General features: G+C 52.1%; 54 protein-coding genes and 1 pseudogene (2 of these 55 only partly in view). 15 read left to right on the top strand and 40 right to left on the bottom strand.

All coding sequences use genetic code 11. The annotated features are described in order from the left end of the window. On the top strand, positions 1-2,421 hold the 3' portion of the coding sequence (gene plsB / locus E8E00_RS13175; protein ID WP_077674518.1) for a glycerol-3-phosphate 1-O-acyltransferase PlsB. 45 nt of this gene lie to the left of the window's left edge; 2,421 of the gene's 2,466 nt are visible here — the last part of the coding sequence; the start codon falls outside the window, past its left edge; its stop codon occupies positions 2,419-2,421. Between the two features lie 68 nt (positions 2,422-2,489). On the opposite strand, the gene ubiA is transcribed toward plsB, so the two are convergent. Further along, on the bottom strand, positions 2,490-3,344 hold the full coding sequence (gene ubiA, locus E8E00_RS13180; RefSeq protein ID WP_077674517.1) for a 4-hydroxybenzoate octaprenyltransferase: 855 nt from the start codon (positions 3,342-3,344) through the stop codon (positions 2,490-2,492). Then, entirely contained in the window at positions 3,341-3,883 is a 543-nt protein-coding gene (locus E8E00_RS13185) for a chorismate lyase (protein WP_077455005.1), read from the bottom strand. The genes ubiA and E8E00_RS13185 overlap by 4 nt, the downstream gene beginning before the upstream one ends. Positions 3,884-4,041: 158 nt before the next feature. Between E8E00_RS13185 and E8E00_RS13190 the strand changes: the two genes are divergently transcribed. Then, positions 4,042-4,461, top strand: a complete 420-nt coding sequence (locus E8E00_RS13190) for a flagellar basal body-associated protein FliL (RefSeq protein ID WP_069589058.1) — start codon at positions 4,042-4,044, stop codon at positions 4,459-4,461. 14 nt (positions 4,462-4,475) lie between these two features. Here the strand turns inward: E8E00_RS13190 and E8E00_RS13195 are convergent, their stop codons facing one another. The 8 genes and pseudogenes from E8E00_RS13195 to ftsY form a co-directional block, all read right to left on the bottom strand. After that, positions 4,476-5,267, bottom strand: a complete 792-nt coding sequence (locus E8E00_RS13195) for a DeoR/GlpR family transcriptional regulator (protein ID WP_077480948.1) — start codon at positions 5,265-5,267, stop codon at positions 4,476-4,478. Between the two features lie 85 nt (positions 5,268-5,352). Next, entirely contained in the window at positions 5,353-6,714 is a 1,362-nt protein-coding gene (glpT, locus tag E8E00_RS13200) for a glycerol-3-phosphate transporter (RefSeq protein WP_077639818.1), read from the bottom strand. A 233-nt stretch (positions 6,715-6,947) separates the two neighbouring features. Further along, positions 6,948-7,778 (bottom strand): rhomboid family intramembrane serine protease GlpG, encoded by an 831-nt coding sequence (glpG, locus tag E8E00_RS13205; RefSeq protein WP_077639817.1) that lies wholly within the window; start codon positions 7,776-7,778, stop codon positions 6,948-6,950. A 15-nt stretch (positions 7,779-7,793) separates the two neighbouring features. Further along, positions 7,794-8,126: a thiosulfate sulfurtransferase GlpE gene (gene glpE / locus E8E00_RS13210; RefSeq protein ID WP_069589045.1), complete on the bottom strand. Its 333-nt coding sequence runs from the start codon at positions 8,124-8,126 to the stop codon at positions 7,794-7,796. Between the two features lie 316 nt (positions 8,127-8,442). Continuing rightward, positions 8,443-9,306 (bottom strand): RNA polymerase sigma factor RpoH, encoded by an 864-nt coding sequence (gene rpoH, locus E8E00_RS13215; protein WP_069589047.1) that lies wholly within the window; start codon positions 9,304-9,306, stop codon positions 8,443-8,445. Between the two features lie 120 nt (positions 9,307-9,426). Continuing rightward, positions 9,427-10,449, bottom strand: coding sequence for a permease-like cell division protein FtsX (gene ftsX, locus E8E00_RS13220; RefSeq protein ID WP_371414195.1), 1,023 nt, complete (start codon positions 10,447-10,449; stop codon positions 9,427-9,429). Beyond that, on the bottom strand, positions 10,364-11,032 hold the full coding sequence (gene ftsE, locus E8E00_RS13225; RefSeq protein ID WP_069589049.1) for a cell division ATP-binding protein FtsE: 669 nt from the start codon (positions 11,030-11,032) through the stop codon (positions 10,364-10,366). Before ftsE ends, ftsX begins: the two co-directional genes overlap by 86 nt. Before the next feature lie 2 nt (positions 11,033-11,034). Continuing rightward, a pseudogene (gene ftsY, locus E8E00_RS17355) lies at positions 11,035-12,057 on the bottom strand (signal recognition particle-docking protein FtsY); the annotation flags it as partial. Between the two features lie 837 nt (positions 12,058-12,894). On the opposite strand from ftsY, the gene rsmD reads away from it, so the two are divergent. After that, entirely contained in the window at positions 12,895-13,506 is a 612-nt protein-coding gene (rsmD, locus tag E8E00_RS13235; protein WP_077481782.1) for a 16S rRNA (guanine(966)-N(2))-methyltransferase RsmD, read from the top strand. After that, a complete protein-coding gene (locus E8E00_RS13240) occupies positions 13,503-13,769 on the top strand; it encodes a DUF1145 domain-containing protein (protein ID WP_069590257.1) in 267 nt (88 codons plus the stop codon). Before rsmD ends, E8E00_RS13240 begins: the two co-directional genes overlap by 4 nt. A gap of 1 nt (position 13,770) precedes the next feature. Here the strand turns inward: E8E00_RS13240 and E8E00_RS13245 are convergent, their stop codons facing one another. The 4 genes from E8E00_RS13245 to E8E00_RS13260 form a co-directional block, all read right to left on the bottom strand. Beyond that, positions 13,771-14,073, bottom strand: a complete 303-nt coding sequence (locus tag E8E00_RS13245) for a DUF2007 domain-containing protein (RefSeq protein WP_096630427.1) — start codon at positions 14,071-14,073, stop codon at positions 13,771-13,773. 9 nt (positions 14,074-14,082) lie between these two features. Next, entirely contained in the window at positions 14,083-14,712 is a 630-nt protein-coding gene (locus E8E00_RS13250; protein ID WP_077454998.1) for a lysoplasmalogenase, read from the bottom strand. Between the two features lie 133 nt (positions 14,713-14,845). Beyond that, positions 14,846-15,205, bottom strand: coding sequence for a DUF4145 domain-containing protein (locus E8E00_RS13255; RefSeq protein WP_069590252.1), 360 nt, complete (start codon positions 15,203-15,205; stop codon positions 14,846-14,848). Positions 15,206-15,338: 133 nt separating this feature from the next. After that, positions 15,339-16,349: an acyltransferase gene (locus E8E00_RS13260; protein WP_096630425.1), complete on the bottom strand. Its 1,011-nt coding sequence runs from the start codon at positions 16,347-16,349 to the stop codon at positions 15,339-15,341. 252 nt (positions 16,350-16,601) lie between these two features. Between E8E00_RS13260 and E8E00_RS13265 the strand changes: the two genes are divergently transcribed. The 3 genes from E8E00_RS13265 to E8E00_RS13275 all read left to right on the top strand — a co-directional run bounded on the left by E8E00_RS13265 (position 16,602) and on the right by E8E00_RS13275 (position 20,262). Further along, the gene (locus tag E8E00_RS13265) at positions 16,602-18,200 is read left to right on the top strand and encodes an AbgT family transporter (protein ID WP_096630422.1); all 1,599 of its coding nucleotides are present in this window, start codon (positions 16,602-16,604) and stop codon (positions 18,198-18,200) included. 129 nt (positions 18,201-18,329) lie between these two features. Continuing rightward, on the top strand, positions 18,330-19,349 hold the full coding sequence (locus tag E8E00_RS13270; RefSeq protein ID WP_157891153.1) for an alpha/beta fold hydrolase: 1,020 nt from the start codon (positions 18,330-18,332) through the stop codon (positions 19,347-19,349). Between the two features lie 103 nt (positions 19,350-19,452). Continuing rightward, positions 19,453-20,262 carry a Cof-type HAD-IIB family hydrolase gene (locus E8E00_RS13275; protein WP_077674513.1) on the top strand — a complete coding sequence of 270 codons (810 nt, stop codon included), beginning with the start codon at positions 19,453-19,455 and terminating at the stop codon, positions 20,260-20,262. 30 nt (positions 20,263-20,292) lie between these two features. Here the strand turns inward: E8E00_RS13275 and E8E00_RS13280 are convergent, their stop codons facing one another. Further along, positions 20,293-20,763: an EVE domain-containing protein gene (locus E8E00_RS13280; protein WP_077639810.1), complete on the bottom strand. Its 471-nt coding sequence runs from the start codon at positions 20,761-20,763 to the stop codon at positions 20,293-20,295. A gap of 99 nt (positions 20,764-20,862) precedes the next feature. Between E8E00_RS13280 and E8E00_RS13285 the strand changes: the two genes are divergently transcribed. Next, entirely contained in the window at positions 20,863-22,368 is a 1,506-nt protein-coding gene (locus E8E00_RS13285) for a hypothetical protein (RefSeq protein ID WP_096630417.1), read from the top strand. Between the two features lie 87 nt (positions 22,369-22,455). Then, the gene (locus E8E00_RS13290; RefSeq protein ID WP_096630414.1) at positions 22,456-23,145 is read left to right on the top strand and encodes a tRNA-uridine aminocarboxypropyltransferase; all 690 of its coding nucleotides are present in this window, start codon (positions 22,456-22,458) and stop codon (positions 23,143-23,145) included. 57 nt (positions 23,146-23,202) lie between these two features. On the opposite strand, the gene E8E00_RS13295 is transcribed toward E8E00_RS13290, so the two are convergent. The 6 genes from E8E00_RS13295 to ftnA form a co-directional block, all read right to left on the bottom strand. Then, the gene (locus E8E00_RS13295) at positions 23,203-25,083 is read right to left on the bottom strand and encodes a methyl-accepting chemotaxis protein (RefSeq protein WP_096630411.1); all 1,881 of its coding nucleotides are present in this window, start codon (positions 25,081-25,083) and stop codon (positions 23,203-23,205) included. Between the two features lie 344 nt (positions 25,084-25,427). Beyond that, positions 25,428-26,759, bottom strand: a complete 1,332-nt coding sequence (locus tag E8E00_RS13300; protein ID WP_096630408.1) for an ATP-binding protein — start codon at positions 26,757-26,759, stop codon at positions 25,428-25,430. 133 nt (positions 26,760-26,892) lie between these two features. Beyond that, entirely contained in the window at positions 26,893-28,077 is a 1,185-nt protein-coding gene (locus E8E00_RS13305; RefSeq protein WP_096630405.1) for an NAD(P)/FAD-dependent oxidoreductase, read from the bottom strand. Positions 28,078-28,153: 76 nt separating this feature from the next. Continuing rightward, positions 28,154-29,275, bottom strand: coding sequence for a mechanosensitive ion channel family protein (locus E8E00_RS13310; protein ID WP_096630402.1), 1,122 nt, complete (start codon positions 29,273-29,275; stop codon positions 28,154-28,156). A 96-nt stretch (positions 29,276-29,371) separates the two neighbouring features. Continuing rightward, the gene (locus E8E00_RS13315) at positions 29,372-29,719 is read right to left on the bottom strand and encodes a hypothetical protein (RefSeq protein ID WP_069590232.1); all 348 of its coding nucleotides are present in this window, start codon (positions 29,717-29,719) and stop codon (positions 29,372-29,374) included. Between the two features lie 50 nt (positions 29,720-29,769). After that, a complete protein-coding gene (gene ftnA, locus E8E00_RS13320) occupies positions 29,770-30,300 on the bottom strand; it encodes a non-heme ferritin (protein ID WP_069590230.1) in 531 nt (176 codons plus the stop codon). A 221-nt stretch (positions 30,301-30,521) separates the two neighbouring features. Here ftnA and E8E00_RS13325 point away from each other — a divergent pair, with 221 nt between their 5' ends. Beyond that, positions 30,522-30,947, top strand: a complete 426-nt coding sequence (locus tag E8E00_RS13325; RefSeq protein WP_069590228.1) for a universal stress protein — start codon at positions 30,522-30,524, stop codon at positions 30,945-30,947. A gap of 141 nt (positions 30,948-31,088) precedes the next feature. Continuing rightward, positions 31,089-31,988: a carboxylate/amino acid/amine transporter gene (locus tag E8E00_RS13330; RefSeq protein ID WP_096630399.1), complete on the top strand. Its 900-nt coding sequence runs from the start codon at positions 31,089-31,091 to the stop codon at positions 31,986-31,988. Positions 31,989-32,075: 87 nt separating this feature from the next. On the opposite strand, the gene fre is transcribed toward E8E00_RS13330, so the two are convergent. The 5 genes from fre to trxA form a co-directional block, all read right to left on the bottom strand. Beyond that, the gene (fre, locus tag E8E00_RS13335) at positions 32,076-32,792 is read right to left on the bottom strand and encodes an NAD(P)H-flavin reductase (protein WP_096630397.1); all 717 of its coding nucleotides are present in this window, start codon (positions 32,790-32,792) and stop codon (positions 32,076-32,078) included. Positions 32,793-32,905: 113 nt separating this feature from the next. Further along, positions 32,906-34,375 (bottom strand): 4-hydroxy-3-polyprenylbenzoate decarboxylase, encoded by a 1,470-nt coding sequence (ubiD, locus tag E8E00_RS13340; protein WP_077456811.1) that lies wholly within the window; start codon positions 34,373-34,375, stop codon positions 32,906-32,908. Between the two features lie 74 nt (positions 34,376-34,449). Continuing rightward, complete coding sequence (locus tag E8E00_RS13345) at positions 34,450-35,412, bottom strand: hypothetical protein (RefSeq protein WP_096630394.1); 963 nt, start codon at positions 35,410-35,412, stop codon at positions 34,450-34,452. A gap of 188 nt (positions 35,413-35,600) precedes the next feature. Further along, positions 35,601-36,866, bottom strand: a complete 1,266-nt coding sequence (gene rho / locus E8E00_RS13350) for a transcription termination factor Rho (protein WP_069590220.1) — start codon at positions 36,864-36,866, stop codon at positions 35,601-35,603. A gap of 183 nt (positions 36,867-37,049) precedes the next feature. Then, positions 37,050-37,376 (bottom strand): thioredoxin TrxA, encoded by a 327-nt coding sequence (trxA, locus tag E8E00_RS13355; protein WP_069590219.1) that lies wholly within the window; start codon positions 37,374-37,376, stop codon positions 37,050-37,052. A gap of 112 nt (positions 37,377-37,488) precedes the next feature. On the opposite strand from trxA, the gene rhlB reads away from it, so the two are divergent. Both rhlB and gppA read left to right on the top strand, forming a co-directional pair. Beyond that, positions 37,489-38,781 (top strand): ATP-dependent RNA helicase RhlB, encoded by a 1,293-nt coding sequence (gene rhlB, locus E8E00_RS13360; RefSeq protein ID WP_069590218.1) that lies wholly within the window; start codon positions 37,489-37,491, stop codon positions 38,779-38,781. Between the two features lie 30 nt (positions 38,782-38,811). Then, complete coding sequence (gene gppA, locus E8E00_RS13365) at positions 38,812-40,329, top strand: guanosine-5'-triphosphate,3'-diphosphate diphosphatase (protein ID WP_069590217.1); 1,518 nt, start codon at positions 38,812-38,814, stop codon at positions 40,327-40,329. 75 nt (positions 40,330-40,404) lie between these two features. Here gppA and prlC read toward each other — a convergent pair whose 3' ends face one another. Continuing rightward, positions 40,405-42,444: an oligopeptidase A gene (gene prlC / locus E8E00_RS13370; protein ID WP_096630392.1), complete on the bottom strand. Its 2,040-nt coding sequence runs from the start codon at positions 42,442-42,444 to the stop codon at positions 40,405-40,407. A 294-nt stretch (positions 42,445-42,738) separates the two neighbouring features. On the opposite strand from prlC, the gene gorA reads away from it, so the two are divergent. Beyond that, the gene (gorA, locus tag E8E00_RS13375) at positions 42,739-44,094 is read left to right on the top strand and encodes a glutathione-disulfide reductase (RefSeq protein WP_077639796.1); all 1,356 of its coding nucleotides are present in this window, start codon (positions 42,739-42,741) and stop codon (positions 44,092-44,094) included. Between the two features lie 45 nt (positions 44,095-44,139). Here the strand turns inward: gorA and E8E00_RS13380 are convergent, their stop codons facing one another. The 4 genes from E8E00_RS13380 to E8E00_RS13395 form a co-directional block, all read right to left on the bottom strand. Continuing rightward, positions 44,140-44,499, bottom strand: a complete 360-nt coding sequence (locus E8E00_RS13380) for an Hpt domain-containing protein (protein WP_096630389.1) — start codon at positions 44,497-44,499, stop codon at positions 44,140-44,142. A 340-nt stretch (positions 44,500-44,839) separates the two neighbouring features. Continuing rightward, complete coding sequence (locus E8E00_RS13385; protein WP_136588392.1) at positions 44,840-45,142, bottom strand: hypothetical protein; 303 nt, start codon at positions 45,140-45,142, stop codon at positions 44,840-44,842. Continuing rightward, entirely contained in the window at positions 45,143-45,922 is a 780-nt protein-coding gene (locus E8E00_RS13390; RefSeq protein WP_096630387.1) for a class I SAM-dependent methyltransferase, read from the bottom strand. 35 nt (positions 45,923-45,957) lie between these two features. Further along, positions 45,958-49,140: an ABC transporter substrate binding protein gene (locus tag E8E00_RS13395; RefSeq protein WP_240531916.1), complete on the bottom strand. Its 3,183-nt coding sequence runs from the start codon at positions 49,138-49,140 to the stop codon at positions 45,958-45,960. A 95-nt stretch (positions 49,141-49,235) separates the two neighbouring features. Here E8E00_RS13395 and asnC point away from each other — a divergent pair, with 95 nt between their 5' ends. Further along, the gene (gene asnC, locus E8E00_RS13400) at positions 49,236-49,697 is read left to right on the top strand and encodes a transcriptional regulator AsnC (protein ID WP_069588218.1); all 462 of its coding nucleotides are present in this window, start codon (positions 49,236-49,238) and stop codon (positions 49,695-49,697) included. Positions 49,698-49,807: 110 nt separating this feature from the next. On the opposite strand, the gene hemB is transcribed toward asnC, so the two are convergent. The 9 genes from hemB to rmuC all read right to left on the bottom strand — a co-directional run. Beyond that, positions 49,808-50,860 (bottom strand): porphobilinogen synthase, encoded by a 1,053-nt coding sequence (gene hemB, locus E8E00_RS13405; RefSeq protein ID WP_069588220.1) that lies wholly within the window; start codon positions 50,858-50,860, stop codon positions 49,808-49,810. Between the two features lie 69 nt (positions 50,861-50,929). Further along, a complete protein-coding gene (locus tag E8E00_RS13410) occupies positions 50,930-51,712 on the bottom strand; it encodes a TatD family hydrolase (RefSeq protein ID WP_096630384.1) in 783 nt (260 codons plus the stop codon). Continuing rightward, positions 51,709-52,461, bottom strand: coding sequence for a twin-arginine translocase subunit TatC (tatC, locus tag E8E00_RS13415; protein ID WP_096630382.1), 753 nt, complete (start codon positions 52,459-52,461; stop codon positions 51,709-51,711). Before tatC ends, E8E00_RS13410 begins: the two co-directional genes overlap by 4 nt. 15 nt (positions 52,462-52,476) lie before the next feature. Further along, positions 52,477-52,833, bottom strand: a complete 357-nt coding sequence (tatB, locus tag E8E00_RS13420; protein ID WP_069588226.1) for a Sec-independent protein translocase protein TatB — start codon at positions 52,831-52,833, stop codon at positions 52,477-52,479. A 2-nt stretch (positions 52,834-52,835) separates the two neighbouring features. Beyond that, positions 52,836-53,084 (bottom strand): Sec-independent protein translocase subunit TatA, encoded by a 249-nt coding sequence (tatA, locus tag E8E00_RS13425; protein ID WP_069588228.1) that lies wholly within the window; start codon positions 53,082-53,084, stop codon positions 52,836-52,838. Between the two features lie 54 nt (positions 53,085-53,138). Further along, positions 53,139-54,785 carry a ubiquinone biosynthesis regulatory protein kinase UbiB gene (gene ubiB / locus E8E00_RS13430; RefSeq protein ID WP_077677979.1) on the bottom strand — a complete coding sequence of 549 codons (1,647 nt, stop codon included), beginning with the start codon at positions 54,783-54,785 and terminating at the stop codon, positions 53,139-53,141. Continuing rightward, a complete protein-coding gene (locus E8E00_RS13435) occupies positions 54,785-55,396 on the bottom strand; it encodes an SCP2 domain-containing protein (RefSeq protein ID WP_096630380.1) in 612 nt (203 codons plus the stop codon). The genes ubiB and E8E00_RS13435 overlap by 1 nt, the downstream gene beginning before the upstream one ends. A gap of 9 nt (positions 55,397-55,405) precedes the next feature. After that, a complete protein-coding gene (ubiE, locus tag E8E00_RS13440; protein ID WP_069588234.1) occupies positions 55,406-56,173 on the bottom strand; it encodes a bifunctional demethylmenaquinone methyltransferase/2-methoxy-6-polyprenyl-1,4-benzoquinol methylase UbiE in 768 nt (255 codons plus the stop codon). A 74-nt stretch (positions 56,174-56,247) separates the two neighbouring features. Continuing rightward, positions 56,248-57,671: the 3' portion of a DNA recombination protein RmuC gene (rmuC, locus tag E8E00_RS13445; RefSeq protein ID WP_096630378.1), read on the bottom strand. 115 nt of this gene lie beyond the right edge of the window; the window shows 1,424 of its 1,539 coding nt (coding positions 116-1,539); the start codon falls outside the window, past its right edge; the stop codon is at positions 56,248-56,250.

Consider the following 57,671-nt stretch of genomic DNA (forward strand, 5'->3'; position numbering starts at 1 on the left):
CTCTCTGCATGGGTAAAAACCCACTGTATTCCATCCGAACCAATTGAGCAGCTCAATCTATCGTTAACACGGCCCATCGTCTATGTGCTGCCGTTTCACTCCCACACGGATTTGCTAACCCTCAGGCGCACCTGTTTGCGTCAAGGGCTACCTGATCCGTTAAAGCCCCTTACCATCGGGGATACTACCTTGCCGCGCTACGTGTTTATTAGCCACGGCCGTAAGGTATTTAGTGGTCAGCAAGATTTACCGGCCCGCTCGTTGGCGCATTTTAAAGATTTACTTAACCTTCATCGCCAAGACAGTGAGCTAGATATTCAGCTCGTCCCCGCCTCGGTGCTGTGGCAACGGGACCCGGGCAACGAAACGCAGCGCGATCAAGCGATTTTGCGCGCCATGAATGGCCCTGAGAAACTGTGGACGATTCTGACCCGTGGCCGTGATGGCATGGTGCGTATCAGCCAAGCGGTATCGCTACGCTATATGGCCGACAAGCACGGCACCGACCAAGCGATCGCGCATAAACTCGCGCGGGTGGCGATGATCCACTTCTCGCGTCAAAAACTCGCTGCCTCGGGACCTCGCCTCCCGAATCGCGCCTTACTCTTTAAGCGTCTGCTGGCGTCGAAAGCGATCGACAAAGTGGTTCATGATGAAGCGCAAAGCCGCAATGTTTCGGTTGAGAAAGTGCGCAAAGAAGCGGTCGATATGATGGAAGAGATCGCCGCCAACTTCTCCTATCGCTTGATTCGCTATAGTGATCGCCTGCTGACTTGGTTGTGGAACAAGCTATACCAAGGCATCAATGTCAATAACGCCGAGCGCGTGCGTCAGTTGGCGCAAGACGGCCATGAAATTGTCTATGTGCCCTGCCACCGCTCACACATGGACTACTTATTGCTGTCGTATGTGCTGTATAAAGAAGGGCTGGTACCGCCGCATATTGCCGCCGGCGTAAACCTTAACTTCTTCCCGGCTGGGCCCTTATTCCGCCGTGGTGGCGCCTTCTTTATTCGTCGCAGCTTTAAAGGCAACCGCCTGTATTCCACCGTTTTCCGTGAATACCTGGCAGAGTTATTTGCCCGCGGCTATTCGGTCGAGTACTTCTCCGAGGGCGGCCGCTCACGCACAGGTCGCTTGCTACCGGCGAAAACGGGGATGCTTGCCATGACCTTGCAAGCCATGCTTCGCGGTCAACAACGCCCAATCACCTTGGTGCCCGTCTATATTGGCTACGAGCACGTAATGGAGGTCAGCACCTACGCCAAAGAGCTGCAAGGCCAACGCAAAGAGAAAGAAAGCTTTGGTCAAGTGGTAGGCATTGTGCGCAAGCTGCGTGACTACGGACTGGGGTACGTCAACTTTGGCGAGCCTATTCCACTGAACCAACACCTAAACGACAAGGTGCCGGACTGGCATGATTACATCAATCCGATCGAGCCGCAGAAACCCGCTTGGATGAACCCAGTGGTCAATGACTTGGCTGAAAAAGTGATGACTCGGATTAACGATGCGGCCGCCACTAATGCCCTGACCCTTTGTGCCACCGCGCTGCTGGCCTCGCGCCAGCGCGCCTTAAGCCGTGAAGCATTGGAGACCCAACTGGCGGTGTATCAACAGCTGCTTACACAAGCGCCGTATTCGGCCTGTTGCAGTGTGCCGCAAGACAGTCCCGCAGACTTAGTCGACCATGCGTTGTCACTGAATAAGTTTGTGGTCGAGAAAGACACCATGGGCGATGTGATCTCGCTAAACCGTCAGCAAGCGATTTTGATGACCTATTATCGCAACAACGTGATCCATTTGGTGGCGCTGCCTTCATTGATTGCGCAGATCCTGATCACCCACAAAACCATCAGCCAAAGTGGCTTACGCGCCTGCGTGCAGCAGCTGTATCCGCTGCTCAAAGCCGAGCTGTTTATGAGTTTTGACCAAGCCAGCTTAGATAGCTACTTTGATGCGCTATTGCATGCCATGCAGGCACAGTCGCTGATTTGTTGTAACGACGATAAAGTGACCATGAACAATGCCAAGCTGGGTGAGTTGCAATTGCTGGGGCGTACCATCGTCGAAACCTTGCAGCGCTATGCAATTACGTTGACCTTGTACACCCACCAGCCGCATATTGAAAAGCGTGAACTGGAAAAACACAGCCAAATGTTGGCACAGCGTTTAAGCCGCCTACACGGGATCAACGCGCCAGAGTTTTTTGATAAAGGCGTGTTCAGTACCTTTGTGGATACACTCCGTGAGCAAGGCTATCTCGATGATGATGCCAAAGCCAATGCTGAGCGCATCCAAGCACTGAATGATTTGGTATGCGGGCTGATTTCACCGGAAGTCCAGCTCACCATTCAGGCCGTGCTGAACCAGCCACTGACGGGCCGCGCAGAAAACACCGAGTCCGATAGCGGGCAATAAGCACCCGATATTGAGCACTAAAAAAGGCGCATGATGCGCCTTTTTTATGTGTCAGGGTCAGTGATTGCCTAGAGGTATACGCCGGCTAAGACGCCCATAAAAATCACCAAACCCACATAGTTATTGTTCATAAACGCCTGAAAGCAAGGCATTCTTTCTCGCTCACGCACTAAATACTGCTGGTAAACAAACAACACAAACGCGGCCAGCAAGCTCCAATGAAAACCTGCCGATAGGGACAGCCAATTCCCCACCAACATCAGCAGTAACAGTGTCGATAATTGCAAACCACCAATCGCCGCTTTGTCCCAACGGCCAAATAAAATGGCGGTCGATTTCACCCCGATCTTCAAATCATCATCTCGGTCGACCATGGCATAAAGGGTGTCGTAGGCAATGATCCAACAGTTATTTGCCATAAACAAAAGCCACGCAACGGGAGGAATGGTGTCTTGTACCGCGGCAAATCCCATCGGGATCCCCCAACTAAACGCCAGTCCCAATACCAATTGAGGAAGGTGGGTATAACGCTTCATAAAGGGATAGACAAACGCCAAGGCGACGCCGACAAAGGACAGTTGAATGGTCAACAGGTTTTGCGTTAATACCAGCGCAAACGAGGCGAGAACCAAGCCAAAAAAGAGCGCGAGCGCCTCTTTTTCGCTAATACGTCCAGACGGCAGTGGCCTGTCCTTGGTGCGTTTAACATGGCCATCAAAATGACGGTCCGCATAGTCATTAATCACGCATCCGGCGGCACGCATCATGTATACGCCCAATACAAAAACCGCCAACACATCGAAGGGAGGTAGACCGTCGGCAGCCAAAAATAAGGCCCACAAGGTTGGCCATAAAAATAATAAGGTCCCAATCGGGCGGTCAAGGCGGGCCAGTTGAGCCAGCGCCACTAACTTAGGGCTCATGCGGGGATCTCCTTTCCGTACATGGGCGAATCAGGTAAAAACAATTCCGCCACCAACATCGGACGGTTATGTAGCCAAAGCCGCGAGCGACGCGCCTGAAGGCCACCCGTTGGCATCGCTACTTCCGCCACTTCAATCGCATCACGGCGCGATGCGCGCTGTTTAAAGACATGCTGACCTAACGGCACGGCGCCTAGGGCGTTCAAGTAACCGCCTTGTCCTTCAAGCGTGGAAGCGGGCAACAGCGTGCGCCCACAAACCCATGCGTGGCCGTCTCCCTTTAAGATCACTTCACGCACCACGCACGCCTCGTGACCGATTAATGCCACTTCATCCGTGGTCAGTTTATCCGGCGTCAGTTGATATACGTTGACCACATCCACATCAAAGCGCTGACAGTGGCGCTTGAGTCGAGCCGTCATCGAATGCGATTCGAGTAACCAACTCCCATGTTGAGAGCGTTTTAACGCGGCGATATCTGGTCGTTCCCAGCGCGCTTGTTTCAGCGCCGCCAAATAGGTTTGATTTAAATCCGACATTGTTTCCTGTGCCACATCGCGCAAAATTCGCCCGCTTCATCCCCTCGGTGGCTTACAATATTGCTATACTCGGCTGGCAATTGTAGCAAGCCAGTCCCGATTGGAGAATGCAGGGCGGCCTAACCCTATCATATGAGCAACTGAATTGCTGGGTGGATATGAGAAAGATTCAAACCTTATGGATGGCCTTGGTCGGCCTATTATTACTGACCAGCTCGGCCGTGTTCGCTGAAGCAGAGGGTGATGGACAAGCGCCCAAATACAGCTACTTTTCCCTAGAGCCAGAGATCACCACCAACTATGTCACTGAGGGGAGCCGGCTCGGCTTTATCAATGTCAAAGTGGAGCTGATGGTCGATGACCCGAAACTGGTGCGTGAGCTGGAATACCATGCGCCGCTGATCCGTGATGCCATCATCGAGACCTTGAGTCAGCAAACCGTCACCAAGATAAAATCGCTATCCGGTCGAGAAGCAATCCGTAAAGCCTGCCTAGAGCGCGTCAATGAGCTCTTATTAGCAGAAACCAATCGACGCATTCTCGCCGATCTCTTGTTTACCAAGTACCTATACCAATAAGCGATCGTTATCCGCTACGCGGATAACGCATCTTGCTCAGCATCACTGGGCACCACTTCAAGGTGGCCACCTTGCGCTAACAACATATCGCGCACATTGCTCGGTGGCTCGGCATCGGTAAAGACCATATCGAGTTGGGTAATGTTGCCAAGATTCACCATGGCATTACGACCAAACTTGGTATGGTCGGCAGCCAGCATCACACAGCGGCTGTTATCTAGAATCGCTTTTTTGACACGTACCTCGTGGTAGTCAAAATCGAGCAGCGACCCATCATCATCAATGCCACTGATCCCCAAAATGCCGAAGTCGAGGCGGAACTGGGAGATAAAATCGAGGGTAGCTTCACCCACAATACCCCCGTCACGGTTGCGCACTTCGCCCCCTGCAATAATCAGGGTGAAATCCTGCTTGGGCATTAAGATAGCAGCGGCATTTAAGTTATTGGTCACCACCCGTAAGTTATGGTGATTGAGTAACGCGCGCGCGACCGCCTCCGGTGTGGTGCCGATATCAATAAACAAGGTTGCGCCATCCGGAATGTGCTTCACCAAAGCTTGAGCAATGGTGTCTTTTTCGTGCTGCTGTAAGACCTTACGCGTTGCATACGCGGTGTTTTCCGAACTCGACGGTACGGTCGCCCCACCGTGATGGCGGCGAATGTGGTTCTCTGCGGCCAATTCATTGAGATCGCGTCGAATCGTCTGCGGGCTGACATTGAAGCGCTCAACCAAGTCTTCCGTGCTCACGTATCCTTGTGACTTAACCAGATCAATGATTTGCTGATGACGTTTGTTTTGCTTCACTGCATCTCCCCTTACAAAAAGCCCCCGCGGTCACGGGGGCTTTCTAGTTTACTCATTGCCTATGGGCAATGCCAAGACTGATTGTTTAGGCAGCATGTGCCGGTGACTCACGACGCACTCGGCTCTCACCTACCCATGCTAAGCATAGGAAGAAAATCGCCAAGATACAGCCACCGGTAAGGAGCATAAAGCCACCGTCCCAACCAAAGTGATCCACGGTATAACCCAATGCAATATTGGCCACCACAGCACCACCGAGGTAACCGAATAGTCCGGTTAAACCTGCCGCCGTACCGGCCGCTTTTTTCGGTGCAAGCTCAAGCGCATATAAGCCGATCAGCATCACAGGACCATAAATCAAGAAGCCAATCGCCACCAGCGCGACCATATCGACGCCCGGATTGCCTGCAGGGTTAAACCAATAGACTAATACCGCCAAGGTGACTAAGACCATGAACAGCACACCCGCCGGCGCTCGTGCCCCTTTGAAGAACTTATCTGACATCCAACCACACAGCAGTGTGCCCGGAATCCCCGCCCACTCGTAGAGGAAGTAAGCCCATGAGGACTTATCGACGGTAAAGCCTTTGGCTTCATCCAGATACACAGGCGCCCAGTCCAATACGCCATAGCGAATCAAGTAGACAAAGGCGTTAGCAATCGCGATGTACCACAAAAGACGGTTTTTCAGTACATACGTCACGAAGATATCTTTGGCGGTCATTTCCTTCTCAAAGGCTTCTTCGTCGTAGTTTTCTGGATAGTCGTTTTTGTATTCTTCAATCGGTGGCAAACCACATGATTGCGGGGTATCGCGTAGGGTTAACCAGATGAATACCGCGACCAAGGCTGCAAAAAACGCCGGGACATAGAAAGAGGCACGCCAGTCGTCATTGAACAGCCACAGGCCAAGCAAGAATAGCGGACCAATCAAGCCTCCCCCCACGTTATGCGCCACGTTCCAAACAGATACCAGCTCACCACGCTCGCGGCGTGACCACCAGTGCACCATGGTACGCCCGCAAGCCGGCCAGCCCATGCCTTGCACCCAACCGTTAATAAACAGCAGGATAAACATGATGGTAATACTGCTGGTTGCCCACGGCATAAAGCCAAAGCAGAACATCACCAACGATGACATTAATAGGCCAGCACTTAAGAAGTAGCGAGGGTTAGAGCGGTCAGACACGCTGCCCATGAGGAACTTGGACAGACCGTAAGCGATCGAGACAGCAGCTAATGCAAAGCCAAGATCGCCTCGGCTAAAACCATATTCTTCAATAAGAAATGGCATTGCCAAGCTGAAGTTTTTACGCACTAGGTAGTAACCGGCATAACCGATGAAAATACCAATAAACAATTGCCAACGCAGTCGGGTGTAGGTTGAGCCGACTTGCGATTCTGGCAATCTTTGCCGGTGAGGTGCCGGACGAAAGATTCCAAACATGAGAGGGTTCCTCAGTAAGATGTACGCGATGGATAGGTAAAAGGGTTACAAATCAAAAGAGTGAGCATTGAAATATTCGAATACGCTCAACGGGTGGAATATTTACTCAAAATGAAAACAAAAACCGTGAATCCGAACATAAATTATCGATCTAGAACAATAAAAATGTGCGTTCGAATAAAAAAAGAGCAGTAATCTGCTCTTTTTCGTTTGCGTTTGTTTGACGGACAATGTTAGGCCGCGCGTTTGGCATCCCAAAGGCCGAGTAAGCAACCGACGCCTAAACCAAACACGTGCGCCATATTGGCGATATTCATACCCAGTGGTTGGAAGAACCCAATCACTAACCATGCCAACATAAACACGACATACGGTTTCTCAATGGTTAACCCGCGCTCGGGGGCGAGCCACGTTAACCACCATAAATAGCCTAAAAGCGCATAAACCACGCCGGATAAGCCGCCAAAATAAGGCCCTTCCAGCCAATATTGCCCCAGACCGGAAAAAAGGGCGGCAAAGAGGAAAATCTGCATCAGCTTGCTGCCACCAGCCCGTTGCTCGATACGTCCCCCAAGTACCCACCACCACAGCAAGTTAAAGACGATGTGTAACGCCGAGAAATGAAGCAAGGCGTGACTAAACAACCGCCACAATTGCCAGCGCTGCTCGCTGTCAGCGGGAAACAGCAAGCTGCGCACGACGACCTCAAACCCGCCCAAGATCATCATGGCAAACAAGGCGGCACACGCGATCATCACGGTAATCGTCACTGGTCCAGATTTGTCTTTCACCGTTTGCCATAACCCTGCGGAGGGATAATGAAACCGAGCGTGACGGGTTTCCGCTACCTGCCAAGACGCAGCTTGATAGCGGCTATGCATAGGCTCCGCCACAAAACGGGCCAGTTCTTGTTCAACCCAGGCGGCTTGGCTGTCATCGACCAGCCATAACGCCACTTGGGCATCCGCTTCCGGAGCCAGTTCAATCGCCACCTTATGCGCTGCTGCATAATCGACAAATGCCTGCGCCAGCCGAGCGTTAGGCAGTACCGCCATTTTTTGCATAGAGGCTCCTTGCGCCTATTCCAGTCCTGACTCAGTCGGCAGGGCCTGACGATGCCAAGCCTCAAAGCCACCATCGACACTGTAGACAGACTCGAACCCTTGGTTAATTAAATACTGTGCCGCCCCTTGGCTGCTAATGCCGTGGTAGCACATCACCAGTACGGGTTGATCAAAGTCGACCTGATCCATAAAGGCGACCAAGGTGTCGTTGGTTAAGTGAAAGGCACCTTGAGAGTGCGCCACTTGAAAGGTTTGTGGATCGCGAATATCCACTAATACTGCATTTTGCTGATCATCACGCAGCATTTCCCACGCATCGGTCACAGAGATATGAGCAAACTGATCCATACCTAATTCCACTCCACTCACAGAGTTATTCCCAAAGTTATGTAGCACGATGCTATCGCGCCGCTCGTTATAAGCGGCATTGTACCTGAGTTTAGGCCGCCTCGCTTGTTAGACAGGTTAGGTCATGGTTATTTATTGATCATCTGTGGAAAAAGGTGTGGATTGCGTTGATAAGCGAAGATCGTCGAAGAGGATCCACTAGATATAGATCTGATCATGGATAAGCTGTGAATAAGTTTCGTGAAACTATCCAACTCTGATGATCAACAGATATAAAAAAACCGGCCCGCAGGCCGGTTTATTCGCATGGATAGCGCTATAGAGCGTCACCCATGGCGTGTTTCAATTTCTTCATCGCATTTTTTTCAAGCTGGCGAATCCGCTCAGCCGACACTTGGTAATGATCCGCCAAGTCTTGCAACGTGGCCTTGTCATCATCCAACCAACGTGCGCGAACAATGTGTTGGCTTCGTTCATCCAATGCAGCCAGTGCATGGGCAAGACGACGGTTCGCGTGCGATTCCCAGTTTTCCGCCTCTAGCGAGGCCGCAACGTCAGAGCTCTTGTCTTCTAAATAGTAGACTGGAGCCATGGCGGCGCCATCACGCTCATCATCGGCGTTTGCTGGGGCTTCGAAGGTCGCATCTTGCGCGGCGAGACGTGCTTCCATCTCGCGGACTTCTGCAGCATCTACACCAAGTTGCTCCGCCACCATGTTCACTTCATCGTTGTTAAACCACCCCAAGCGCTTTTTGTTTTTGCGAAGGTTAAAGAACAGCTTACGCTGTGCTTTGGTGGTTGCCACTTTAACGATACGCCAGTTACGCAGCACGTACTCGTGAATTTCGGCTTTGATCCAGTGCACCGCAAAGGAGACAAGGCGAACGCCGACTTCTGGGTTAAAGCGTTTGACCGCTTTCATCAAGCCGATGTTACCCTCTTGCACTAAATCTGCCATGGGTAAGCCGTATCCGGTGTATCCACGGGCGATATGAACAACAAAACGCAAGTGTGAGAGGATCAGCGATTTCGCTGCCTCAAGATCACCATGGTAATGGAGACGCTCGGCCAACGCATGCTCCTCTTCGGCAGTGAGCATGGGGTGGCTATTCACCGCCTGCAGGTAACTGTCTAAGTTATCCTGTGCGATGGGGGCCAGTGCGTACATCTCTTTTGTCATTCAAACCTCGTTTCCGAATCGTCGAAGACCGAATTGCTGATTAAGCATGCAAAAATATACCCAAGCGGGGTAAAACTGCAAGCCCTGTTGTGTGTCTCGTGCTCTATGACCGCAATAAGTCTACACAGGTTCAATTTCTTTTAGATGACGACGTGTCGCCAACACCGCGGCCAACACCCCTAATAAGGTGGACACCATCAACAATAGCAAAGATTCATCCCAACCAAGTCCGGTGAGCGTAAAGCGATTGTCATAAAGCTGTGCCAATTGACTAACCGCCGCATCCATTAAAAACGTATTTAATGCGGTAATCACCCATGCCAACACCGCCGCCAATCCGCCTAACCAAGCGCCCATGTAGAGATAGGGACGCAAAATAAAGCTGTCGGTTGCCCCCACCATCTTCATCACTTGAATACGGGATTGATGATGGAGCACCTGTAACCTCAGGGTATTGCCGACCACTAGCAGCACCGCTGCCAGCATCAGCCCCGAGAACAACCAAGCCAAGGTGATAGCGATGTGCTTGATCGCTTCCAGTCTGGCTAGCCAATCGCTGTCGAGACGTACCTCTTCGACACCATCCAATGCAGTGAGCTTCGCCGATAACCCTTGCGCCACTTGGCTGAGCGCAACCTGTGTTCCGCTGTCAGAGGCAGACACATCGACGCGCGGCACGACCACTAACACCGCCGGAAGTGGGTTGTTGTCGAGCAAGCTAACGGCCTGCTCAAAGCCACGTTGGACACGCAAAGTATCGAGCCCTTGTGAGGGCGAAATATAGGTCACACTGGCCACATCAGACCAACCGCGAATATCGCTAGCAAGGGCTTGCGATTGTGCCTCGGTCTGCGCTTTATCAAGATAGACACTCAACTCCGCTGGGTTGTGCCATTGGTCGGTCACTGCCAAGACGTTTTTAGCCAGTAAGTAGAAAGTGACTGGCAAAGACAGGGCCACGGCCAGTACCGTCAAGGTGAGCAAATTCCCGACAGGGCGTTGAAAGAGATCTTGCCATGCCGCACGTGCGTGTCGGCGCTGGGTTTGTACAAAGCCTTCAGCCATGACGTACCTCCGCCAAGCTGCCTTGATTGAGTTCAAAACGACGCAAATGGCGATATTGTTCAAGCAAGGACGTATCATGGGTGGCCATTAGAATGGTAACGCCCACTTGGTTGAACAAGCGAAAGAGCTCCATGATTTGCGCCGATAATGCAGCATCCAAATTACCGGTTGGCTCATCGGCCAGCAGCACTTGGGGACGATTCACCACCGCACGGGCAATTCCAACACGTTGCTGTTCACCCCCTGACAACTGAATAGGATAACAACGCGCTTTATCCAGTAAGCCGACTTTATCCAGCGCCGCCGAAACCCGCTTTTTGATCTCGTTGTCTGACTGTTGCTCAATACGCAAAGGGAGCGCGACGTTTTCATACACAGTCGCGTCCATCAATAGCTTGTGATCTTGAAAGATGATCCCTAAATGACGGCGCAAAAAGGGAACATCTTGACGAGGGATCCGAGAAATATCATGACCATTGAAAAAAATCTGCCCATCACTGGGCCGCTCAATGGCACAAATCAGCTTCAGCAAGGTGCTCTTTCCCGCGCCAGAGTGGCCGGTAAGCAGCGCCATATCGCCCTTAGGCAAGTCGAAATTCACTTTTTGCAGTGCTTGGCGGCCGCCTCGATAGGCTTTACTGACCTGCTGAAACTGGATCACGGTTACTCCTCCCGGCTAAATAAGGCCTCGATAAAGTCATTGGCATTGAAGGTGCGAAGATCCTCAATGCCTTCGCCTACCCCAATATAGCGGATGGGAATATTAAATTGTTCAGCCACGGCAAAAATGACGCCACCTTTGGCGGTCCCGTCCAATTTTGTGAGGGTAATACCGGTTAGCGGCGCAATGTCATTAAACAGTTTCGCTTGGCTGATCGCGTTTTGTCCGGTGCCAGCATCAAGGGTCAGCATCACTTCATGCGGCGCGCCAACATCCAGTTTTTGCATTACACGCACAATTTTACGTAGCTCTTCCATCAAGTTGGCTTTGTTTTGCAAGCGTCCCGCGGTGTCGGCAATTACCACATCCACATTACGGGCTTTCGCCGCCTCAATCGCATCATAAAGCACAGAGGCACTGTCAGCGCCGGTGTGCTGGGCAATCACAGGTACGTGATTACGCTCGCCCCAAGCCTGAAGTTGCTCGACAGCGGCGGCTCGGAAGGTGTCACCAGCAGCTAGCATCACCGATTTGCCTTGGTCTTGGAATTGACGCGCCATCTTGCCGATGGTGGTGGTTTTGCCCACCCCGTTCACGCCAACCATTAAGATCACATAGGGCTTTTGATCGCTAATCACCAGCGGCTGTTCGACTTTTTCCAGCATCTGCGCCATTTCTTGTTTGAGAATGCCATACAAGGCTTCCCCATCTTTCAGATCGCGACGGCTAGCTTTATCGGTCAGGTTATCAATGATTTTGGTGGTTGCTTCCATGCCCACATCGGCAATCAGCAACTGTTCTTCAAGCTCTTCGAACAGTTCATCATCGATCTTTTTGCCACTAAATAGGCCAAAGAACCCAGACCCTAAGTTGGTCTTGGTTTTTTGTAAGCCACGTTTTAGGCGGGCAAAAAAGCCTTCGCGCTGCGGTCTTTCCCGCTCGCGAACCGCAGCAAATTGTGAGTCTGGCTCTGGCTCTGGCTCTGGCTCTGGCTCTGGCTCTGGCTCTGGCTCTGGCTCTGGCTCTGGCTCTGGCTCTGGCTCTGGCTCTGGCTCTGGCTCTGGCTCTGGCTCTGGCTCTGGCTCTGGCTCTGGCTCTGGCTCTGGCTCTGGCTCTGGCTCTGGCTCTGGCTCTGGCTCTGGCTCTGGCTCTGGCTCTGGCTCTGGCTCTGGCTCTGGCTCTGGCTCTGGCTCTGGCTCTGGCTCTGGCTCTGGCTCTGGCTCTGGCTCTGGCTCTGGCTCTGGCTCTGGCTCTGGCTCTGGCTCTGGCTCTGGCTCTGGCTCTGGCTCTGGCTCTGGCTCTGGCTCTGGCTCTGGCTCTGGCTCTGGCTCTGGCTCTGGCTCTGGCTCTGGCTCTGGCTCTGGCTCTGGCTCTGGCTCTGGCTCTGGCTCTGGCTCTGGCTCTGGCTCTGGCTCTGGCTCTGGCTCTGGCTCTGGCTCTGGCTCTGGCTCTGGCTCTGGCTCTGGCTCTGGCTCTGGCTCTGGCTCTGGCTCTGGCTCTGGCTCTGGCTCTGGCTCTGGCTCTGGCTCTGGCTCTGGCTCTGGCTCTGGCTCTGGCACGGTATGCGTGTCGCTTTCTACCTCAGGCGCAAGGCTTTCTTGTTCATTTTGTGATGCAGCCTGTTCATTGAGGCTATCAACCGATGTGGCTGACTCCACCGCGTCTTCCGCCACGTCTGACGGCTGAGTATGCGATTCTTGTTCTGGTTCTGGCTGTTCTTTTTTGCGGCCGAAACCCAGCCACGACATTAATCCACGTTTCTTTTTTTCTGCCATTGGCAAATCCTAAAGCATGCTTGGTACAATCAGCGGCACATTACCGAATCGGCATAGTCTATCACCTTCTTTACGGTCAAAAAATCTATGGTTAAACGCGCCTCCCGGAAACCTTCATCTGCTTCGCCATCACGTGCGGCAGGTACTGTGAGAATTATTGCTGGCCGCTGGCGTGGCCGTAAGTTGGCAGTACAGGATGCGCAAGGCCTGCGCCCCACCACAGACAGAGTCAAAGAAACGGTGTTTAACTGGTTAGCCCCCTATCTGCCTGGTGCCCGCTGCTTGGATGTTTTTGCCGGTAGCGGCGGGTTGGGGTTTGAAGCTCTCTCACGCGGTGCTGCATGGGTCACATTTTGCGAAATGAATCCTCAAGCGGCCAAACAGCTGAGCACCAACCTCACCCAGTTACAGGCAGCACAGGCGAATGTGGTACAAGGCGACGCCTTAGCCAAATTGCGCGCAGGCCATCAGGGTGAACCGTTTGATATCGTCTTTGTTGATCCTCCCTTTCGAGAAGGATTACTGGCAGACACCCTGAATGCGCTAGAATCGCAAGGTTGGCTGTCACCCGATGCCTGTATTTATGTCGAAGCCGAGAATGAACTCAGCACACACGATGCACCGGCGAATTGGCGGTTGCACCGAGATAAATCCGCGGGCCAAGTCAATTATCGACTGTATTTTAGAGAGGATGCATGAAAGCACTGATTATTCTGGCTAAAGCCGCCATCGCCTTTGTCTGGTTGGTATTGATTGCCAATATGTTTCACCCCTTCCCGGGCGTGGCCGCGATGGCGCTGTATATTATGACTGGCTTTTTATTGGTGATGCATGGACTGCAGATGCTGATCTTCTTAGGCGCGTTTGGCGATAAAATTGCGATGACGCGTTGGGAGAAGTGGTCCATTTTGATTTTTGGTATTTTCGCGCTGCTCGATATTCGTCGAAAATATATGGTCTGAGCTAGTCATCACGGTTGTGCTGGCATTGCCAGCACAACTCAAAACTGCCCGCATTATCCTCACCACAATAACCGCACACCCAGCGCGTCTGACTTTGTGCTTCGTACTCTTGGAGTAACACGCGCGCTTGATAGGTATGCTCTGGTGCCACCCAAAGCGTGACACCTTGTACGTCGGTCGGCAGCTCACCGACTGCAGCGCTTAAGGCCTCACCTTTTAGCAAACACGGGATATTATGGCTCGCCAGCAACCCCTTCAGGCTGTGTGCTTCAAGTGTATTACTGGCTTGATAGACCTTTTCCACCCCGTCGCCTCACGATGCGTAAATCACTGACGCGGTGATCAGGGCTTGAGCCATAAAGTAGGTCGTCATCACCACTGCCTGAGAAGCACGAAATTCACCTTTAAAGCGTGAGAACGCCAACACCGTATCTGAGATCATAAACAAAATGGCCCCGCCAAATGCCAATGCTGCGGGCGTCGAGTGGGTATTGAGCCAATACTCGCCGGCCGCCCAAGCCATTTGTACGATCACGGCAATATAAACAGCCACTGGCAACGCTAACTTACCGAGGCTGGGCAGCAATAACAAAAAGACAATGATCCCGAGCCCGGATAGCAAGGACGGCAACCACCACACAATATGGCCATCAAACTGATACCAGAACGCGACGGTATAGACGATATGGGCAAACAAAAAGCTGGTGAGCCCCTGCACAAACCGATCTTTGGGCAGCATTAAGAAGATGTCACCGACCAGCGAAAGCAGCAGTGCCGAGAGCACGAGCTGAGCGTAAGTCGACTCGGTAATCTGGGTACTGCCAATCAGTACCAGCAGCACTATAGTGAGCGGCTTAAACAGATAAAACTGCCAGCGAGGACCACGGTAGGCTGCGGAGATATGTAGCAGTCCAGAACAACAGACAGCGAACCAGCTCCACATGATTATCATTCCTTTCACGACAAGGACGCCAAGTCTATGCCGCGTTGGGCAGATGTCCAGCTACCCTTGGTGAGAACAAGATCCAGTTAGAAAAAATGATGGTAAGAGAAGGCAACGCCATTCGCCTTTGGTGTTAGCCACTCCACTGAGGCCATACTTGTGCATAAAACCAAAGCGCGCCGGCGGTAAAGAGAAAAATAAGACCGGCTGCCAGCCGCCAAATCAAACGATGACTGCGCGGGACCAGCTCCGCTTCACACGCTTTGCACACGGACACGAATTGGCGTAAGTCGTCCACTTCAAAGCCTTCTTCATGTACCACTTTGTTGCGGATCGTCGCCACAAAACGCAGCTTGCCGATCACATCATTGGGCAAACGTTTTTGGCAGCTATCGATAAGCTGATGCAAGCCTTTTCCATCCGCGTGGTAATGCTGACGCAGCAGGCTTTCTAAACGCCGACTGTGTTTGATCACCACTGCTACTTCATCCATGGTTTCTCCCTTCGCTGGTCACTCACCAGTTTATACAGTATGGCGGTTTTTGTGTCGATTGGATGGCGGGTCTATCACGATTGCGATCTTGACCAACAGATTAACCCTACACGTCTGACCGCTTGGCCGCCCATCAAGGAACCAGCCAAGCAGTGCCTCGGTGGCGCTGCAGCCACGCCGTGACTAAGGCGGCGCCACTGAAGGCATACAAAGTGAGCACTGGGATCCACCACCACGCTGGCGATAACGTGGGCCAATAAGCACGTATTGGCCACAAAAATAGCGGATGGAGAAGGTAAATGCCCAAGCTATAACGACTCAGTTTCGCGAGCCATGCCGGGCTTGCCCGCCCCGCCATCAACGCACGCACAGCCAGAAACACTGCGGCGCTGATTAAAACGGTATTCACCGTGGTGTATGACAGCCAACCTTGGGTGATATAGCGTTGATGGGCAAGGCTGGTCGCTAAAACCTGATACATGGTTGCACCCAGTGCCGCCACGCCCAAGCCCCACCACAACACCCGAGCACGCGGGTACTGGTGCAACCAAAAACCTAGCCATAAATAGCCACCATACAAGATGAAGTCGTTGCGCCACCAGCCTTGTCCTCCGGCTAAATACCAAGCCGTCACGCCAATCCACAGTAAGCCGACCAGTGCGACGGCGACAGATGGCAAACGGGCTAATACCGGCCGTAACACCGGCACCCAAAGCAGCAAGGGAATGTAGTAATAGAAAAAGCCCAAGTGGTAATAGGTTTCATGCCATGGCGCCTCTTGTAGAGTCGAGAGCGTGGTCGCCAGTGAAAAGCCTTGCGCTGAAAGCCCCGCAATCACCGCAAACACGCCAGACCACACCACAAAAGGCACCACAACTTTCATCACCCGCCGACGCAAAAAGTGTGACCAGTTAAAGGGTTTACTCGCCGACAACAGCAGCAAGCCCGAGATCATGATAAACACCGGTACTGCCCAGCGGCTGGCGGTATTGAGTCCTACCGCCACCAGCCAATCACTGTCTGGAATTTGACCCAGCTCCATACGATAGGGGCCCAATACATGAATAGCCACCACAAACAGGGCGGCGAGCACACGTAATCCATCGAGATAGTCGATATGCCCTTGGGAAGAATCATCCTGCATTTGTTAACACCTTTTTACGCTTTAGGCTGTCAGACGCTCCCAACATATTACGCGAACTTACGGTGAGATAACCGACAAATGCGCAAAGATACAGTCAAATATGTCAGTTTTTATCCATAAAACCAGTACGCGGATCGGGTTATTGAGTTAAAAATTAGTGTTTAATCTTGCAATATAGTTAAAAAAACAATTAACATCCGGCCTCCTTTTCCCAGAGACGGGAAAATGCAGTTCAACCAAGGAGACGATGACATGCACTCAAGTACCACTGAGCAACAAGGTGGGCCGCACAAGCGCACGCTGTTTACGCGCTTTCTCGATACCGTCGAATGGCTCGGCAACTTGCTTCCTCACCCAGTGACACTGTTCGCAATCTTCTGTGTCGCGATTCTACTCGCGTCCGGTATTGCCGGTTACTTTGATCTTGCCGTCGCCGACCCTCGCCCTGAGGGCGCGAAAGGACGTGCCGCTGATGGCATGATTTATGTGCAAAGCCTACTAAACGCCGAAGGCTTGCAAATGATAGTCACCAACTTGGTGAAAAACTTTACTGGCTTTGCCCCACTCGGCACCGTGCTGGTCGCCATGCTGGGTGTATCGGTCGCAGAGCATTCGGGACTATTGTCAGCCTCGATGCGCGGGCTGGTAATGGGGGCATCGCGCCGTACCGTGACCTTTACCATCGTGTTTGCCGGTATCGTATCGAATACTGCTTCAGAGTTGGGTTATGTCGTTCTGATCCCACTTGCGGCGATGATCTTCCACTCATTAGGTCGTCATCCATTGGCTGGCCTTGCCGCCGCGTTTGCAGGCGTATCCGGCGGTTACTCGGCGAATTTATTGTTAGGCACGGTCGACCCTTTGCTGTCTGGGATCACCGAGTCGGCAGCACAAATGATTGACCCAGACTACAGTGTCGGCCCAGAGATGAACTGGTACTTCATGTTTGTCTCCACCTTCTTTATCGCCTTTGTCGGCGCGTGGATCACCGATAAAATTGTCGAGCCCAAGTTAGGGGCATATGACCACAACCAAGCCTCGGAAGATGTCACCGCTGCCTCTGCCAGCAAACTGAGTGAGGACGAGAAGCGCGGTCTTCGTAATGCCGGCATTTCGATGTTGATTGTCAGTGGTATCTTGGCGCTGACCATCGTCCCAGAGTGGGGACCACTTCGTCATCCAGAAACCGGTGAAGTGGCAGGGTCGCCGTTTTTGAAAGGCATTGTCGCCTTTATTATGGTGTTCTTTGCCGTCCCAGGTATCGTGTTTGGTCGCACCGTCGGCACCATCAATAACGATCGCGACGTAATTGATTCAATGTCTAAGTCGATGAGCGCCATGGGCATGTATATCGTATTGGTGTTTTTCGCCGCCCAATTTGTCGCCTTCTTTAAATGGACCAACTTTGGCCAAGTGATTGCGGTCGGCGGCGCTGACTTTTTACAGACCATCGGTTTAACCGGGCCAGCATTATTCTTTGCCTTCATCTTGATGTGTGGCCTGATTAACCTCTCGCTCGGCTCAGCGTCCGCGCAATGGGCTATCACCGCACCGATTTTTGTGCCTATGTTGATGCTGGTGGGGTATGCCCCAGAAACCATTCAGGCGGCGTATCGGATTGGCGACTCCGTCACCAACATTATTACGCCGATGATGAGCTACTTTGGCCTGATTCTGGCGGTCGCCTCCCGTTATGTGAAAAACCTCGGTATGGGCACCTTGATTGCAACCATGCTGCCCTACTCGATGATCTTTATGGTGGGATGGAGCATCTTGTTCTACGTCTGGGTCTTTGTGCTAGGTTTGCCTGTCGGCCCCGGCGCAGAAACGTATTACAACTTCAATCAGTAATTCCCCCAGTAGGATGATTTCGGCAAGCATGCAGTCATGCTTGCCTTTTTCTTTTCATTATCCCGTCATTTTCATCCCCACCCGAAGGCGGTTATAGTAGCTTTATCACAGCGATGGTAAGCAATGACAATGACAACCCCAGCTCATGCCGATAAACCGGCGGCCTTTGACCCTGACGCAATGGCGCGGGAAGCCCAATTTACCGATGCCTTTAAAGACGCCATTACCCCCTTTTGGCAACAGCGCGAACAAGGCACATTTCATGGCGAAGGCGGCCTGAGACTGCATTGGTGCAGTTTTACTCATCCAAAACACACCAAAGCGGTGGTGGTGATTAATGGCCGGATTGAAAGCGTGATGAAATACCAAGAGATCTTCTACGATCTCTTTCAGATGGGCTATGACGTCTACAGCTTTGACCACCGCGGCCAAGGCTTGTCTCAACGCTTGGTCTTAAAACCACGCGATCTGGGCCATGTCGAACGCTTTGATGATTATGTCGCGGATGTGGCGACCTTTATGCAACAAGTCCGCGCCCACCGTCATTATGATGATTGGTTTATGCTCGGCCATTCAATGGGCGGGGCAATTGCCACCTTATACGCCCACCAGTATCCGGGGGCTGTGCAGGCTATCGCGCTGACGGCCCCCATGTTTGGTGTGCAAGTGAGCCCTTGGCTTGGACGTATCGCACCTTGGTTATGTCGCTCCTTAGCGCGCTATCAACATCCTCCACGCTTTGGACCCGGCCAAGTCGGCTATCGCCACGTACCCTTTGAGCAAAATCGTCTCACGCATTCTCGTGCCCGTTATGCGTGGTTTCGCCAGCTTTATATCAACCAACCACAGCTGCAAATTGGTGGGCCCAGCGCGCGTTGGATAGCGGAAGGATTAGCCGCGGGGACGCGCTGTCTGGCCCTTGCTCCCTCGCTGACCACCCCGACGTTTATCTGCCAAGCGGGCGAAGAATTGATCGTTTCTAATCCAGCGATGTCACAATTTCACGCCGTGCGTAAACAAGCCGGTCAATCCAGCCAATGGCGAACGTTCGACGGTGCTCGGCATGAAATTTTATTCGAAACGGATAATCACAGAGTCACAGCACTGCGTGAGATTGATGCCTTTTTCTCGCGCTATGTTGGCGAGTAAAAGCGGAAAAAAGACAGTGATACTGTTCCCTTTTTAACCCCAATAAGTTGCAGTAGACTCAGAGCATACTGTGATTATGATCGCCTGAACCAATGAGGACATGATGTACAAACTCGTCGCTTCTGATTTGGACGGTACCTTGCTAACCCCCGAGCACCGTATCGCCCCCTATACCAAGCAGGTGCTGCAACAACTCCACCAGCAAGGCATTCACTTTGTGTTCGCCACCGGACGTCATCATGTTGATGTGGCAAGCATTCGTGAAACCGTGGGGATCCCTGCTTACATGATCACCTCTAACGGTGCCCGTGTACACGACAGCAATGACCAACTGGTGTATCAGCACAACGTTGATCCCGCGATCGTCGCAAACCTGATTAACGAGGTGAAGCACGACCCAACCGTCACCATTCACCTATATCGCGATAATGATTGGCTGTTGAGCAAAATGGATGAAGAGCTCGCGCGTTATCACCAAGACTCTGGCTTTAACGCCAAAGAGTTTGATGTGGAGAATCCACCGGTCGATAACATCGCGAAGATTTTCTTTATTCGTCATGATCACGACCACTTACTCAAATATGAGCATCAGTTTTTGTCGCAATACGGCGATAGCATCAGTATCGCTTTCTCGACTCCCTTCTGCTTGGAAGTGATGGGCAATGGGGTGTCCAAAGGAGCCGCACTCGAGGAAGTCGCGCGTCGTCATCAGCTCAATCTGGCCGACTGTATCGCGTTTGGCGATGGCATGAACGATGTCGAGATGCTGCGCGCCGCCGGTCGCGGCTTGGTGATGGCTACCGCACAAGCACGCGTCAAAGCCACCTTGTCGGACAACGCGATTATTGGCAGCCACGCCGATGAGGCAGTCGCGCGCTACCTAAACGCGCACCTGCTCGCACCACAATCCTAAGCGGTTAGCTCACACTGTGAGCCAAGGATGTCACCTGACGATGCACGACTCCCCCGCCATCGTCAGAATGGCCTGCCATTGCGCTGCGGTAACCGGCATCACACTCAGCCGGTTACCTTTTTTCACCAACGGCATCTCAGCCAGCGCAGGGTTTTGCTTCATCTGCGCCAGCGTAATCAACGGTAAATGACGCTGATACGCCACATCCACCATAAACCAACGCGGGGCTTCTAGCGTGGCTTTAGGGTCAAAGTAGCCACTGTCTGGCTCAAATTGGGTATGGTCGGGATAACACTCGCGAGTCACGGTCGCCACACCAGCCACCCCGACATGCTTACAAGAGGAATGGTAAATCAACACCTGATCGCCTACCTTAACCTCATCACGCAACATATTACGCGCTTGATAATTGCGCACCCCTTCCCAGCATGAAACCTTTTGCTGCTTTAAGGTGTCTATCGAAAACGTATCTGGCTCTGTTTTAAATAACCAATAACCCATGTTGGCTCACTCTCACTCGATACAGTTGTCGGCAATCTTGCCCGTCAGTGTGTGTCGGTGCAAGTCTGGCACGAGCCCATTATTCACAAGGAGTGTCGTGTGCAACGTCCCCATCGCTTACTGGTGATCGCCACCGCTAGCCTACTCACGTTAGTCGGCTGTACCTCATCGAAAGGCCCTATTGAACTGGGGCATCGCAGTGACACGCTAGACTCGGGGCTCAGCCATACACCGACCCCGTTTATGCTCAGTGGTATGGTCTCTGTCAGCCCTGAAACGGCCAGCTTCACACCCTGTGGCAGTCAAAAGCAATACTGGCTGAACTTAAGCCATGAGCAACGTACGGCACTCGATCAACTGGGTGGGCCTGTGTATGGTGAATTTGAAGGCTTCTTTACCCCAGTGGAAAGCCGTGGTTTTAGCGCGGACTACCCTGCGTCAGTCACCATGACGCGTATCAATCTAGTCACTACCGAACTCAATAGCTGCGCGCAACCCCGCCACGCCGTCTTGGCGGACGGACAATCACCACGCATGTGGTCCGCCGCCGTTGGCGAACATAATATGGCGTGGGAAAGCGACGGGGATAGCCAAGAGGTACCGCTGACAGGAAAGCAGATGGATGACAGCACCGCCCATTTCCGTGCGCGCAATGCCGCATTAACGCTAACCGCAACTGGCTGCCAGCAAAGTGATACCACCTTGTACGGTTGGCGCGCGACCCTGAAAACGTCCCAACGCACCTACCAAGGCTGTGCTCTGATGCCCTCGTATGATCACTCGCAGCATTGGGCGGGCGAATATCAAGGGCAAAGTCAAAGTCCCGGTCAGCCGGTTTTAACCACACAGCTTACCTTACTGCCTGATCATAGCGCCATCACCACCTACCACCCGCAAGGGGAAACGGTGACTAAAGAAACCGGGGTTTGGCAGCCGGTCGGGGAGAATCAAGTCCAAGTGCTCACTACCCGCAGTGGTGAGCAAATGGTAGTGTCTGAGCGCATATATACACGTAACGGGTTTACCCTCACCGCCTCCGAGGAAACCTTTAATGGCAACACCTATTCACTGGGTCATGACGGGTTAACGCTAAGGCTCAAAGTCGGGGATGCCGTGAACGTATCGAACCAAACCGGCGTTAAAGGCAGTGCCGAGAAAAACCCACGCGTTGAACAAGCACTCAGAGACTACCTTCGCGATAACGGTCAAGCCGGCCCACTCACTTATCGCTGGCTTACCCACGACCTCAATCAAGACGGGCAACCTGAGCTATTGGTCTTAACTGACAGCTGTGGCAGTGGCGGCTGCACCTTATTGGTGTTTAAAGGCGACGCGCAAGGCTGGCAGTTTAATAGCCGCATGACACTGGTGCATGTGCCCCTTTTATTAGCTCGCAGCCAAAGCCAGGGTTGGCATGATTTGGTCGTGCCGGTCGGTGGTGGCGGTGCGCCTGCCGGCCACCATGTGATGCGATTTGATGGGCAGCGTTATCCACTCAACCCGAGCACCGCGCCTCGCGCGCCCAAACCGGATGGCTCAGACACCGCATTATTTGCCGATGGCATCTATGCCACCCAGCAAGGCGTGGTATTGGGAGAAGAATAACGCAGACGCGCGTGCCCGTGCCACGCGGGCTCGCATTCCTTGTCGGACTTGCGCACAATAGCAACCTGACACCTTGAGGAGAGTCTGATGGCCCGTTCGCCCTGCCGCCAGTGCGGTTTTACCTATCACTGTATCTGTCACTGCTATTGGCCGCTAGAAAGCCAATTGCAATGCGTGCTGGTGATGCACGAAAACGAAGCGGCGCGCCAATCCAACACCGGCAAACTGGTTAAAGCGGCGCTACCCCACACTCAGATAGAGATTTGGCAACGCAAACAACCACCGCAAGCCTTGCTCGACAGCTGGGCGCGCGGTGATGTGTCACCTTGGTTGTTGTTTCCCAGTGATGATGCCGTCCCCGCCGATAGACTATTCGCTGACGCGGTTCGGTCTGTCTCTTGCGAGAATAGGTTAGTCTCTTGCGCGGAGACGTTAGCCGCCACCAATGCGCCTCGCGCGCCGTTACAGTTTGTGGTGCTGGATGCAACCTGGCAGCAGGCGCGAAAAATGCTCAATAAAAGCCCGTGGCTCAACCGTCTGCCGCGGGTCAGTTTGCCGTCGACTGCCGCCTCGCAATATACGCTTAGGCGCAACCAGCCACCGGGACACCTGTGTACCAGTGAAGCGGTGAGTGCATTACTACGAAGCCAAGGCGACGTGAACGCCGCCACGCAGCTGGACCATTTTCTTGTCCACTTTATGGAGAGCTACGAGGCCGATCGCCACCATCACACTACACCGCTCCCCGCCCCCAAGGTGCTGACGCCAAACGCGTGAACAAAAAAACGCCGAGCACAGCGCGCTGCCATGCTCGGCGTTTACGTCGTTTATGGGCTACAGCTTAAAGCGGCTGATCTCTTGCTCGAGGCTATGAGAAAGCTCGGATAACGTCGCGGCTTGACGCGCGGCTTCATCCGCTTCGGTCGATAGCTCATTGGACACATCGCGAATGCCCTCTGAGTTACGGGTGATCTCCGCGGTGACGCTCGATTGCTCTTCCGCTGCCGAGGCAATTTGGGTGGCCATATCGCTAATTTGGCTCACCGCCGCGACAATCTGGCTCAAGCTTTCGTTCGCCGCGCTAGCATCTTCGACACTGGCATGAGCACGCTGCTGGCTGTCTTGCATCATGGTCACCGCGCGACCGGTTGCCTGCTGCAAGGTATCAATCATCTGCTGAATCTCGGTGGTTGAAGCATGAGTGCGCTGGCTTAGAATCCGAACCTCATCGGCCACTACCGCAAAGCCACGGCCATGCTCACCGGCGCGTGCTGCTTCAATCGCGGCATTCAACGCCAGCAGATTGGTTTGCTCGGCCACTTCTTGAATGGTCGACAAGATGCTAGTAATGCTATGCGCATGCTGGTCGAGCTCACCAATCACACCGGTCGCCGCTTCCACTTCACGGGCAAGCTCGGTGATCGAGTGCTTACTTTGCTCCACTTGCTGGCCGCCATCGTTGGCGACACTTTCGGTCTCTTGGGCGGTGCGCGCGGTATTATCGGCATTGCCGGCAATATCTTGGGTCGCCGAGGCCATTTCATGGATAGCGGTCGCCACCATATTGATTTCATCTTGCTGATGACCAATACGGGTAGAGCGCTCTTCGGCTTGTGCCGCGGTCAGCTCGGCTTGTTGTTTGAGCGAGCCAGACAACTGGCGCAAATGCGACACCATGGTGTGCATGTTGCCGACAAAGCGGTTGAAGTTGTTGGCGAGTTTGCCAATTTCATCATTGCTGTGTGGCTCAAGGCGCTGGGTTAAGTCCCCTTCACCGGAGGCAATTTCTTCTAGCGCAGCGGACACATTGAGCAAGTCACGGAACAACACGTGCATCAACCACGTCACGGCACCGGCCACCAACAAAGTGATCACCACCGCGGTTAGCATTAGGTCGAACAAGGTATCACGCTGGCTGGCGTATTCGGTGCGCTTATCCAGCTCAATGGCCAGTACCCAATCAGTGTTAGGAACCGAGGCAAAATAAAACAGTTTATCAACCCCATCGACAGGCAGTTCCACCAGCGATTGCTGTGCCAACGCCTGACGCACGCGGTTTTCATTCAGCTCAGGAGACAGGCTACGATACGGTTTTAGCAAGCGCGCTTTGTCTTTGTGGGCGAGAAAAGTGCCATCGGCGCCTAACAGCATCGCGTTCGCATTTTTGCCCACTTTTAGTTGGGTCACGTCACGGATCAGCTGGTCAATCAACACATCTGCGCCCACCACACCCATCAATTCGCCATTGCGACGTACTGGCTCGGCCAAAGTCACCAACATCGCACCGGTAATCGCATCACTGTAAGCAGTGGTAATAATCGGGCTACCTGCACTCACGGCTTGCTTGTACCACGGACGGACGCGAGGGTCATAATCATCGCGGTTGCGTTCTGGGCGCGAGCGATACATGGCGCCTTGAGGCGTACCATAATAGATATCGTCAAACCCACCGGCCTCACGCGCTTGCTGTAAATAGCTCACACGATGGCTACTGCTGGTGTAATCGGTAAAGGCACTGGTGATATCAGCACGGATTTGCACCCAACCGCTGATCGACTCGGTCGCCGCATCGGCGATACCACTGACGCGGCTATAGATGCTCGACTGGGTTTGGGCTTGAATTTGGCTTACAGCAAGCCAGGTGAGAAAGGCGGCCATCAGCAATACAGCAGATAAGCATGCCCCAATTAATTTTTGTTTTAGTGATAACTGCATGGGAACGGCTCTCAAAGCAACGACAGGTTAATTCCAAACTCCCCGATAACCGAGGTAGCAATAGTGAACAGCCGTCACCCCGTCCCTAGGGTACCGCGAGCCCATCCTGCGCGTCGCGGGTTCACAGCGCCGGATAATTTTTATCCGACATGGCAAGCGCGCGCTAATGTAACAGCGCGCAACAAAGATTGCCATTTTTTAGACAAAAAACAGTCAACTAGAGAATATTTAGAATAAAGATCACATAAACCAACCATCGCTTATGATATGCAGTTTGTTGCAAACAACACAAAAGCAAGCATCTGAGGATTGGGTACTCATCGCAAGACCGACAGAAACGCGGCCTATTGGCGGACCTCAATAATAACTCGGCTATCTGCATATGAATCAATCAGCGCACCTATCTTTTTCGTATTCTCTAAGTCGAGAAACGCATCCCATTCATCCAGAATCAAGTGACCCGAGCTATTTTCCAGTAACCACTGAATACTCTTGGCGGAATACATACCATCAGACAGTATTGCTGAATCATCCCAAGGCCACAGTAAGCGCTTAGACGGGTTGAAGTAGAGATAATCATTTTTGGCACAGAGGTGCCTTAAGAAAGAAGTTTTCCCAGATCCGTTTTCTCCAACAACGCGAAAACGGCCCTCCTGCGCTTGAGTAAGGTTCACAGTATCAACGCTCTCGTTATCTTTAAGGATCGCGATATTCCATTGTGGTTGGTAAAGCGACTTGCGTTTCGAAAAACACGTCATCACCGACAACTGGCCTTTAATAGACGGAAAAGAGATTAATAAGCTAACAATATCCGACGCAGAATTTAAAAGATGATAAATGCGTGTGAGGTTAACAATCGACGCCACTTTTACCTCCATCGGGACACTGCTAGACGTAAAAATGAACAGTAATACACAGGAAGTTGGCGCAAGCGCTAGCAAGGAAGAGACCAACAATGCCTTATACCTAAACACAGCCTCTTTGATTCTCAGCCCTAAGTATTTCGCTTTCCCTTCCTCGAACCGCGTTTGATAAGCCAATGCATTCACCGACGAACCAAAATGTACATTGTCATGGATAGTCGATAACGTTGACGTCAGTGATGAACCCGCTTTATGGGTGGTAACAGCGTTCTTTTCTAGGTGCGAGGAAATGGTTTTATTGAACCCCAAGATAAGCAGCACACTGATCATAACGCTGACAAAAAAACGCCAATCAATAAAAGCGGTGATCATTAGCAGACTCAGGAAGAAGTTGAGCCCAGACGACATCCCCCAAAAGGCATAGCCAATAAAGTCAGAAATCGCACTCTTTCCCTGAGAAACGTACACGCCCAGCGTATGGTCGACTGTGCGACTATCAGTGCAAGATTGATAGCGTGTAGTCGCGGATTGCCAAAATCGACTCAGTGATTCACTCAACCACTTTTCTTTATACACATCAGAAAAGTAGCCGATTATATGGGGAAGGATCATCGCGACAATATAGAGGAACACCCAGAGCTTCAATGCCTCATAATATTGATTAATTTCAAGAATATAGCCTGAAACCATCACAGAGGCGAAAATAGAAAAAGCAATCGAAGACTGATGAAGCAGCACAAATAGAAACGTATAGAGCGTGTTTTTATTCGATATACCACGGCATATCTCTCTCACGCTTAGAAAAGAAATCACTCAACCACTCCTTGGTTCTGCTAAAGGAAAAACGGGGGAGGTACTATCCTTTGTCCACCCCGCAGCAGATTCTCTACGTGATTAGCGATTAAGTAATAGATTCAGTAAGATAACGTGCATTTAATCACGTTTTTTATACATACTGCCCGGCTACCCAGCCGGAGCTCCAGGCCCATTGGAAGTTATAGCCGCCGAGCCAGCCGGTGACATCAAGCACTTCACCGATAAAATACAGGCCGGGAATATCTCGTGCTTCAAGGGTTTTCGAGGAAATTGCGTGGGTATCTACCCCACCAAGCGTCACTTCTGCGGTGCGGTAACCTTCAGTGCCGTTTGGGGCAATTGACCACTGGTGAAAGTAGTGATGAAGCCTATCAAGCTGCTTGTCATCGAGCTGCTTGAGCGGTTTATCCGGCAAGCTATCGCGCGCAATCAAGACCTCGACCAAGCGTTTGGGGAATAGGCGAGACAGTGAGGTTTTTAAGGTTTGGTTGGGGTGCTTATCACGCATCGCCACCAGCACGTCTTTTAGCGACTCACTAGGGAGTAAATCGATGGTGACCGCTTCGCCCGGCTGCCAAAACGAGGAGGTTTGCAATACCGCCGGTCCCGATAAGCCACGGTGGGTAAAGAGCAGATTCTCGGTAAAGCACACCCCAGACTCAGTGGTGATCGAACATGGCACCGACACCCCGGAAATATCGGCAAAGCGCGTTTTGTCTTCTTGGTGCAAGGTATACGGCACCAAGGCGGCGCGAGTGGGCAGCACTTTTAGGCCAAATTGCTCGGCAAGCTGATAACCAAAGGGGGTAGCGCCAAGCTTGGGCATCGAAAGGCCGCCCGTGGCGACCACTAACGACTGGCAGCGTACCGGCTCGCCATTGAGTTTAAGGCGAAAGCCGGCTTCTTCTTGCTCGATATCATGCACCTCACAGCGATAGCGTTGACTGATGGTGGCTTGGTCGCATTCGGCCAAGAGCAGGTTAACGATATCTTTAGCGCTGTCATCACAAAATAGCTGGCCGTGGTCACGCTCGTGATAGGCCACACCATGGGTGGCCACCAATCCAATAAAGTCCCATTGGGTGTATTGCGCCAATGCGGATTTGACGAAGTGCGGATTCTCACACAAGAAGTTATTGGCGGTGACGTCATAGTTGGTGAAATTGCAGCGCCCGCCGCCCGAGATCAGGATTTTGCGGCCCGGTTTTTTGGCATGGTCCACCACCAAAACCCGGCGGCCACGTTGGCCAGCTTGTGCCGCACACATCAATCCTGCCGCACCGGCGCCAATCACAATTACATCATACTCAGTCACACGCTTACCTGTTTATTCTCTGCTCACCCTGTGGGAGCGGCATTGTAGCAGCCCGCACGTGAGCGGCAAGCGCGATTTAACGTGCCTGCGCTTCAGGCGGTGGCACCATGGCATCGGCGCCCTGAGCTATCATGCTTGGATCCATATGCAGCGTTCGGGTTGGGAAAGCAATATCCGCACCGTGCCGATGAATAATACCAATCACTTGCAGCAACACATCTTGCTTCACGCGGTGATAACGTTGCCAGTTCACCGTTTTGGTGAAGGTGTAAATAAAGAAATCGAGCGAGTGTGGCCCAAAGCTGTTGAAGTTCACAATCAAGGTTTGTCGGGTCTCGATGTCTGGGTGGGCTTCAAGCATGGCATAGACATCATCAATCACCGCGCTGATTTTATCGGCGTCTTGATAGCGCAGTCCGATGGTTTCATAAATGCGGCGATTCAGCATCCGCGAGGGGTTTTCCACCACTACGTTACTGAATACCGAGTTGGGCACGTATAAAGGGCGCAAATCAAAGGTGCGTACCACCGTCATGCGAATACCAATTTTTTCCACCGTGCCCTCAATGTTGCGATCGGGGGAGCGTACCCAGTCGCCCACTTTAAATGGGCGATCAAAGTAAATCATCACCCCACCAAAAAAGTTCGACAACAAGTCCTTGGCGGCAAAACCAACAATTAAACCCCCGACCCCACCAACGGTCAGTAGGCCGGAAACACTGACCCCGAGGCTTTGCAGCAGGGAAATAATCCCCACGCACACAAACAGCGCACGCAGCACATTACCCATGGTGTTGATGGTGGTGTGATCACGATTGCCGGTTTCAATCATGACTTCTTCACCACTGTTGACCAAGCGTAGCAAAATCCAAATGACCACCCACACCACCACCAAGTCTTGCACCAAGGTGAGCCAACTGAGCGAGACATCGCCAGCGGTATTATCAATGATAATTTCAATGGAGTGCGAGGCAGGCCATAGCCAAATCAGCGTACTTAGCGGTGTATCGATAGCCGGCCAAATAATATCGTCCCAGCGGGTAATGGTCTTTTCCGCCAGCGCTTTAAGTCGCCCCACCAGTACATGCCAAATCGCCCACGCGATAGCACTAAAACCAGTTAAAGTGACCACATCGGAAATCCATTCCCACGCGGCGGCTTGATGTAGGGTCTGCCACCAGTCAATTAGGCTTTGCATGCTTTCCTCAACAGACGGTTTTTCTCAGAATGTTGTCAGCCTAACAAAAAAAATGCTGACCTGAGTCAGCATTTTGTTGGATATGAGAGCGTTCGCTTACCAGCCCGCAAAAGCGACAAGAAAAAAGGTCGCGAGCAAGGCACCGGACAATGCCACATTGAGCATAAACAGGTGACGAACTTTGTTGCACTTACCCACAAACAGCTCGTCATGATGGTGCAAGTACTCTTGGCTACGAATGTACTGGTACAGGCGCTTTTGACGAGAAATATCGCCTTGGGGTGAGAGTGAGAAAAAGTTGTTATCTCCACGACAAATTTGCTGATAAAGCAATGGATTGGCGTCGCGTAACATCACAACCAGTGCGCGCAGTGAAGACAAGTAGCGCGCAAAATTAACCAATGTGACGGTAAACACTGCCACAATTAGGATATCACCGTTCATATACATCTCCCTCCGCAACCCAGTGAGGCGGCCGAGGGAGAAAGATAAACTTACAGCCCTGCGGTGCCGTCCATCACTGACGATGAGTCCTCTTGAGCCATGGCAGACAAGTCTTTATCAATAAAGAACAAGGCTTTGCCATCTTCGCCCACCAACTCGATCTTATCGAGTATGCCTTTAAACAGCTTTTCTTCCTCGTGCTGCTCAGCCACGTACCACTGCAGGAAATTAAAGGTTGAATAATCCTGAGTCGTAAACGCAACGTGCGCTAGGCTATTGATCTTTTCCGTGATTAAACGCTCGTGTTGATAGGTTTCACGGAACACTTCGCCCAATGATGCGAACTCGTGGCGCGGTGCGTCGATTGAGCCCAAAATAGGCATCGCACCAGTCTCGCTCACGTAGGTGAAAAGACGCTGCATATGCTGCATTTCTTCCTGCGCGTGCTTATGGAGGAATCGCGCAGCGCCTTCAAATCCTTTGTCTTCACACCAAGCACTCATTTGTAAGTATAGATTTGATGAGAAAAACTCCAAATTGATCTGCTCATTGAGCCTGTCAACCATGGCGGGTGCTAACATATAAAACGTCCTCTTTATTTGGGGTTAGCTGTCATTCTGACCAGCAGCACGTCCCTTTTCAAGCGGATATCGCCGACAAACGTGTGTGGTGCCGAGTCATCTGCCGAATTTATGACAAACATCATTGTCGAATTCTTAATCGGAATGCGATCGCAGTGACTGTTTTTAATACGCAAGCTCGCTAGACTGCGATGACAACCTCACATAAAAAGGATAACTCTATGTCATATAAGCATATTTTGGTTGCTGTTGATTTGTCGGAAGACAGCGAACGTTTGGTTGCCAAAGCCGATTCTCTTGCCCAAGCTGTCGGTGCGAAATTATCGCTGGTCCACATCGATGTGAATTACGCCGAGCTTTATACCGGACTTATCGATATTAATTTGGTCGAATCGCGTAACCGCGTCATTGAAGAAGCTCAGCACAAACTGAATCAACTGGCGGGCAACGCACAGGTGCCAGTGACTCATACCCTGGTTAGCAGCGGCGACCTTGCTGAAGAGATCACAGAATCGATTCAAAACATGGGAATTGATTTGGTTGTCGTTGGCCATCACCAAGACTTTTGGAGCTCACTGCTCTCATCGACCAAGCAGCTTATCAACAAAACACCGGTCGATCTGTTGATGGTGCCGATCCGCGACTAATCTCTGGCGTCATATAGGGCGATGAAGGCGGTCACTCCGCCTTCTTTTTGACCTTATTGCACTGTGTTCAGCGAACCAATTGCGTCCCCGTGATGAAACGGTACACTGCCTTTTTATTTACAATATCGAAGGAACCGAGTCATGGGGTATCTTAGCGGGGTCACACTGCTGTGGGCCTTTTCATTTAGTTTGATTGGGGTGTATCTCGCCGGCCAAGTGGACAGTTATTTCGCAGTCCTGATGCGGATTGTACTCGCTGGGTTGGTTTTTTTACCCTTCTTGCGTCCTCGCCAAGTAAGACCGGCCTTTGCCGCTCAACTGATGCTGGTCGGGGCATGTCAGCTCGGCATCATGTACTGCTTCTTCTATCAGTCTTTCCTTTTCTTGTCGGTGCCAGAAGTGCTACTGTTTACCGTCTTTACCCCGCTCTACGTCACCTTGATTTACGATGCTTTGAAGCGTCAGTTTAGCGCGTGGTATCTGGTCACCGCGGCGATGGCGGTGCTCGGCGCCGTGGTGATCCGCTACGCCACCGTCAATCCAGACTTTCTGGTCGGCTTTTTGGTGGTGCAAGGGGCGAACCTTTGCTTTGCGATTGGCCAAGTCGGTTACAAATACCTGATTGAGAAGGAGCAAACACCCCTTCCCCAACATGCGGTGTTTGGTTGGTTTTATCTTGGCGCCTTAGTGGTGGGCGTGCTGGCTTTTGCACTGTTGGGCAACAGCGACAAACTGCCTGCTACGCCAACCCAGTGGGGTGTATTAATTTATCTAGGCACTATCGCGTCAGGGCTGGGCTATTTCTTTTGGAACAAAGGCGCTACGCAGGTCAACTCGGGGGCACTCGCGGTGATGAACAATGCGCTTATCCCAGCCGGAATTGTGGTGAACGTGCTGATTTGGAACCGCGATGCGGATCTTCTGCCACTACTCAGCGGTGGGATACTGATTTTAGCCGCGCTGTGGTTTAACCAAACGTGGGTAAAGAGCCACGTCGAGGCCCAGCGAAGTGCCGCCCAGCGAAGTGCCGCCCAGCGGTAGGTAGGCCGTCCCAAGACCTCGGTCTCTCAAGTACAAAACAGGCAGGGAAATCCCTGCCTGTTTACTTAGCCGATAAAGAAGGCTCAATCAGATAAAGGCAAACGCATCTGAGTAGAGATGATCACGACTCACACCGCGCTCTTTACAGAACATGTCGCGTGCCACACCTGCCATTTCAAAACGGCCCGCGATATAAATGTCATAAGCGCCAAGGCTGACAAAATCTTCCATCACCGCTTCTAACACATTGCCCACTTTACCGCGCCACTCGCCTTCAGCTTGCTCCACGACAGGCATAAAGGTAATGTGCGGATGCTGTTCCGCCAATGCTTGCATCTCGTCATGGGCATAAAGCTGACAAGGGGTACGGGCGCCCCAATAAATAAAGATCGGCGACTGTATCTTCTGGCTAATACAGTGATCGACCATGCTGCGCACGTAAGAAAAACCGGTCCCGCCAGCAATCAGTAGCAAGGGACGATCGCTCTCTCGCAGCCAAGCATCACCGGCAGGCTCAGTAATTTCAAAGCCCGCTTCACCGCTTTCTAGTACGGCTTTGGCTTTCTCAACCACTTCTAACGCAAACGGATTCTCGTCCGCAGCACCAACGTGCAGCTCGAGTTCACCGCCATTTTGACGACAAGGGCTACTTGCCAGCGAAAACGGGCGCTTATCTTTCTCGCCCATCACCGCCATCACGTATTGCCCTGGCTGATAACGCACCGCTTGCTGCGGCTTCAGGACAATGCGGTAGGCGTGACACGCCAACGGCTCAACGGCTGTCACTTCACATAGTATCGACATTCTGTTCCTCTGTTCGTTTTGCTACAGCCGATGAGGTTATACGAGGCGGCATCACTACCGCCTTGGGCTGTGTTTTTATCGTTAACGGTGAATGCTAGCGCATTCCAATAGGATTAGTCTAAGATCCCTAATTCATCCCAAATCGCGTCGATGCGCGCAACCACGTCTGGGTCTTTAGCAATGGGCGTGCCCCACTCGCGATCGGTTTCCCCTTGCCATTTGTTGGTGGCATCGAGGCCCATTTTCGAGCCCAGCCCCACCACAGGTGAAGCAAAGTCGAGCGAGTCGATAGGGGTATTTTCCACCATCACGGTATCGCGCGCGGGATCCATACGCGTGGTAATCGCCCAAATGACGTCATTCCAATCACGTGCGTTGACGTCATCGTCACACACTATCACAAACTTGGTGTACATAAACTGACGCAAGAACGACCACACGCCCATCATCACCCGCTTGGCATGACCGGGGTATTGTTTTTTCATGGTGACCACCGCCATGCGATATGAGCAGCCTTCAGGCGGTAGGTAGAAATCGACAATCTCTGGGAACTGCTTTTGCAAAATCGGCACAAACACTTCGTTAAGTGCCACGCCTAAAACGGCAGGTTCATCCGGTGGACGCCCCGTGTAGGTGCTATGGTAAATCGGTTTTTTGCGCATCGTCAGATGCGTCACAGTGAACACGTGGTGACGCTCAACCTCATTGTAATAACCGGTATGATCGCCATACGGCCCTTCATCCGCATATTCATTGGGATCGATATAGCCTTCCATCACGATTTCCGCACTGGCCGGCACATCCAAATCGTTGCTGATACACTTAGCCACTTCGGTTTTACTGCCGCGCAATAAGCCAGCAAACGCGTATTCCGATAAGGTATCAGGCACCGGTGTCACTGCCCCGAGAATGGTGGCAGGGTCAGCGCCATAAGCCACGGTCACCGGAAACGGCTCATTAGGATGGGTTTGCATCCAATCATGCAAATCTAACGCGCCGCCGCGATGAGCCAACCAACGCATGATCACTTTGTTTTTGCCGATTTTTTGCTGACGATAAATGCCAAGGTTTTGTCGCTTTTTATTCGGTCCGCGGGTAATGGTCAGCCCCCAAGTCAGCAAGGGTGCCACATCACCGGGCCAGCAGCGCATCACCGGAATTTTATCCAGATCGACCTCATCGCCGCTCAGCACCACCTCTTGGCAACGCGGACGCCGCACGGTTTTCGCTGGCATGTTGAGCACTTGACGAAACACGGGCAGTTTATCGAGCGCATCTCGAAAGCCTTTGGGCGGCTCAGGTTCTTTCAAGTAGGCAAGCAGTTTACCCACCTCTCGCAGCTCAAGCACATCCTCACGCCCCATGCCCATCGCAACGCGTTTTGGGGTTCCAAAGAGGTTGGCAAGCACGGGCATCTCATAGCCAATCGGGTTTTCGAACAATAACGCCGGACCGCCCGCTCGCAGGGTACGGTCGCATATCTCGGTGATCTCCTGATCAGGGTCCACCGGTTGGGCGATGCGTTTGAGCTCGCCTTGGGCTTCAAGATAGTCGATAAAATCGCGCAGATCGGAAAATTTCATATCAGGCTCAACGGGTTAATAAACGCCTTAATGATACCAAGCAAACCGGTATCCGGATCGGTGAAGCGGTGACATTAGCGCGACGACAACGCAGATGCAATGTGCTGACGGCCTAGTGGGCCCAACTCGGCTTGTAAGCCGGTTAGCCATTCCCCTTTACCCGCCTCGACGAGCAGTTGCGCGACCTGATCACCTTGGCGCAATGACAACTGTGCCACGAGAAAATCCGCAACCGGCGCTGGCAACGGTGACAAGCTGGCAAGCTGGCGAATCGCGGTGTCGCGCAAAGAGGGATTTCTCGCCGCTGCCATCATTTGGCTCACCGAAAAGCTATCACTCACCTGTCCTTTCAAGGCATGTAAGGCCTCTAAGCTATACGCATCCGTGCCTCGACGCCATAATCGCGCGTACAGTTCCGGATGCTGCGTTTTCTCAGCAAGCACCGCCAAGATCGCGTTGTCAGGTAGCCAGAGTAATCGTGGGTCATGCAGGTATTGCTCGGCCAAATAGGCCAAACCATTGGCCTCATAGTCACCAATCATCGCCACCAAGGCATCACGGCGCCGCGCATAATCTGCACCGTCAGGTTTCACCCAATCAGCAATCACTAACTGGCGATAGCTTAATAACATGCCGAGCTCTTGGGTCAGTTGCTCGTGCTGATAACGGTTTAATTGCTGACGTGCCGCGGCCGCATAGTGGAAAGCGGGGGTGGTAACCCAATAGCCGTCTTGCTGATGACGTAATAAAAAATGCGGTTGCTGGTGACTAAGATCGCGCAAGAAAGTGCGCCAATCGGGGTTATCCAAACGTGTGGGTGTGGAAAGGAGTCGGTACAAGGTCGCCTCTTGGATCAACGGCGACAGGCTTTGTAGGTGAGCACGCAATCCGTCAATATCATCAGCCATTTGTCGCTGAAACGCGATCGCCATGGCTTGCTGGGTAGAAGGCGTCTCTAATAAGCCATCAATAAACGCCTGCGTCACGATTTGTCCGCTCGGCGTTGACGCCTCCGTGACCGCTGCGCGGCTGGGCATTGTGCCTACGACTAGGCATGCTATCAGCACTAACACGCGAAAACATCTTGCCATCCGTTGCAATCCTGTACCACTTGTAGCAATCCGGCTACATCCATGTAGGGTGAGACCATTGTGCGAAGTCAGCGTTCAATAGGCAATAAAAAAGCACTGCCCGCAGACAGTGCTTTTCACAATTACGATCCGGATCAGGAGTTTTGACGTCGCATGGCGTCAAAGAACTCATCATTGGTCTTCGACATGGCCAGCTTATCAATCAAGAATTCCATGCCTTCGATTTCCCCCATTGGGTGGACAATCTTACGCAGGATCCACATCTTCTGTAGTTCATCCGCTTTGGTCAGCAACTCTTCGCGACGGGTGCCAGAGCGCGTGAAGTCGATGGCTGGGAAGACACGCTTCTCGGCAATCTTACGTGACAGGTGCAGCTCCATGTTACCTGTCCCTTTAAATTCTTCGTAGATGACTTCGTCCATCTTCGAGCCAGTATCCACTAGCGCAGTTGCGATAATGGTCAAGCTACCGCCTTCTTCCACGTTACGGGCCGCACCAAAGAAGCGCTTAGGACGATGCAAGGCGTTGGCGTCAACACCACCAGTCAATACTTTACCGGAAGACGGTACAACTGTGTTGTAAGCACGCGCCAGACGAGTAATCGAGTCCAGCAGGATCACCACGTCTTTTTTGTGTTCGACCAAACGCTTGGCTTTTTCAATTACCATTTCGGCCACTTGTACGTGACGGCTTGCTGGCTCATCAAAGGTCGATGCCACCACTTCTCCTTTCACCAAGCGCTGCATCTCGGTCACTTCTTCCGGACGCTCATCGATCAACAGCACCATCAACTCACATTCTGGGTGGTTGTAAGCGATACTTTGCGCGATGTTTTGCAGCAGCATGGTTTTACCCGCTTTTGGCGGCGCAACAATCAAACCACGTTGACCTTTACCGATTGGCGAGGCTAAGTCGAGCACACGGGCAGTGATGTCTTCTGTCGAGCCGTTTCCGCGCTCCATCACCATACGTTCGCTGGCGTGCAAAGGGGTTAAGTTTTCGAAGAGGATTTTACTGCGGGCGTTGTCTGGTTTGTCGCTGTTAACTTGGTTAACTTTCAATAGCGCGAAGTAGCGCTCGCCGTCTTTAGGGGGACGAATTTTACCCGCGATGGTATCGCCTGTGCGCAAGTTAAAGCGACGAATTTGGCTTGGCGACACATAGATGTCATCAGGGCCGGCCAAATACGAGCTGTCTGCGCTACGCAGGAAGCCAAACCCGTCTTGAAGAATTTCCAGCACGCCATTGCCGAAAATGTCTTCACCGCTTTTTGCGTGCTGTTTGAGGATCGAGAAAATGATGTCCTGTTTACGCAAGCGAGCTAGGTTTTCGAGTCCCATGCTTTCGCCAAGCGCAACCAGCGTCGAGACGGGTTGAGTCTTCAGTTCGGTAAGATTCATAGTGGTGAGTGTCTTGTTTGTCAAAGTTGAGGTCTGAAATTAGTTAGCGTGTCGAGACCAGTGGCATGTTCGAGAGATGAACAGAAGTACAATTTCCGTGCAATAAGGTAGCACCAAAATGGGGTATCGTCTAGTTGACAGAAAAACAACCGCCACTGGGAGGCAGTGGCGGCCGTCTTAACATTATAGGTTAGCGTCAAGGAACTCTTTCAACTGAGTTTTTGACAATGCACCAACCTTAGTTGCTGCCACGCCGCCATCTTTAAATAGCAGCAATGTCGGGATACCACGGATGCCGAACTTAGGCGGTGTACCTGCGTTCTGGTCAATGTTCAGTTTTCCGATGGTGACTTTACCTTCGTACTCGTCGGCGATTTCGTCCAGGATTGGCGCGATCATTTTACATGGCCCACACCATTCTGCCCAAAAATCAACCAGTACAGGTCCTGCAGCATTTAAAACGTCTGCGTCAAAGCTGTCGTCGGTTAGCTGCAAAATTTTGTCGCTCATCTTCTACTCCAATACATGTTTTTGTTACTGGCTAAATTGCGACCAGTAAATAATGGCACTATTTGACTGGATTCGCTTCCGTATTGCAAGCCTAAGCTGATATTCTATCCGGATGAAAATGACGCATATCACAGAGCAGAAATTTGCCGAGCTCGGCTTGCACGCCGATGTTCTCAAGAGCTTGGAGGCCAAAGGGTTCACCCAATGTACGCCTATCCAAGCAAAGGCATTGCCGGTCCTGCTCACCGGCCAAGACATTGCAGGACAGGCGCAAACGGGGACAGGCAAAACCCTGGCGTTTCTGGCTGCGACGTTTCATCACTTGTTAACCACTGACGCACCAGCGTCACGGAAAACTAACCAACCACGGGCAATCATATTAGCTCCTACGCGCGAATTGGCCATTCAGATCTATAACGATGCGGAACCATTACTTGCGCATACTTCGATCACCGCAGGGCTTGCCTATGGTGGCGAAGGTTATGACAAACAGCAACAAACACTTGAGCAAGGCGTTGATATTCTAATCGGCACCTGCGGCCGTATCATCGACTTCTACAAGAAGAAAGTGATTGATTTACATGGCATTCAGGCAGTGGTGTTGGATGAAGCGGATCGCATGTTCGATTTAGGCTTTATCAAAGACATTCGCTTCTTGTTTAACCGTATGCCTGCGGCTAACAAGCGCTTGAACATGTTGTTTTCTGCCACCTTGTCTTATCGCGTTCAAGAACTGGCCTTCGAGCACATGACCAATCCTGAACATGTGGTGATCGAGCCAGAACAAAAAACCGGCCATCGCATTAAAGAAGAGCTTTTCCAGCCTTCTAACAACGAAAAAATGCCCTTGCTGCAAACCTTGATCGAAGAAGACTGGCCGGAGCGCGCGATCATTTTTGCTAACACCAAGCATCGCTGCGAGTCAATTTGGGCCCACCTTGCGGCAGACGATCATCGCGTTGGTCTACTGACTGGTGACGTTCCGCAGAAAAAGCGGGTAAAAATCCTCGAGCAATTCACCAAAGGTGAGATTGATTTGTTGGTGGCCACCGATGTCGCTGCGCGCGGCTTGCATATTCCGCAAGTCACCCACGTGTTTAACTACGACTTGCCCGACGATGCTGAAGACTATGTGCACCGCATTGGCCGTACCGGTCGTGCTGGTGCCAGTGGTAGCTCCATCAGCTTTGCCTGTGAAGAATACGCCATCAATTTGCCCGCCATTGAGGAATACATTGAACACAGTATTCCGGTCAGCGAATTTGATCGCAGCGCACTGCTCACGGATTTACCGGCCCCGAAAAAGATAGCCAAACGTCAGGTGAACAGTCGTCGTAATACTGGCAAAAACAACAGCGGCAACAACCGCAACCGTCAACGTCGACGCCCACAAAAGTCGGCATAACATTCGGCAGTTATGAGGTAAGGTCGCGCCATGCGTCGTGATGGAACCACCGCTCACACATCGTCGCTTTATGCGGCGATTGATTTAGGCTCTAACAGCTTTCACATGCTGGTTGTGCGTCAAGTGGCTGGCAGTGTGCAAACACTGGCCAAAATTAAGCGCAAAGTCCGCCTAGCGGCGGGAATGAACGCACAACGTCAGCTCAGTGACGAAGCCATGCAGCGCGGCTGGGAATGCCTCGCGCTTTTCGCTGAACGCTTGCAAGACTTTGAAGCCGATCATATTCGGGTGGTGGCGACGGCCGCATTACGCCGAGCCTCGAACGCTGATGCGTTTCTCGCCAAAGCAAACCAGCTATTAGGCCACAACATCGAGATCATCTCTGGTGAAGAAGAAGCGCGCACCATCTACCAAGGGGTAGCCCATACCTCGGGCGGCCCAGGAAAACGCTTGGTGGTGGATATTGGTGGGGCCAGCACCGAGCTGATCATTGGCCAACAATTCGAGCCCGCGTTACTGCAAAGCCTTAATATGGGCTGCGTGACCTTCCTTGAAGACTACTTTGCCGACCGTGTCCTCAATCAAGCGGCGTTCGATGCCGCAATTGCCGGAGCTAAAGCGGAATTAGCGCCTCATATGGCCGCCTATCGCGCCCTCGGGTGGGATTGTTGCGTAGGCGCCAGCGGAACAGTGCAAGCTTTGCAAGAAATCATGGTCACGCAAGGCATGGACGAAGTCATCACGCTGGAAAAACTCCATCGTTTGCGCGACCAAGCCATTGCGTGCGGGCAAATGGATGCACTCGACATTGACGGCCTCACGCTTGAACGCGCCTTGGTTTTCCCAAGCGGCTTATCGATACTGATCGCCATTTTTGAATGCTTGGATGTCACCAGCATGACACTGGCGGGCGGCGCACTCCGTGAAGGTCTGGTGTATGAAATGATGACCGCAATGCGCCACAGCGATATACGCGCGCGCACCATCGCCAGTATTCAATCTCGCTATCAGCTCGATGAAGCGCATGGCATGGCGGTGGCACAAACGGCGTTGGATTTACTTCACCAATGCCCGCCTGACTGGGTGCCAGAGCCCCACGCCAGTAGCTTGCTTCATGCCGCAGCCTGTGTGCACGAAATTGGCTTAAGCATTGGCTTTAAACAAGACGGCGACCATGCGGCCTATTTGATCACCCATCTCGACTTACCCGGCTTTACGCGCGCCCAAAAGCAGCTGATTGCCACCTTGCTTCGCTACTACCGTGAGCAACTGGTTCGCATTGATGGCCAACATGCTTTGTCAGCGCAAAGTGCCAATCGCCTCCTGCGTTTGCTGCGTTTGGCGGTGATTCTGTGCCACCGCCGAGACAGCCGCGTACGGCCACTCAGTCGCCTTTGTGCAGACGGTGATGCGCTCACCTTAACCTTAGACACCACGTTGCTGGATACCAGCCCATTGCTGAGTGCCGAGCTGGAGCAAGAAGCCTTACGTCAATCCAGCCTTGGTCAACCGCTGGTCGTGATCACTCACGCCGATGGCGGTGTCTAAATCGCACTCACCCATCCCGTTGAGCACAAAAAAGCCCGCATTGCGCGGGCTCTTACTGGGTCAATCGTCGCGTGACTACGCGGAAATACCACTGTGGCGCAGCAGCGCATCAGGGCTTGGCTCACGGCCACGGAAGCGAACAAACAACGCCATCGGCGCTTCGCTTCCCCCACGACTGAGGATATGGTTGAGGAAATCTTCACCGGTTTCGCGATTAAAGATCCCCTCTTCTTCAAAGCGAGAGTAGGCATCGCTCGACAGCACTTCAGCCCATTTGTAGCTGTAATAACCTGCGCTGTAGCCACCCGCAAAGATGTGCCCAAACGCATGCGGGAAGCGATTCCACTCCGGCGTGGGCACCACAGAAACCTGCTCACGTACGGCGTTGAGCGTTTCCATGATCCGTGGACCCACCTCGGGGTCAAATTGACTGAACAAGCTAAAGTCGAACAAGCTGAATTCGAGCTGGCGCAACATCGCCATCGCTGAATTGAAGTTTTTCGCTGCCAGCATCTTCTCTAGCATATCGTCCGGCAAGGCTTCTCCGGTTTGATAGTGGCCCGAGATAAAGCTCAGCGCCTCTTGCTCCCAGCACCAGTTCTCCAAAAACTGACTCGGTAGCTCTACCGCATCCCAAGGCACACCGTTGATCCCCGAGACATCCGCCACTTCGACTTGTGTCAGCATGTGGTGAATGCCGTGACCGAACTCGTGGAACAGGGTTTCAACTTCGTCATGGGTAAACAGCGCAGGATCATCACCGACCGGTGGGTTGAAGTTACAGGTCAAGTACGCCACCGGCGTTTGTAACTCGCCATTTGTTTTACGGCGACGAACGCGACACTCATCCATCCATGCACCGCCACGCTTATTCTCACGTGCGTACAAGTCTAAATAGAAGCTCCCGCGCAGCGTGCCCTGACTGTCGTGAATGTCATAAAAACGCACATCTTTATGCCACGTATCGACACCTTGGCGTTCGGTTACCGTCATGCCAAACACACGCTTCATGACTTCAAATAGGCCACTTAGCACGCGCGATTCTGGGAAGTAGGGACGTAGCGCCTCATCAGAAATCGCATAGCGCGCCTGCTTGAGTTTTTCGCTGTAGTAGGGAATATCCCAAGGCTCCAGCGTCTCTACCCCAAACTCTTGCTTAGCGTAAGCTTTTACTTCCGCGAACTCTCGCTCACCTTGTGGGCGGGCTTTGCTAACCAGCTCATTCAAAAAGCCCATCACCTGCTCGGGGCTCTCTGCCATTTTGGTCGCCAGCGACAACTCGCTGTAATTGTTAAAGCCCAACAAGCGCGCCAATTCATATTTTAAACGTAGCGACTCGTTCATCAGCTCAGTGTTGTCCCACTGGCCGGCCTGCGGGCCACGATCAGAGGCTCGCGTTGAGAAGGCTTCATACATTTCTTGACGTAATGCTTGGTTATCGCAGTACATCATGACTGGTAAGTACGAAGGAATATCGAGGGTCAGTAAGTAACCTTGCTGAGATTTACTCTCAGCTTGCGCTTTCGCTGCGTTCAGCGCTGATTCGGGCAAGCCCGCTAACTCACTTTTATCACTCACCAGCTTGCTCCACCCCATGGTGGCATCCAGCACATTGTTGCTAAATGAAGAGGAAAGCTCCGACAAGCGTTTTTGAATTTCACCAAAACGGTGTTGTTGATCGGCAGGCAGCGCAATGCCAGACAGCTCGAAATCACGCAGCGCATCGGTGATGGCTTTTTGCTTGGCCGTATCGAGTGATGAAAAGTCCGCGCTGTCTTTGATGGCTTTGTAGGCGTGATACAAGCCTTTGTGCTGACCGCGCCACGTCGAATATTCCGACAACAGCGGCAGACAGCTTTCGTAGGCTTCACGCAGTGGTTTGCTGTTAACTACCGCGTTCATATGGCTCACTGGCGACCATAAACGGCTGAGACGATCTTCGACTTCGGCGAGCGGAGCACAAACCGTCTCCCAACTTGGCGACGCTTGCTCAGCCGCCTGCTCGACTGCTTGGCGACAATCGGCAATTGCGGCGTCCACTGCCGGCTTAACATGCTCTGGATTGATCGCTGAAAATGGAGGTAAATCCTCAAACTGAAGTAGCGGGTTGGACATAATGCCTTCCTTTTTGCTGACGAGACGCCCGTGGTTCGCGCGTCTAAACGATAAGTGACCTCATGTATATGCCGTCTGTGAGAACGCTTTTCAATCCCCACACTCCAACTTATACAGATTGCGACCGTTACAAAATGATTCTGAGACTGCCGCCACACCACAGGTTTGATAAGCTTACATTCACTCAACCTCAATGGTCAGCGCGGCGCCACTTTACAAGCGACCTGAAACGCGACAAGCTGACCACGAAACAAAAGCCAGAAGCACGCTCGTGCGTATAAGATGGAGAAAGACATGGCGAAGCATTTCGACTACATCTGTATCGGTGGCGGCAGCGGCGGTATTGCCTCTGCCAACCGTGCCGCGATGCACGGTGCCAAAGTCGCCCTGATTGAAGCAAAACACCTCGGTGGAACCTGTGTAAACGTGGGCTGTGTGCCCAAAAAAGTGATGTGGCATGGCGCGCAAGTAGCCGAAGCCCTCAATCTTTATGCCCCGGATTATGGGTTTGATGTTGAAGTGAAAGGCTTTGACTGGTCAACCTTGATCAATAACCGCGAAGCCTACATTGGCCGTATCCACAAAGCCTACGAAAACGTGTTGGGTAAAAACAACATTGATGTCATTCACGGCTTTGCGCGCTTTGTCGATAACAAAACCGTCGAGGTGGACGGCGAACACTACACCGCCGATCATATCTTGATTGCGGTTGGTGGCACCCCTACGATTCCGAACATTCCCGGTGCTGAACATGGCATCGACTCAGATGGTTTCTTTGCCCTTACCGAACAACCTAAGCGTGTCGCCGTGGTCGGTGCTGGCTATATTGCGGTTGAGATCGCAGGCGTACTGCATGCGCTAGGGTCAGATACCCACTTGTTTGTGCGCAAAGACCGTCCGCTGCGAAGCTTTGACCCCTTGGTGACTGACACCTTGGTCGAAGTGATGGAAAAAGAAGGCCCGACTCTGCATACCCAGTCGGTGCCTGTCTCTGTCACCAAAGAAAGCGACGGCAGCCTGACCCTTGCGTTCGAGAACGGCACCACGCATAACACAGACACACTGATCTGGGCGATTGGCCGCCATCCAACTACCGACAAGATCAATTTGGCCGCGACCGATGTACAAACCACCGCGGACGGCTACATTAAAGTAGACCCTTACCAAACCACCAGCGTGCCGGGCATTTACTGTGTCGGTGACATTATGGATGGTGGCATTGAGCTCACCCCTGTGGCGGTAAAAGCAGGTCGTCTGCTCTCGGAGCGCCTATTTAATGGCCAGAGCGAGGCAAAAATGGACTATGACCTCGTCCCAACCGTGGTATTTAGCCATCCGCCAATCGGCACCATTGGCTTGACCGAGCCCGAAGCGCGCGCCAAATATGGGGATGACAACATCAAGGTCTACACCTCGACGTTTGCTGCGATGTATACGGCCGTCACCCAGCACCGCCAACCTTGTAAAATGAAACTGGTGTGTGCCGGTGACGATGAAAAAGTCGTGGGCCTTCACGGTATCGGTTTCACCGTCGATGAAATGATCCAAGGGTTTGCCGTGGCAATGAAGATGGGAGCGACAAAAGCAGATTTTGACAGTGTGGTCGCGATTCACCCGACCGGTTCAGAAGAATTTGTTACCATGCGCTAAACTCGGTATCGGTAAGAGCAACGCCGAGCACTGTGCTCGGCGTTTTTATTTACTCCACTGCGCGCAAAAGCGTGCCAAGCCTTCTTTGATATCATCCAACAACACGGACGCGGCATCAGCATTATCCTGTTTTGCTGCCAGCTCCAAGGCTAACGCTTGTTGTTGCAGTTCAATCGCCGCTAGGTTACTGGCACTACCCTTTAGCTTGTGCGCTTCACGCGCCAAGTTAGCAAAATCTGCCGCTGCAATCTGTTGTGCCATGGCTGGAAGCTGCTCCTCAGTCTCTTCGACAAAGATGGTACAGGCTTCATCGAGCAAGGCTTGGCTATCCATCAACCGACTTAAGGCTTCCTCTTTGTCCCACACGCTTGCGTCGTGATCTGTCTTTCCGTAGCTACCACTCATGCTCAATCCTTTTTTACTGAAGACGGTGATTCACCTACAAGCGACAAGGGCTTGTTGGTTAGCTTATCATCACCTTGTTTCTAATCGTTACTAAGCTTAACCGCCTGCGTCTAGCACATTGTAGATGTGGCAAAACTCAGGTCCAATCATGCTCGCTTTTCCCCCAATATCAATAATAGAAGTGAGTGCGAATCATGATGGATATGTTGCCTTGGTTAATCGTTTCTGGCCTGATCGTTTCCGTTATCACGGGTCTGTTGACCGTGTTGATGGTTAAAGGCCTCGATTAATCACCGCTGACTCCATGGGTAACCATGGAGTCTATTCCTGTACCTTCAGGCTAGGTGTTTTTACTGGCTTTCGCCTTTTTCTTCTCTTTTTTGCTTTTTGCCGTCTTTGTACCTTTCTTGCCCTTTTTCAAGGCTTTTTTGGTTAGCTTTTCATCCTTGGCTTTTTTCTTCACCTTTTTCGTCACTGATTCAGACGATGCAGGCAAAGGCGTAGGTCGACACAAATAGCTTTTATCTCTGGCCACACGCGCACATTTACTGCACGCCACGCAAGGCGGCGAAACAATCGTCGCGAGCAGCTCTAACTCAGCATCCACGTCTCCGCGACGCCACTTACACAGCGACTTAGCCACCTAACGCTCCACCGTAAGTGCTGCATTGATATACATATCAAAGCGGTTTTTCTTTGTCTCAATGCTCGAATGAGGGGCTATGCCGGCTAACGGCTCAGCATAATCTGGGCGTTTGACCACCACACGACTGCGTGCCAGTGCCAACGCAGGGTCTAACAGGTTATCTGCATCTGTGTCCGCCCCGACTAAGGATTGAAAGACACGCATTTCTTTTTTGACTAACGCGGCCTTTTTTTTATGCGGATACATGGGGTCAAGATAAACCACATCTGGCCGCTGTAGCCCGGGTGTTTGCGCCATCTCGGTGAGAGCCTGCGCGCTGCTTGCATGCAACAAGGTCATGCGTGTGCGCATCCAAGTACCGATTTCTGCATCCTGATAAGCGCGCTGCAGACCATCATCCAACAATGCTGCCACCACAGGATGACGTTCAATCAACTGTACCTCACAGCCTAGCGAGGCAAGAACAAACCCATCACGCCCAAGCCCTGCGGTGGCATCAAGAACACGCGGTGTCACGCCTTTATTTAATCCCACCGCTTTCGCGATCGCTTGGCCTTTGCCACCACCAAACTTACGGCGATGACCGACCGCCCCGTCGACAAAATCAACGTAGACCGCCCCTAATTTAGGCTCATCTTGTTTGCGAAGCTCCAACCGTGTCTCTGTCATCACCAACGCAAACGGCGAATCATCCTCATGAGTGAGTGACCACTTACTTGTTAGCCTTTCAAATTCTTGTTGTTTCTCTGCGACATCACAGATAAGGGTCAGTTGCACGTTGGATCTCCACAGCCAATGATTGGCCGAGTATATCAGAGATGGATTTTTTCCTTCACGCTGTTCTGTGTCTCGGGCCAGCCTCTCACTTGCTGCTCCAGCGGCGCTGGTACACTAAAGTGATAACCTTGTGCGTAATCGACCCCGAGTAAACGCAATTTCTCTAAAATCTCGCTATTTTCAACAAACTCAGCCACGGTTTTTTTGCCCATTTGCTTGGCAAGGTCGTTAATGGCTTTCACCATCGCAAAATCGGTGTCGTCCTTGGCAATGTCACGCACAAATTGCCCATCAATTTTCACGATATCAACCGGTAAACGCTTCAAGTAACCAAACGATGAGATACCCGCACCAAAGTCATCGAGTGCAATAAAGCAGCCCAACGCTTTAAGACGTGAAAACAAATCCATCGCACTGGTCATGTTACTGATGGCGGCCGTTTCAGTGATCTCTAAGCAGATGCGTCGGCTGGGTATCACACTGTCTTTGATAGCGTGTACCAAAAATTGCACAAACTCTTTTTGCGCAATGGAGCGGCCGGATAGATTAATCGACACCATACCCAGCTTATCAACGTGCTCGGGATGCGCGGCGAACCAGCCCAAGGTTTTCTTCACCACCACCGTATCGAGTTGATGCGCCATGTTGTAGCGCTCTGCCGCGGGAATAAATAGCCCAGGTGAGATCCAGCCACCTTGGGTATCCCGCATCCGAACTAACACTTCCATATAAAGCTTACGCTGGGGTGCGCCGCTAATATTCACAATGCGCTGTGCATACACTTCAAAGCGGTCTGCGGCAATGGCTTCATGAATATGGCTGACATAGGCCATTTCTTGCTCGCGACGTTTCAATTCTTCATCGTCCGGATGATAAAGATGGAGCCGGTTACGCCCCTCATCTTTGGCGGCATAGCAGGCTGTATCAGCTTGGGCATGCACTTGCTGCGGAGAGCCGGCGGTGCGGTCCAGTAAGCGGATCCCTAAGGAACACTCCAACCGCATCCGGCTGTCATGCCAAAAGAACTCACTTCGCGCCAAGGCTGCCAGCAATGATTTCCCCCAACTCACCGCACGGGTAGCATCACAGTGATACACCAAAACGCCAAACTCATCGCCCCCAAGCCTTGATAGTACCGCGCCAGAAGGTAAGTGATGACTTACAATCAACGCCACTTGCTTTAACGCTTCATCCCCGGCTTCATGGCCTGCGGTGTCATTAATCAGCTTAAATTGGTCCATATCGATATAGAACATCGCATGGCACTGATCGTCTTCGCGGGCCTGAACCAAGGCATCGGCCAGCTTCTGTTCAAAATAACTGCGGTTATAGAGACCGGTTAAGTAGTCATGATGCGCTTGATACATCAGTTGGCTTTCCATCTCTCGGTGCGCAGTAATGTCTTCGCCAACCACCAGTATCTGTGCCTGAGTGTGCATGGCACGAACCGTTTCTCTCACCCACAAGGTCTGGCCCTTTTTAGAGCGATAAGGGATCTCTCGGCGCCAAAGTTGCTCGTCATTGTCTTGTGGGCGGCGCACCATTCGGTGGGGTGGCTCATGCTGCTCGGCATACAACTCAGTGATTTTATGGCCAAGGAGGCTTGATTTGTTGTAACCGAAAAGCTCTGCCGCATATTGGTTGATAGATTGGATCCGTGCTTGCTGATCGACGGTCAGCAAGATCACCGGTTGCTGTTCGTAAAGCATCCGGTATTCAATTTCACTGCGTTGCAGTTTCTCCTCGGTGTGCTTACGTTGGGTAATATCGCGCGCTTCAAACAGAATACGGGGTTGGCCGGCTTCACCAGGAAAGCTTTTAACCGCCACATCCAAGATCACTTCGCGGTGCGCCTCACTCAAACACAGTTCAAAACGCCGGGGCTGGGTCGTTTCAGTTAACTTTAGGTGCGACTCTAAGCGTGCAGGGTTACGCCATATCGGCCAAAACCAGAGCGGTCTTGCCTGATATTGGCGAGTTACATCTACCAACTGATTAAAACTGGAATTGCCTGACAGCAGAATCCCATTGCCATCAAGCAAGGCGATAAACTGATTACTCTGGTCGAACACCCCTTTGAGCATGGCGCGGTGACGCATTAGTGCCGACTCACTACGACGCAGCTGACGCACATTGGCCCAAAGCATAACAATGATGCTACCCAACACCAGCACGGACAAAGACACCGCTTTTACGGTTATTTTGTGGGCCTGCCATAACGACTGCGGACGATTAGTGATCACCGCTGAACGTAGATCGCTAATATCCAAATCCCACCGTTTGACCAAAGGGTAATCAAACATGGTGACATTGGTGCTGTCGCGCTCAGCGGGCAGCTCACCCGCCAGCACTTTCAGTAGCAACTCACCTTGGTTCTTACCCTGCTCAACCCCATCAATCACCACACCGCCAATCACCCCGTGGCCGAGCATAAAACTCATCGCCCCGTACACGGGAACGGGCGCTTCACCCACAATGGTTTCGAGGTATTCTTGACGGGTCATGAAGCCGCCTTGGTTGTCGCGAAAGTAAGAAAGATAAAAGACGCCCTCACCCTCATGCATCGCTTGGATACGGTCATGCAGTGCCTGAAACGATAAGTCTGATAGGCGAACCACTTCGATACCCGACAAATCACTGTGCGCTAGCTGCGCTTGTACCACGTTCCAGTACTGACGACTTGAAAAGGTGTTATCCAGCAACAGGTAAACACGTTCTAAATCAGGATGGAGGCGTTTCATCAACGCCAAGTTGCGAGGTAAGTCGACCTCTTCTTTCACCCCAGTTACACGCGGTAGTAGCGGGTAATGTTGGCGGCCAAAGTTATTCAGCCCCGCGTACACCACGGGCGTATCTCCTACGTAGTCGTGGAGCTCGTGCATCAACCATAGCGCGGCGTTGTCTGTGGTTAAGATGGCATCGAAACGCTGGCTGGCGAGTTTTTGGATATAGAGTTTTTTCAGCTGTTCGCGATAGGCTTCTGATTGGTAACGCTTACTTTCTAAGTAAGTATGCTGAAAGTCGATATCGTGCCCTTGCGTCGCTGTATTTAATCCTTCGACCAACGCTTGATTCCAAAAGAACCCGGGATGATAGGAGTGCACGACCAAGACTTGTTGTTGAGCTGCACTCACGGCGCAGGTACACATCAGTATTAACACGCCAAAAAGGTATTTGATCCCCACGCCCACTTCCTGTTGGTTTATTGGTATCTTCATAGACAACGCGATACCCTACATTAGATGCTCAATTGACTGTCAAGCAACTGAGACAGCGGAAAACATGGCTTAGCTACAACTACAAGACGACAACAATGAACGATTTACCCAAACTGGATGATCTCGATCGTCGTATTCTGTCCACACTCCTCGACGATGCGCGTGTGCCTTACGCGGAAATGGCCAAGCAGTTCCAAGTGAGTCCCGCGACAGTTCACGTGCGCGTGGAGAAAATGAAAGCAGCTGGCATTATCGAAGGTACCGAAATATTGGTGAACACCAAAAAGCTTGGCTACGACGTGTGCTGCTTTATTGGCATCAACCTCAAAGCCGCGCGGGACTATCACTCTGCGCTCGATAAGCTGAATCAGCTTGATGAGGTCGTTGAGGCTTACTACACCACCGGCGCCTATAACATCTTTGTGAAGCTGATGTGCCGCTCCATTGAAGAGTTACAGTTTGTGCTGATTGACAAGCTACAAGCCATCGATGAAGTCCAATCCACCGAAACGCTGATCTCACTACAGAACCCCATCAACCGCAACGTAATCCCCTAATTTTTGCGTGGTGATACGCTTTATCCCTGTATCTATCATGACGCAACCGCCACACAACCAAAAACGCCCTGACCAAATAGCCAGGGCGTGGTTGATCGCGCGGTCTTTTTTTATCCCACGGTCTCTTCAGGACGTGGCGGCAACGGCACACCTGCATCTTCAGCAAGCCACTCGGCAACTTGTTTAGCAAAGTAAGTCAAAATGCCGTCCGCACCCGCACGTTTAAAGCACAAGAGTGATTCCATCACTGTCTCGCGCTCTTTTAACCAGCCATTATCGATCGCCGCTTTGTGCATGGCGTACTCACCAGAGACTTGGTAAGCAAAGGTTGGCACTTTGAGTTCACTTTTCACCCGGCGCACCACATCCAAATACGGCATCCCCGGTTTAACCATGACGGTGTCCGCCCCTTCAGCAATATCCATCGCCACTTCATGCAGAGCTTCGTCACTGTTGGCCGGATCCATTTGGTAATTGGCTTTATTGCCCCCTTTCAGGTTCGCCGCAGAGCCTAACGCATCACGGAACGGGCCATAATAGTTAGAGGCATACTTGGCGGAATACGCCATGATTTGGGTATTGATGTGACCGTTTTTCTCTAGTGCGTCTCGAATACGACCGATGCGCCCATCCATCATGTCTGACGGCGCAACAATATCCACACCCGCCTCGGCGTGTGACAAAGCTTGTTTGATCAGCACTTCGGTGGTGGGCTCGTTCATCACATAGCCGTCGTCATCAATGATCCCGTCTTGGCCGTGGATGGTGTAAGGGTCCAACGCCACATCAGTGATCACACCCATTTGTGGCACGTGCTCTTTGAGCAAGCGTACCGCGCGTGGCACCAGCCCTTCGGGGTTAAAGGCTTCAGAGGCACAGGCGGTTTTAAATTCCTTCGGGATCACCGGGAATAGTGCAATCGCCGGCACACCTAGCTTGGCCAAGTAATCCGCTTCATACAACAGCAGGTCAATCGACATCCGCTCAATACCGGGCATCGACTCCACCGGCTCACGACGATTTTTGCCCATCAAAATGAAAACAGGGTAAATCAAATCGCTCGCGGACAATGAATGTTCCGCCACCATACGGCGGCTAAAGTCAGTTTTGCGTGTACGACGCAGGCGTCGAGCAGGAAAGGCGCCTTGAATGGATACGCTCACTGTATCCTCCTTTATGTTGCAGACCTGGGCTTTGGGGCAGAAGACTGCCTCACTGGGTTGTTCACCCCGTCACTGAATCGAAAAACAGCGCAGGGTGTTTTTTGTTGTACAGTCAATAACATGTTCGACAGGCTGTTGGCGAAGCCGTGCTACAGTTTGTGCGATATGGGGCAAATATTTAGGCTCATTACGACTGCTTTTCGGCCGAGGACGTATATCGCGGGGCTGCAAATACGGCGCGTCGGTTTCTATCATCAGCCTATCATCTGGGATCCAACTAACCTGCTGCTGTAAGGCTTGTCCACGGCGCTCATCACACACCCATCCGGTGACGCCGATGTATAACCCAGCGTCCAAACACTCACGCAATGCGCGATCATCGCCAGTAAAGCAATGCAGCACCGCTGCGGGCAGTTTATCGAGCCAAGGGCGTAAAATCGCGAACCAGCGATCGTGCGCATCGCGACAGTGCATGAAGACAGGCATCGACAGCTCAGCCGCCAGCGCAAGCTGCGCATCAAAGACCGCTTCTTGTTGCGGCCGTGGCGAGAAGTCTCGATTAAAATCGAGGCCACACTCACCGATCGCCACCACCTCGGCGCGCTGCGCTAATTGCCGGATAACGGTTAAATCCGCGGGGTCGACAGACTTGGCATCATGCGGATGGACGCCAGCGGTGGCATAGGCAAACGCCGGATAATGGGTGGCGAGATCTGCCGCCGCTTGGCTTTCTTCCAGATTAGTGCCGGTCAGCAGCATACCGGTGACGCCCGCTTGCTGCGCGCTCGCGACCACGGCGTCTCTGTCCTTATCAAACCGCGTGCTGGTCAAGTTCACGCCAATATCGATCATTCACTGGCCTCTTGCGATTCCGATGACGCACGTGGCACGTAAAAGCGCGATAGCAACACACCTAGCTCGAACAATAAACACATAGGAATCGCGAGCAAGGTTTGCGAAATCATATCCGGTGGCGTCAGCATCATACCGACTACGAACGCGGCGACGATAACGTATGGGCGTTTTTGACGCAGGCTTTGTGCACTGGTCGCGCCGGTCCAAACCAGCAAAATAATGGCGATGGGAATTTCAAACGCGATCCCAAACGCCAAAAACAGTGCCAAGATAAAATCGAGGTAACTAGCAATATCGGTCGCCACTTGCACCCCTTCGGGCGCTATCGAGGTGAAAAAACCAAACACCAATGGCAGCACCACCCAATAGGCAAACGCGACTCCCGCGTAGAAGAGCAACGAACTCGATACCAATAAAGGCAACACTAACCGCTGTTCATGCTTATACAAACCGGGAGCTACAAACGCCCAAATTTGGTACAAAATCACCGGTACCGCCACGAACACCGATATCACTAACGTCAGCTTTATCGGCGTGAAAAACGGTGACGCCACATCCGTGGCGATCATGCTCGCGCCTTCTGGCAGCTTATCAATCAGCGGCTGTGCCACCACGCTGTATATATCGTTAGCAAAATAAACCAAGCCAATAAAGACGACGAGAATCGCAATGATCGCTCGCAACAAGCGTTTGCGCAGCTCCATCAAATGGCTAATTAGCGGTTGGGTATCATTTACGGAGGACATAGTAGCCTTGCTCGTTTATCGCTTATCGGTCGGCGACGGCTCTGAAGACGGTGCCTCAGGGCGCGGTGTCTCTGTCGACGATGCATAAGGGCGTTGGACATCCGCAGCATGCTGACGCAAGGTATCCACCGATTGCTGCAGCTCAGGGTCAAGGTCTTTCATGCCAGCCTGCTCGGCTTTGCGTAAGTTGTCTTGCAGCTCTTTAATTTTAAGCTCTTGCTCGAGCTCGTCTCGAACAGAGCCCGCCATACGCTTCGCTGCCCCCACCCAACGCGACACATTCCGTATCGCGACGGGCAGTCGCTCTGGGCCCAGAACCACTAAGCCAATCACGGCGATCAGCACCAGTTCCCAGAAACCTATATCAAACACGGTTATACCTGCTCTTTATCTTTACGTGCTTGCTCGTTTGTTGACGTCTCAGCCCCAGTATCATCAAGGGTCTTTTGCTGGAAGTCTGCGTCTTTGCCTTTTTGGCTGTCTTCGTCGTCGTTCATGGCTTTCTTAAAGCCTTTCACCGCTGAGCCTAAATCGCCGCCCATGTTACGAAGCTTTTTCGTGCCAAATAGCAATACCACAATCACTGCGATAATCAGCAACTGCCAAATACTAATTCCACCCATACTGGTTCCCTTCCACGTGTTGGTTTACATCAATTGAACGCAGCAGTGTAGCTGCTATTTATTACAGGTTTTATTACAAAGTCGCCAACCCCACAACCAAAAAATCACCGCGCCGCCGGCTGCGACCGAAGGTAAGACCTCTACCTGATTGGCAAACAGTATGGTTGCTGTCAGTAGCAAGGTGGCGCCAATACCGAGCATGTAAGTGGCGCGTGAATGACGTTGCCGTGTTTGCAAATAACCATGATAGTAAGCATCGAGCCGTTGGTTGATTTGTCGCCCTTGACGCAATCCGTCATACACCAGCTCTGGGATCTCGGGGAGCTTCTCGGCCCAAAATGGCGCTTTCTCTTTGACCGCCGCCCACACCGCTTGTGGCCCCACTTGCTGTTTCATCCACGACTCTAAAAACGGCTTGGCCGTGGTCCAGAGATCCAACTGCGGGTAGAGCTGACGCCCCAGTCCTTCGATGTAGAGCAAGGTTTTTTGTAACAGTACCAGCTGTGGCTGCACTTCCATATTAAAACGGCGCGCGGTGTTAAATAGGTTCAATAAAACATTACCGAACGAGATTTCGCACAGCGGTTTTTCGAAAATAGGCTCACATACGGTGCGGATGGCAAACTCAAAATCATCCACATTGGTGTCATGCGGCACCCAGCCAGAATCGACGTGCAACTCAGCGACTTTGCGATAATCACGGTTAAAGAACGCGATAAAGTTTTCCGCCAAATAGCGTTTATCGTCGCGATTTAAGGTACCGACAATTCCGCAGTCCAGTCCAATCCACTGCGGGTCATGCGGGTGTTCGTAGGAGACAAACACGTTGCCCGGGTGCATGTCCGCATGGAAAAAGCTATCTCGGAATACTTGGGTAAAGAAGACCTCAACCCCGCGCTCGGCGAGCAATTTCATATCAGTGCCATTCGCTTCCAGCGCTTCGATATCCGACACTTGAATACCATAGATACGCTCAGACACCATCACGTCTTTGCGGCAGTAGTCACTGAATACTTCGGGCACATACAGTGCGGGGTCGTTTTCAAAGTTGCGGCGCAGCTGAATGGTGTTGGCCGCTTCGCGCATTAAGTCCAGCTCATCAAGCAAGGTTTTTTCATACTCGCGGATCACTTCGACCGGCTTTAACCGACGAGCATCAGGCAGAAAACGCGCCACCAGCCGTGCCACGCGATACATCAAGCGCAAGTCAGCTTGAATCACTGGCAAGATATCAGGACGAATCACCTTCAGTACCACTTCACGTCCGTTCGATTTTAAGGTGGCAGTGTGCACTTGCGCGATCGACGCGGAGGCGAGTGGGTTAGGATCAAAGTCGCTGAACCAGGTCTCCAGTGGGCCACCCAGCGAGGCTTCGATTTGCGCCTTGGCTTTGTGTCCATCAAACGGCGCGACTTTATCTTGTAGCTGAGCCAACTCATTGGCGATATCGGCGGGAAAAAGATCACGGCGCGTCGACATCATCTGCCCAAGCTTCACCCACACCGGGCCCAAGCTTTGCAGCGCCAAACGTAGTCGCTCACCCACCGGCTTATCGGGGTGCTGGTTTTTCAACCAAAATAAAGACTGGCGCCCCAGGTGCGCTAAGCGGGTGATCGGCTGCTTAGGCAACAAGGCGTCCAACCCATAAAGCAGCAGGGTGCGAATAATAAAATATAAACGACGAATTTCACTGAGCGTCATTAGGACTCCATCCGTTCAGCCAACTGCTTAAAACGCGCCTCAAGCCTGGCAACATCACTGCGGATCTCATCGACTTGATCCGAAAAGTAAGCCACTTCCAATGGTCCCGGCGCCACGCGCCATTCTTCGGTTAATATCTCGCCAAGGTAGCGCTGCTGACGCGAGGCAAGTTGGTTCGCTTGCTGCCAGCGCTTTTGGGCGTGACTCACCACAGTATGTGCCATCACATCCCCCATATAGGGCGATAGCCACTCGGCAATATCAAACTGCAACCCGCTGAGTAGTTGCGAGAATTGCTGGGCGACATCGATATCGCCATCAAGCGTCAGCTGATCGGCTTTGATCAGCGCGGTGATATTGGCTTTTTGTTGCAGTTTAGGCAGCGCGGCAAGCGAGAGAGAGAGTGCACAGTCAGGCTGTGCTTCGTAGTGGCTGAGCACATCCACACGTTGGCTGAACGCGAAGACAAATTGCTTATTCCACTCTTGCAAAGAAACGCGAATCGTACGGCCTTTGAGGCGCGCCAAACGGCGCTGGCTATCAGCATCGCGTGTGATCACGCCATTTAATGCTGTCTCCAAGGCGGCACACACGAGAGAATCAAAGGCCATACTGGCTCCTTAGAATTTAAATCCGCGGTGCAGGGCGACAATACCACCGGTCAGGTTGTGGTAGCTGGTTTGTTCAAACCCGGCTTGTTCCATCATTCCTTTTAATGTTTCTTGATCAGGGTGCATGCGAATCGACTCGGCCAAGTAGCGGTAGCTATCTGGATCGTTGACAATAAGCTGACCCATTTTCGGCAAGACGTGGAATGAGTAGGCGTCATACACTTTGGAAAGCGGCGCAACGACTGGTTTAGAGAATTCCAAGACCAACAGACGTCCCCCCGGTTTGAGCACACGGAACATCGAACGCAAGGCCGCATCTTTGTCGGTGACGTTACGCAGGCCGAACGCGATGGTGATGCAGTCAAAGTGATCATCGGGAAATGGCAACGCTTCTGCGTTCGCTTGTACGTAACTGACATTGCCTACAATGCCTTTGTCACGCAGTTTGTCTCGGCCCACTTTCAGCATGGAGTTATTGATATCGGCGAGTACCACTTCTCCACTCTCACCGACCAGACGCGAGAATTTGGCGGTCAAATCGCCCGTTCCACCGGCTAAGTCGAGAACTTTCTGCCCTGCGCGCACGCCACTGCAGTCAATGGTAAAACGCTTCCATATCCGATGGATGCCCATCGACATGACGTCGTTCATCAGATCATATTTTGCGGCCACCGAGTGAAATACATTGGCTACCATGCTTTCTTTTTCTTGGCGTTTAACTTGCTGAAAGCCAAAGTCGATGGTCTCTTGGTCCTGATGCGTTTGTTTATCTGTCATGTTAATCCCCTAACGTGTTGGCCCTAGTTTACTTTATCGCCCATCCGGACTCCAAGCGCGGGACCAAGTTTCTTCTATTTGTTCACAGACGAAATGTCAGACACCGGATCGTCTTCATCTGCGCCTCGGGGAGAAAAAGAGGTTAATGCCGCATTCGCAAGCGCTGGACTGATATCGCGTTTTACCTCGACGCCAAGGGCTTTAAAGCCCTCGGCTTGGCGAAGAATATTGCCTCGACCTTGGCTGAGCTTATTCATCGCGCCATGATAGCTGTCGTTCGCTTTGCCCAATGCGCTCCCCAACCCTTCCATGTCGCTGACAAATAAACGTACCTTGTCGTAGAGCTTACTGGCTTTCTCTGCAATTTGTTTGGCGTTCTGATTTTGATATTCGTAGCGCCAAAGGTTATTGATGGTACGCAACGCCACCAGCAAGGTGGTGGGGCTGACTAACATAATATTGTTATCCATCGCCTCACGAATCAGACTAGGATCGGCTTCAATGGCAATTTGGAACGCAGGCTCCACAGGGATAAACATCAACACATAATCCAGCGTCTTCACGCCATGCAGTTGGTGATAGTCTTTGCGTCCAAGGCCACGGATGTGGGCGCGGATCGCTTGCACGTGCTCTTTCAACGCCGCATCTTGCTCGACAATGGACTCCGCATTGTAATAACGCTCGTAGGCCACCAATGCCATCTTGGCATCGATCACCACATCTTTGTCTTGCGGTAATTTGACAATCACGTCCGGTTGATAGCGTTTGCCTTGCTCATTCTCAAGGTTCACTTGAGTATGATATTCATGCCCTTCACGCAAACCGGATTCTTCTAACACTCGCGCCAACACCACTTCGCCCCAGTTACCTTGCTGTTTGTTATCCCCTTTAAGGGCTTGGGTAAGGTTATGGGCTTCGCGAGTCATATCTGCGTTTAATTGCTGCAGATTTTTGATTTCATGAATGAGGGTATGACGCTCTTTGGCTTGTTCGCCAAAACTGTCGGTCACTTGCTTTTTAAACCCTTCTAATTGCGATTTCAGCGGCCCGAGTAAGGTCTCGAGACTCATTTTATTTTGCTCGTCAACGGAGTGAACTTTTTGTTCAAACACTTGATTGGCCAGCTGTTCGAATTGGGCGCGTAAGCGTTCCTCTGCATTTTCGAGCAATGCTTGTTTTTCTTGCGCGGCGTGTAATTGTTGTTCTGCACTCGCTTTCACCTCACGAAGCTCAGCCAGTAATTCGGCCTTTTCGTCCCGCAAGCTATCAAGTTTTTGCTCCAAACTTTGGTTATGTTGACGCAGCTGCTCCAGCTGTCGCAATTTTTCGGCTGCCGACGTGAGCTTACCGTAGTAGTGGCGTAGCTCTTGGCTTAAACGATCACGCTCAACATCCAAGTTATCCAGCTCTTGCTGTTGATGTTCCAGTTGTTGTTGCCAGTGTTCGCGTTGCGCCTCAAAGGCTATTTGCTGCTGATCTTGCTGCGCCTGATACCAAT

Source organism: Salinivibrio sp. YCSC6 (assembly GCF_004916735.1).
Classification (GTDB): Bacteria; Pseudomonadota; Gammaproteobacteria; order Enterobacterales; family Vibrionaceae; genus Salinivibrio; species Salinivibrio proteolyticus.

Bases quoted from the DNA above. Each gene is read 5' to 3' on its own strand.
- ubiA (WP_077674517.1), bottom strand. From the start codon at position 3,344: ATGAGCCCTAAGTTAGTGGCGCTGGCTCAACTGGCCCGCCTTGACCGC.
- E8E00_RS13185 (WP_077455005.1), bottom strand. From the start codon at position 3,883: ATGTCGGATTTAAATCAAACCTATTTGGCGGCGCTGAAACAAGCGCGC.
- E8E00_RS13190 (WP_069589058.1), top strand. From the start codon at position 4,042: ATGAGAAAGATTCAAACCTTATGGATGGCCTTGGTCGGCCTATTATTA.
- glpT (WP_077639818.1), bottom strand. From the start codon at position 6,714: ATGTTTGGAATCTTTCGTCCGGCACCTCACCGGCAAAGATTGCCAGAA.
- glpG (WP_077639817.1), bottom strand. From the start codon at position 7,778: ATGCAAAAAATGGCGGTACTGCCTAACGCTCGGCTGGCGCAGGCATTT.
- glpE (WP_069589045.1), bottom strand. From the start codon at position 8,126: ATGGATCAGTTTGCTCATATCTCTGTGACCGATGCGTGGGAAATGCTG.
- rpoH (WP_069589047.1), bottom strand. From the start codon at position 9,306: ATGACAAAAGAGATGTACGCACTGGCCCCCATCGCACAGGATAACTTA.
- ftsX (WP_371414195.1), bottom strand. From the start codon at position 10,449: ATGATACGTCCTTGCTTGAACAATATCGCCATTTGCGTCGTTTTGAAC.
- rsmD (WP_077481782.1), top strand. From the start codon at position 12,895: ATGGTTAAACGCGCCTCCCGGAAACCTTCATCTGCTTCGCCATCACGT.
- E8E00_RS13240 (WP_069590257.1), top strand. From the start codon at position 13,503: ATGAAAGCACTGATTATTCTGGCTAAAGCCGCCATCGCCTTTGTCTGG.
- E8E00_RS13250 (WP_077454998.1), bottom strand. From the start codon at position 14,712: ATGTGGAGCTGGTTCGCTGTCTGTTGTTCTGGACTGCTACATATCTCC.
- E8E00_RS13255 (WP_069590252.1), bottom strand. From the start codon at position 15,205: ATGGATGAAGTAGCAGTGGTGATCAAACACAGTCGGCGTTTAGAAAGC.
- E8E00_RS13260 (WP_096630425.1), bottom strand. From the start codon at position 16,349: ATGCAGGATGATTCTTCCCAAGGGCATATCGACTATCTCGATGGATTA.
- E8E00_RS13265 (WP_096630422.1), top strand. From the start codon at position 16,602: ATGCACTCAAGTACCACTGAGCAACAAGGTGGGCCGCACAAGCGCACG.
- E8E00_RS13270 (WP_157891153.1), top strand. From the start codon at position 18,330: ATGACAACCCCAGCTCATGCCGATAAACCGGCGGCCTTTGACCCTGAC.
- E8E00_RS13275 (WP_077674513.1), top strand. From the start codon at position 19,453: ATGTACAAACTCGTCGCTTCTGATTTGGACGGTACCTTGCTAACCCCC.
- E8E00_RS13280 (WP_077639810.1), bottom strand. From the start codon at position 20,763: ATGGGTTATTGGTTATTTAAAACAGAGCCAGATACGTTTTCGATAGAC.
- E8E00_RS13290 (WP_096630414.1), top strand. From the start codon at position 22,456: ATGGCCCGTTCGCCCTGCCGCCAGTGCGGTTTTACCTATCACTGTATC.
- E8E00_RS13295 (WP_096630411.1), bottom strand. From the start codon at position 25,083: ATGCAGTTATCACTAAAACAAAAATTAATTGGGGCATGCTTATCTGCT.
- E8E00_RS13310 (WP_096630402.1), bottom strand. From the start codon at position 29,275: ATGCAAAGCCTAATTGACTGGTGGCAGACCCTACATCAAGCCGCCGCG.
- E8E00_RS13315 (WP_069590232.1), bottom strand. From the start codon at position 29,719: ATGAACGGTGATATCCTAATTGTGGCAGTGTTTACCGTCACATTGGTT.
- ftnA (WP_069590230.1), bottom strand. From the start codon at position 30,300: ATGTTAGCACCCGCCATGGTTGACAGGCTCAATGAGCAGATCAATTTG.
- E8E00_RS13325 (WP_069590228.1), top strand. From the start codon at position 30,522: ATGTCATATAAGCATATTTTGGTTGCTGTTGATTTGTCGGAAGACAGC.
- E8E00_RS13330 (WP_096630399.1), top strand. From the start codon at position 31,089: ATGGGGTATCTTAGCGGGGTCACACTGCTGTGGGCCTTTTCATTTAGT.
- fre (WP_096630397.1), bottom strand. From the start codon at position 32,792: ATGTCGATACTATGTGAAGTGACAGCCGTTGAGCCGTTGGCGTGTCAC.
- ubiD (WP_077456811.1), bottom strand. From the start codon at position 34,375: ATGAAATTTTCCGATCTGCGCGATTTTATCGACTATCTTGAAGCCCAA.
- E8E00_RS13345 (WP_096630394.1), bottom strand. From the start codon at position 35,412: ATGCCCAGCCGCGCAGCGGTCACGGAGGCGTCAACGCCGAGCGGACAA.
- rho (WP_069590220.1), bottom strand. From the start codon at position 36,866: ATGAATCTTACCGAACTGAAGACTCAACCCGTCTCGACGCTGGTTGCG.
- trxA (WP_069590219.1), bottom strand. From the start codon at position 37,376: ATGAGCGACAAAATTTTGCAGCTAACCGACGACAGCTTTGACGCAGAC.
- rhlB (WP_069590218.1), top strand. From the start codon at position 37,489: ATGAAAATGACGCATATCACAGAGCAGAAATTTGCCGAGCTCGGCTTG.
- gppA (WP_069590217.1), top strand. From the start codon at position 38,812: ATGCGTCGTGATGGAACCACCGCTCACACATCGTCGCTTTATGCGGCG.
- prlC (WP_096630392.1), bottom strand. From the start codon at position 42,444: ATGTCCAACCCGCTACTTCAGTTTGAGGATTTACCTCCATTTTCAGCG.
- gorA (WP_077639796.1), top strand. From the start codon at position 42,739: ATGGCGAAGCATTTCGACTACATCTGTATCGGTGGCGGCAGCGGCGGT.
- E8E00_RS13380 (WP_096630389.1), bottom strand. From the start codon at position 44,499: ATGAGTGGTAGCTACGGAAAGACAGATCACGACGCAAGCGTGTGGGAC.
- E8E00_RS13395 (WP_240531916.1), bottom strand. From the start codon at position 49,140: ATGAAGATACCAATAAACCAACAGGAAGTGGGCGTGGGGATCAAATAC.
- asnC (WP_069588218.1), top strand. From the start codon at position 49,236: ATGAACGATTTACCCAAACTGGATGATCTCGATCGTCGTATTCTGTCC.
- E8E00_RS13410 (WP_096630384.1), bottom strand. From the start codon at position 51,712: ATGATCGATATTGGCGTGAACTTGACCAGCACGCGGTTTGATAAGGAC.
- tatC (WP_096630382.1), bottom strand. From the start codon at position 52,461: ATGTCCTCCGTAAATGATACCCAACCGCTAATTAGCCATTTGATGGAG.
- tatA (WP_069588228.1), bottom strand. From the start codon at position 53,084: ATGGGTGGAATTAGTATTTGGCAGTTGCTGATTATCGCAGTGATTGTG.
- ubiB (WP_077677979.1), bottom strand. From the start codon at position 54,785: ATGACGCTCAGTGAAATTCGTCGTTTATATTTTATTATTCGCACCCTG.
- E8E00_RS13435 (WP_096630380.1), bottom strand. From the start codon at position 55,396: ATGGCCTTTGATTCTCTCGTGTGTGCCGCCTTGGAGACAGCATTAAAT.
- ubiE (WP_069588234.1), bottom strand. From the start codon at position 56,173: ATGACAGATAAACAAACGCATCAGGACCAAGAGACCATCGACTTTGGC.